The 56,481-nt window shown below is 71.1% G+C and carries 52 protein-coding genes and 3 tRNA genes (1 of these 55 only partly in view); 35 read left to right on the plus strand and 20 right to left on the minus strand.

The window, feature by feature from the left end:
• Positions 1-258: 258 nt before the first annotated feature.
• Positions 259-1,179: a LuxR C-terminal-related transcriptional regulator gene (locus ABWV20_RS00005; protein ID WP_353352699.1), complete on the plus strand. Its 921-nt coding sequence runs from the start codon at positions 259-261 to the stop codon at positions 1,177-1,179.
• Between the two features lie 76 nt (positions 1,180-1,255).
• Here ABWV20_RS00005 and ABWV20_RS00010 read toward each other — a convergent pair whose 3' ends face one another.
• Positions 1,256-2,422, minus strand: coding sequence for a TIGR04053 family radical SAM/SPASM domain-containing protein (locus tag ABWV20_RS00010; RefSeq protein ID WP_353352700.1), 1,167 nt, complete (start codon positions 2,420-2,422; stop codon positions 1,256-1,258).
• Positions 2,423-2,566: 144 nt separating this feature from the next.
• Between ABWV20_RS00010 and ABWV20_RS00015 the strand changes: the two genes are divergently transcribed.
• Positions 2,567-2,983: a DUF6841 family protein gene (locus ABWV20_RS00015; RefSeq protein ID WP_353352701.1), complete on the plus strand. Its 417-nt coding sequence runs from the start codon at positions 2,567-2,569 to the stop codon at positions 2,981-2,983.
• Positions 2,984-3,530: 547 nt separating this feature from the next.
• On the opposite strand, the gene ABWV20_RS00020 is transcribed toward ABWV20_RS00015, so the two are convergent.
• The 3 genes from ABWV20_RS00020 to ABWV20_RS00030 all read right to left on the minus strand — a co-directional run bounded on the left by ABWV20_RS00020 (position 3,531) and on the right by ABWV20_RS00030 (position 6,198).
• A complete protein-coding gene (locus ABWV20_RS00020) occupies positions 3,531-4,205 on the minus strand; it encodes a response regulator (RefSeq protein WP_353352702.1) in 675 nt (224 codons plus the stop codon).
• Positions 4,202-5,338, minus strand: a complete 1,137-nt coding sequence (locus tag ABWV20_RS00025; protein WP_353352703.1) for a sensor histidine kinase — start codon at positions 5,336-5,338, stop codon at positions 4,202-4,204. The genes ABWV20_RS00020 and ABWV20_RS00025 overlap by 4 nt, the downstream gene beginning before the upstream one ends.
• 65 nt (positions 5,339-5,403) lie before the next feature.
• On the minus strand, positions 5,404-6,198 hold the full coding sequence (locus tag ABWV20_RS00030; protein ID WP_353352704.1) for an alpha/beta hydrolase: 795 nt from the start codon (positions 6,196-6,198) through the stop codon (positions 5,404-5,406).
• Positions 6,199-6,302: 104 nt separating this feature from the next.
• Between ABWV20_RS00030 and ABWV20_RS00035 the strand changes: the two genes are divergently transcribed.
• Both ABWV20_RS00035 and ABWV20_RS00040 read left to right on the plus strand, forming a co-directional pair.
• The gene (locus ABWV20_RS00035) at positions 6,303-7,418 is read left to right on the plus strand and encodes a P1 family peptidase (RefSeq protein ID WP_353352705.1); all 1,116 of its coding nucleotides are present in this window, start codon (positions 6,303-6,305) and stop codon (positions 7,416-7,418) included.
• A gap of 40 nt (positions 7,419-7,458) precedes the next feature.
• Positions 7,459-8,877 (plus strand): glycosyltransferase, encoded by a 1,419-nt coding sequence (locus tag ABWV20_RS00040; protein ID WP_353352706.1) that lies wholly within the window; start codon positions 7,459-7,461, stop codon positions 8,875-8,877.
• Positions 8,878-8,910: 33 nt separating this feature from the next.
• On the opposite strand, the gene ABWV20_RS00045 is transcribed toward ABWV20_RS00040, so the two are convergent.
• The gene (locus ABWV20_RS00045) at positions 8,911-9,525 is read right to left on the minus strand and encodes a nucleotidyltransferase family protein (RefSeq protein WP_353352707.1); all 615 of its coding nucleotides are present in this window, start codon (positions 9,523-9,525) and stop codon (positions 8,911-8,913) included.
• Between the two features lie 88 nt (positions 9,526-9,613).
• Here ABWV20_RS00045 and ABWV20_RS00050 point away from each other — a divergent pair, with 88 nt between their 5' ends.
• Positions 9,614-10,372, plus strand: a complete 759-nt coding sequence (locus ABWV20_RS00050) for an endonuclease/exonuclease/phosphatase family protein (protein WP_353352708.1) — start codon at positions 9,614-9,616, stop codon at positions 10,370-10,372.
• A 63-nt stretch (positions 10,373-10,435) separates the two neighbouring features.
• Here ABWV20_RS00050 and ABWV20_RS00055 read toward each other — a convergent pair whose 3' ends face one another.
• The 6 genes from ABWV20_RS00055 to ABWV20_RS00080 form a co-directional block, all read right to left on the minus strand.
• Positions 10,436-11,851, minus strand: coding sequence for an amidase (locus ABWV20_RS00055; RefSeq protein WP_353352709.1), 1,416 nt, complete (start codon positions 11,849-11,851; stop codon positions 10,436-10,438).
• 52 nt (positions 11,852-11,903) lie between these two features.
• Positions 11,904-14,411, minus strand: a complete 2,508-nt coding sequence (locus ABWV20_RS00060; protein ID WP_353352710.1) for an MMPL family transporter — start codon at positions 14,409-14,411, stop codon at positions 11,904-11,906.
• The gene (locus ABWV20_RS00065; RefSeq protein ID WP_353352711.1) at positions 14,404-15,108 is read right to left on the minus strand and encodes a TetR/AcrR family transcriptional regulator; all 705 of its coding nucleotides are present in this window, start codon (positions 15,106-15,108) and stop codon (positions 14,404-14,406) included. Before ABWV20_RS00065 ends, ABWV20_RS00060 begins: the two co-directional genes overlap by 8 nt.
• A gap of 43 nt (positions 15,109-15,151) precedes the next feature.
• Complete coding sequence (locus tag ABWV20_RS00070) at positions 15,152-16,129, minus strand: nucleoside hydrolase (RefSeq protein WP_353352712.1); 978 nt, start codon at positions 16,127-16,129, stop codon at positions 15,152-15,154.
• A 157-nt stretch (positions 16,130-16,286) separates the two neighbouring features.
• Positions 16,287-16,622, minus strand: coding sequence for an ArsR/SmtB family transcription factor (locus ABWV20_RS00075; RefSeq protein WP_353352713.1), 336 nt, complete (start codon positions 16,620-16,622; stop codon positions 16,287-16,289).
• A 98-nt stretch (positions 16,623-16,720) separates the two neighbouring features.
• Positions 16,721-17,857, minus strand: a complete 1,137-nt coding sequence (locus ABWV20_RS00080) for an MBL fold metallo-hydrolase (protein WP_353352714.1) — start codon at positions 17,855-17,857, stop codon at positions 16,721-16,723.
• 147 nt (positions 17,858-18,004) lie between these two features.
• Here ABWV20_RS00080 and ABWV20_RS00085 point away from each other — a divergent pair, with 147 nt between their 5' ends.
• The 5 genes from ABWV20_RS00085 to ABWV20_RS00105 all read left to right on the plus strand — a co-directional run bounded on the left by ABWV20_RS00085 (position 18,005) and on the right by ABWV20_RS00105 (position 24,441).
• Positions 18,005-18,550, plus strand: coding sequence for a DsrE/DsrF/DrsH-like family protein (locus tag ABWV20_RS00085; RefSeq protein ID WP_353352716.1), 546 nt, complete (start codon positions 18,005-18,007; stop codon positions 18,548-18,550).
• Between the two features lie 31 nt (positions 18,551-18,581).
• Complete coding sequence (locus ABWV20_RS00090; protein WP_353352717.1) at positions 18,582-18,815, plus strand: sulfurtransferase TusA family protein; 234 nt, start codon at positions 18,582-18,584, stop codon at positions 18,813-18,815.
• A gap of 4 nt (positions 18,816-18,819) precedes the next feature.
• The gene (locus ABWV20_RS00095; RefSeq protein ID WP_353352718.1) at positions 18,820-20,346 is read left to right on the plus strand and encodes a 4Fe-4S dicluster domain-containing protein; all 1,527 of its coding nucleotides are present in this window, start codon (positions 18,820-18,822) and stop codon (positions 20,344-20,346) included.
• Between the two features lie 97 nt (positions 20,347-20,443).
• Positions 20,444-23,308 (plus strand): molybdopterin-dependent oxidoreductase, encoded by a 2,865-nt coding sequence (locus ABWV20_RS00100; protein WP_353352719.1) that lies wholly within the window; start codon positions 20,444-20,446, stop codon positions 23,306-23,308.
• Complete coding sequence (locus ABWV20_RS00105; RefSeq protein ID WP_353352720.1) at positions 23,305-24,441, plus strand: Mrp/NBP35 family ATP-binding protein; 1,137 nt, start codon at positions 23,305-23,307, stop codon at positions 24,439-24,441. Before ABWV20_RS00100 ends, ABWV20_RS00105 begins: the two co-directional genes overlap by 4 nt.
• 172 nt (positions 24,442-24,613) lie before the next feature.
• Here the strand turns inward: ABWV20_RS00105 and ABWV20_RS00110 are convergent, their stop codons facing one another.
• The gene (locus ABWV20_RS00110; RefSeq protein WP_353352721.1) at positions 24,614-25,147 is read right to left on the minus strand and encodes a peptidase; all 534 of its coding nucleotides are present in this window, start codon (positions 25,145-25,147) and stop codon (positions 24,614-24,616) included.
• Between the two features lie 212 nt (positions 25,148-25,359).
• Between ABWV20_RS00110 and ABWV20_RS00115 the strand changes: the two genes are divergently transcribed.
• The 9 genes from ABWV20_RS00115 to ABWV20_RS00155 all read left to right on the plus strand — a co-directional run bounded on the left by ABWV20_RS00115 (position 25,360) and on the right by ABWV20_RS00155 (position 34,584).
• The gene (locus ABWV20_RS00115; RefSeq protein ID WP_353352722.1) at positions 25,360-25,578 is read left to right on the plus strand and encodes a hypothetical protein; all 219 of its coding nucleotides are present in this window, start codon (positions 25,360-25,362) and stop codon (positions 25,576-25,578) included.
• A gap of 83 nt (positions 25,579-25,661) precedes the next feature.
• Positions 25,662-25,988 carry a hypothetical protein gene (locus tag ABWV20_RS00120; protein ID WP_353352723.1) on the plus strand — a complete coding sequence of 109 codons (327 nt, stop codon included), beginning with the start codon at positions 25,662-25,664 and terminating at the stop codon, positions 25,986-25,988.
• A gap of 93 nt (positions 25,989-26,081) precedes the next feature.
• Positions 26,082-27,299, plus strand: a complete 1,218-nt coding sequence (locus ABWV20_RS00125; RefSeq protein ID WP_353352724.1) for an NAD(P)/FAD-dependent oxidoreductase — start codon at positions 26,082-26,084, stop codon at positions 27,297-27,299.
• 51 nt (positions 27,300-27,350) lie between these two features.
• Positions 27,351-28,082, plus strand: a complete 732-nt coding sequence (locus ABWV20_RS00130) for a class I SAM-dependent DNA methyltransferase (protein ID WP_353352725.1) — start codon at positions 27,351-27,353, stop codon at positions 28,080-28,082.
• Entirely contained in the window at positions 28,079-28,927 is an 849-nt protein-coding gene (locus ABWV20_RS00135) for a class I SAM-dependent methyltransferase (protein ID WP_353352726.1), read from the plus strand. The genes ABWV20_RS00130 and ABWV20_RS00135 overlap by 4 nt, the downstream gene beginning before the upstream one ends.
• Before the next feature lie 107 nt (positions 28,928-29,034).
• Positions 29,035-30,165, plus strand: a complete 1,131-nt coding sequence (galT, locus tag ABWV20_RS00140; protein ID WP_353352727.1) for a galactose-1-phosphate uridylyltransferase — start codon at positions 29,035-29,037, stop codon at positions 30,163-30,165.
• Positions 30,162-31,358 (plus strand): galactokinase, encoded by a 1,197-nt coding sequence (gene galK / locus ABWV20_RS00145; RefSeq protein WP_353352728.1) that lies wholly within the window; start codon positions 30,162-30,164, stop codon positions 31,356-31,358. The genes galT and galK overlap by 4 nt, the downstream gene beginning before the upstream one ends.
• 148 nt (positions 31,359-31,506) lie before the next feature.
• On the plus strand, positions 31,507-33,174 hold the full coding sequence (locus ABWV20_RS00150) for an FAD-dependent oxidoreductase (RefSeq protein WP_353352729.1): 1,668 nt from the start codon (positions 31,507-31,509) through the stop codon (positions 33,172-33,174).
• Between the two features lie 9 nt (positions 33,175-33,183).
• Positions 33,184-34,584 carry a sensor histidine kinase gene (locus tag ABWV20_RS00155; protein ID WP_353352730.1) on the plus strand — a complete coding sequence of 467 codons (1,401 nt, stop codon included), beginning with the start codon at positions 33,184-33,186 and terminating at the stop codon, positions 34,582-34,584.
• 127 nt (positions 34,585-34,711) lie between these two features.
• Here ABWV20_RS00155 and ABWV20_RS00160 read toward each other — a convergent pair whose 3' ends face one another.
• Complete coding sequence (locus ABWV20_RS00160; RefSeq protein WP_353352731.1) at positions 34,712-35,224, minus strand: MarR family winged helix-turn-helix transcriptional regulator; 513 nt, start codon at positions 35,222-35,224, stop codon at positions 34,712-34,714.
• Between the two features lie 106 nt (positions 35,225-35,330).
• Between ABWV20_RS00160 and icmF the strand changes: the two genes are divergently transcribed.
• From icmF to ABWV20_RS00175, 3 genes are all read left to right on the plus strand, one after another.
• Entirely contained in the window at positions 35,331-38,573 is a 3,243-nt protein-coding gene (icmF, locus tag ABWV20_RS00165; protein WP_353352732.1) for a fused isobutyryl-CoA mutase/GTPase IcmF, read from the plus strand.
• 22 nt (positions 38,574-38,595) lie between these two features.
• A complete protein-coding gene (locus ABWV20_RS00170; RefSeq protein ID WP_353352733.1) occupies positions 38,596-39,360 on the plus strand; it encodes a helical backbone metal receptor in 765 nt (254 codons plus the stop codon).
• A 77-nt stretch (positions 39,361-39,437) separates the two neighbouring features.
• Complete coding sequence (locus ABWV20_RS00175) at positions 39,438-40,322, plus strand: ATP-binding protein (RefSeq protein ID WP_353352734.1); 885 nt, start codon at positions 39,438-39,440, stop codon at positions 40,320-40,322.
• A gap of 72 nt (positions 40,323-40,394) precedes the next feature.
• Here ABWV20_RS00175 and ABWV20_RS00180 read toward each other — a convergent pair whose 3' ends face one another.
• Positions 40,395-42,044, minus strand: a complete 1,650-nt coding sequence (locus tag ABWV20_RS00180) for a cell wall-binding repeat-containing protein (RefSeq protein ID WP_353352735.1) — start codon at positions 42,042-42,044, stop codon at positions 40,395-40,397.
• 193 nt (positions 42,045-42,237) lie between these two features.
• Here ABWV20_RS00180 and ABWV20_RS00185 point away from each other — a divergent pair, with 193 nt between their 5' ends.
• The gene (locus tag ABWV20_RS00185) at positions 42,238-44,340 is read left to right on the plus strand and encodes an MMPL family transporter (RefSeq protein ID WP_353352736.1); all 2,103 of its coding nucleotides are present in this window, start codon (positions 42,238-42,240) and stop codon (positions 44,338-44,340) included.
• A 53-nt stretch (positions 44,341-44,393) separates the two neighbouring features.
• Here ABWV20_RS00185 and ABWV20_RS00190 read toward each other — a convergent pair whose 3' ends face one another.
• Positions 44,394-45,209 carry an MBL fold metallo-hydrolase gene (locus tag ABWV20_RS00190; RefSeq protein WP_353352737.1) on the minus strand — a complete coding sequence of 272 codons (816 nt, stop codon included), beginning with the start codon at positions 45,207-45,209 and terminating at the stop codon, positions 44,394-44,396.
• A 103-nt stretch (positions 45,210-45,312) separates the two neighbouring features.
• Between ABWV20_RS00190 and ABWV20_RS00195 the strand changes: the two genes are divergently transcribed.
• The gene (locus ABWV20_RS00195; protein WP_353352738.1) at positions 45,313-46,191 is read left to right on the plus strand and encodes a hypothetical protein; all 879 of its coding nucleotides are present in this window, start codon (positions 45,313-45,315) and stop codon (positions 46,189-46,191) included.
• Between the two features lie 60 nt (positions 46,192-46,251).
• On the opposite strand, the gene ABWV20_RS00200 is transcribed toward ABWV20_RS00195, so the two are convergent.
• Complete coding sequence (locus ABWV20_RS00200; protein WP_353352739.1) at positions 46,252-47,514, minus strand: AI-2E family transporter; 1,263 nt, start codon at positions 47,512-47,514, stop codon at positions 46,252-46,254.
• 138 nt (positions 47,515-47,652) lie between these two features.
• On the opposite strand from ABWV20_RS00200, the gene ABWV20_RS00205 reads away from it, so the two are divergent.
• The 6 genes from ABWV20_RS00205 to ABWV20_RS00230 all read left to right on the plus strand — a co-directional run bounded on the left by ABWV20_RS00205 (position 47,653) and on the right by ABWV20_RS00230 (position 50,297).
• Positions 47,653-47,725 (plus strand) — tRNA-Thr (locus ABWV20_RS00205).
• 46 nt (positions 47,726-47,771) lie between these two features.
• A tRNA-Met gene (locus ABWV20_RS00210) sits at positions 47,772-47,848 on the plus strand.
• A gap of 124 nt (positions 47,849-47,972) precedes the next feature.
• Positions 47,973-48,143 (plus strand): 50S ribosomal protein L33, encoded by a 171-nt coding sequence (rpmG, locus tag ABWV20_RS00215; protein ID WP_013493610.1) that lies wholly within the window; start codon positions 47,973-47,975, stop codon positions 48,141-48,143.
• Positions 48,144-48,321: 178 nt separating this feature from the next.
• Positions 48,322-48,768 (plus strand): FAS1-like dehydratase domain-containing protein, encoded by a 447-nt coding sequence (locus ABWV20_RS00220; RefSeq protein ID WP_353352740.1) that lies wholly within the window; start codon positions 48,322-48,324, stop codon positions 48,766-48,768.
• Positions 48,768-49,214, plus strand: coding sequence for a MaoC/PaaZ C-terminal domain-containing protein (locus ABWV20_RS00225; protein WP_353352741.1), 447 nt, complete (start codon positions 48,768-48,770; stop codon positions 49,212-49,214). The genes ABWV20_RS00220 and ABWV20_RS00225 overlap by 1 nt, the downstream gene beginning before the upstream one ends.
• A gap of 9 nt (positions 49,215-49,223) precedes the next feature.
• The gene (locus tag ABWV20_RS00230; RefSeq protein WP_353352742.1) at positions 49,224-50,297 is read left to right on the plus strand and encodes a UDP-N-acetylmuramate dehydrogenase; all 1,074 of its coding nucleotides are present in this window, start codon (positions 49,224-49,226) and stop codon (positions 50,295-50,297) included.
• 17 nt (positions 50,298-50,314) lie between these two features.
• Here the strand turns inward: ABWV20_RS00230 and ABWV20_RS00235 are convergent, their stop codons facing one another.
• The 4 genes from ABWV20_RS00235 to ABWV20_RS00250 form a co-directional block, all read right to left on the minus strand.
• Entirely contained in the window at positions 50,315-50,959 is a 645-nt protein-coding gene (locus tag ABWV20_RS00235) for a hypothetical protein (protein ID WP_353352743.1), read from the minus strand.
• A 146-nt stretch (positions 50,960-51,105) separates the two neighbouring features.
• Entirely contained in the window at positions 51,106-52,164 is a 1,059-nt protein-coding gene (locus ABWV20_RS00240) for an adenosine deaminase (RefSeq protein WP_353352744.1), read from the minus strand.
• A 61-nt stretch (positions 52,165-52,225) separates the two neighbouring features.
• Complete coding sequence (locus ABWV20_RS00245; protein ID WP_353352745.1) at positions 52,226-52,723, minus strand: DUF5709 domain-containing protein; 498 nt, start codon at positions 52,721-52,723, stop codon at positions 52,226-52,228.
• 26 nt (positions 52,724-52,749) lie between these two features.
• A complete protein-coding gene (locus tag ABWV20_RS00250; protein WP_353352746.1) occupies positions 52,750-54,069 on the minus strand; it encodes an aspartate aminotransferase type Ic in 1,320 nt (439 codons plus the stop codon).
• A gap of 192 nt (positions 54,070-54,261) precedes the next feature.
• Here ABWV20_RS00250 and ABWV20_RS00255 point away from each other — a divergent pair.
• The 5 genes from ABWV20_RS00255 to rplA all read left to right on the plus strand — a co-directional run.
• Positions 54,262-54,334: transfer RNA gene (locus ABWV20_RS00255), tRNA-Trp, on the plus strand.
• 102 nt (positions 54,335-54,436) lie between these two features.
• Positions 54,437-54,706: a preprotein translocase subunit SecE gene (gene secE / locus ABWV20_RS00260; protein WP_353352747.1), complete on the plus strand. Its 270-nt coding sequence runs from the start codon at positions 54,437-54,439 to the stop codon at positions 54,704-54,706.
• Between the two features lie 48 nt (positions 54,707-54,754).
• Positions 54,755-55,615 (plus strand): transcription termination/antitermination protein NusG, encoded by an 861-nt coding sequence (nusG, locus tag ABWV20_RS00265; protein ID WP_353352748.1) that lies wholly within the window; start codon positions 54,755-54,757, stop codon positions 55,613-55,615.
• A gap of 181 nt (positions 55,616-55,796) precedes the next feature.
• Entirely contained in the window at positions 55,797-56,228 is a 432-nt protein-coding gene (rplK, locus tag ABWV20_RS00270; protein ID WP_353352749.1) for a 50S ribosomal protein L11, read from the plus strand.
• A 131-nt stretch (positions 56,229-56,359) separates the two neighbouring features.
• Positions 56,360-56,481 carry the start of a 50S ribosomal protein L1 gene (gene rplA / locus ABWV20_RS00275; protein ID WP_353352750.1) on the plus strand. It continues 598 nt past the right edge of the window, so only the first 122 of its 720 coding nucleotides appear in the window; it begins with the start codon at positions 56,360-56,362; the stop codon falls past the right edge of the window.

Consider the following 56,481-nt stretch of genomic DNA (forward strand, 5'->3'; position numbering starts at 1 on the left):
TCGCGTGTCTCACCCGCCATAAGGGAGACACGCCCTAGTTGACGAGGGCCGGTGCAGGCTCCCGACGCCACAATGCCCCGGCCACGGCCATCGCCATGGGCCCAGCGGCTAGCCTTGACCGGTCATGGCAGGTACCGGCCACTCGCGCTGGCACACGTACGGGGGTAACACATGGACAGTCCGCTGTCATCGCTGTCATCGCTGGCACATCGGCTCTACGGCGCCTTGGCTGCGGCAACGAGGCCCACCACGGCCACCATGGCGGAACAGCTCGCGGTCGATGTCGAGGCGGTAGAGGGCGCCGCTGACGAGCTCGTTGCCGTCGGGTTGGTAGCCCCTTCGCAGGTCAATGAGGGGGAGTGGCGAGTCGTGCACCCATCGACTGCGCTGGGTTCGTTCCTCAGCGATGCGGAGGACGCCGCTGCTCAGGCGCTGCTGCGCGTCAGCTGTTTGCGAACAGACATCACCTCCCTGGCCAGGACCTTCATCAGCAAGGAGATCCGGCCCGCGACGACGGAGGACTGCACGTTCGAGGTGCTGCCTGACCGGGACTCGGTGCTGCGGCAAATGGAGCTCACGGCCGAACGCACCACTGAGCGGCTGTGGGCCTTCTTGACCCAACGCCCTACGCTGGCGGCCCTCAACAGCTCCCACGTCGCTGATCAGGGGATGCTGGCGAGAGGTGTGAAGCTGCGCACCCTGTGCCTGGACGGGTTCCTCCGTGACCCAAGGCTCGTGCGCGCGATGCGCTCCAGGTCCGCCGACGGGGCGGAGGTCCGGACCACGCCATCGCTCCCGGCCCGCATGGTCATCATGGACGACCACGCCTTCGTGGCGCGAGATCCCGCGAACCTGAAGGCCGGTGCCGTGATGACCAGGTCAGCAGGCCTGGTCGCCACCCTGGTCGACTACTTCGAGCACCGGTGGTCGCGCGCGAGCCCACTGCCCACGACGGCCCTGAAGTCACACTCGATGGGTGGTGTGGCCGGCCCGATCAGTGAGACCGAGCTGACCCTGCTGCGCATGCTTGCCGACGGGCACAAGGACGAGCGGATATCGCGAACCGTGAATCTCTCGGTGCGCACGATTCGTCGCATCATCGCTGACCTGAGTAGCCAGGTCGACGCGCAGAGCCGTTTCCAGCTGGCGATTCTCGCCCGCGACCGGGGTTGGATCTGACGTCCGCCAGGTTCCCGGACGGACCGTGAGAGAGTCAGTCAAGCCTCAGGTGAGGCTTCACCGGGACGCCTGGCGGTCATCCCACCGGAGTTGGCAGCGGCACGGCGAGCGCCGCATCGAGGGTGCCGGGCAGGTGACCGCACGCCGGGTCCTCGGCGAGGGGGTCGCCGTAGGCCGCGTAGGCCCGGGCACGTGAGCCCCCGCAGAGGTCGGCGTACTCGCACACCCCGCACCGGCCGGAGAACCGGGCGGCGCGGATGTCCTTGAGCAGCGGAGTGTTCCGGTAGATCTCGGCGAGCGGGCGGTCCTTGACCGAGCCGAGCGGCAGCGGCAGGAACCCGGCCGGGGTGACCTCGCCGTCGTAGGCGACGAAGACGATCCCCTTGCCGTCCCTGGTCCTCGCCGTCTGCGCGCGCACCCTCGCGGCCGGCTCACCCATCAGCTCGGTCAGCCGCCCCGAGAGCTGGCGGTACACGGCCGACTCCGGCGGGGCGACGCCGTCCTGGCGCCAGGCGACGACTCGGCGGAAGAAGGGGGCCTCGACGGTGCGGACGATGAAGCCGTGCTGGCTGGCGTCGTAGAGGAAGTGGCAGACGTCCTCGTGCTCGTCCGGGCTGATGGCACCCTCGGCGACACCGCGCCCGACGTGGACGAGGAAGAAGACCTCCCAGATGTGCGCGCCGGCGTCGGAGATGAGCTTGGCGACGTCGGCGAGCTCGTCGAGGTTGCTCTTCATGACGGTCGTGTTGATCTGGACGGTGAGACCGGCATCGGAGAGCGCGCGGATCGCTGGGATGGTCTGGTCGAAGTGCCCCGGGATGCCGCGGACGCCGTCGTGCGTCGCCGCGCAGGCACCGTCGAGGCTGATGGACACGGCGTTGATGCCGGAGTCGACCATCCGGGCGATGGTCTCGGGGGTCAGCTGCGGGGTCACCGAGGGTGACAGGGCGGTCGGGATGCCGCGGGCTCGCGAGGCTTCGACGAGCTCCCAGATGTCGGGCCGCAGCAGGCAGTCGCCGCCGGTGAGGACGAGGATCGGGTAGGGCCGGCCGAAGGCGGCAACCTGGTCGAGGAGGTCGAGGCCCTGCTCGTGGGTGAGCTCTCCGGGGAGGGCGCCGGCCATGGCGTTGGCGCGGCAGTGCTTGCAGGCGAGCTGGCAGGCACGGGTGACCTCCCAGAAGACGAGCATCGGTCGCTGGTCGAAGTTGACCTTGCTCGGTGCCGTGGGGCTGTGTGGTGACATGGGGCTCGAGGCCTCCTCGTGTCGTCAGTGGATCCCTGGAGTACTACGACGCAGTGTAGTACTACATGTCGGTGGCCTTGCCCGCCGGTTGGGGAGATGCTGGCCACAGGCCCACCGATGCCGTCGGTCCGGAGGGAGATGCCGATGACTCTCGACGAGTTCGTCGCTCGTTATGCCGCCGACTTCGCGTCCGGCGATGCAGCCACGGTCGCAGGGCACTTCGCCGACCCCGTGCACGTGGTGGGCGAGACACGCGTGGACCCGGAGGTGACCACGGCCGACGGAGCGCAGTGGCGGCGCGTCGTGGACCGGCTGCTCGGCGCGTACCGTCAGCTCGGCGTGACGGGGGTGCGGGTGCGCAGTCTGCAGCCGGTGTGCCTCGGCGGCGGCGTGCAGCTGGCCGTCGTCGCGTGGACGCTCACCCGCGCCGACGGGTCGTCGGTCTACGACTTCGAGGCGGCCTACACCGTCGTTCGTGCGGGCGGCGGGCTCCGGATCGCGGCCGTCGCCCACAACGAGACCCCGAGACTGCTTGCGGCCCTGAGCGCCCACCGGAGCTGACCGTCGCAGCGAAGCCGGCCCAGCGGCATACGTCCCCAGCGGACGCCGTATGCCGCTGGGCTGGGTTGCGCTGTCGGTGACCGTCGAGGCAGCCCTCCTGCCCGCAGGGGTGCTCGGCGTCAGCCGGAGGCCGGGGTGGTTGCTCGGAGGAGTCGCAGCTGCCGTCGGCCTGGCGGCCCGGGCACGCCGTCGCCAGGCCGACGGCGCCCTGCCCGGAGGCCCGCGGCCCGAGGTCCCGGCTGACGTGCCGCTCTGGACCGTCGCCTGGCTCACGGAGCGGTCCATCTGCGTCTGGCTGGCGCTTGCCCTCCGGGTCCGGGCGGAATGCCCTACCGTGGCTCGCGGCTGGCCCGGGCCGCCCACTGGCGCCGGCACCTCGCCGTCGTCCACGCCGCGGGCGACAAGGGGACGTGAGGCGCACCCGCCTCCAGGGGGAAGGACGGGTGCGCACTTCGAATGTAGGAGCGCGAGCACCTGTCTCGATGCACTTCGGCGGCGCGGGGCCGAATCTTGACGCCGTCTTAACGCCGGGGTGGGGAAACGTGCGTCAGGGCTCGAACCGGTAGCCCAGTCCGGGTTCGGTGATGAGGTGCCGAGGTGAGCCGGGACGCTCCTCGAGCTTGCGGCGCAGCTGGGCCATGTAGACCCGCAGGTAGTTCGTCTCGTCCCCGTAGGAGGGACCCCAGACCTCCTGCAGGAGCTCACGCCCAGAGACGAGGCGCCCCGGGGACCGAACGAGCGCCTCGAGAACGTGCCACTCGGTCGGAGTCAGCCGCACCTCGGCTCCGCCGCGCAGGACGCGCTTGGCGCGCAGGTCGATCGACAGGGTGGGAGTGTCGACCGTGGCCGTGTCCTCGGCCGGGGCCGCCCGGCGCACCGCCGCCCGCATCCGGGCGAGCAGCTCCTCCATGCCGAACGGCTTGGTGACGTAGTCGTCCGCACCGGCGTCGAGGGCGGCGACCTTGCCCGCCTCCCCGTCGCGGGCGGACAGCACGATGACGGGGACCGCGCTGCGGCGCCGAAGGGTCGAGACGACGTCGACCCCGTCCATGTCGGGGAGGCCCAGATCCATGATGACGAGGTCGGGGCCGAAGCTCGCGGCCAGCTCGAGCGCGGTGCGCCCGTCGGCTGCGGTCCGCACCTCGTGCTTGCGGGCCTGGAGGTTGATGGCCAGGGTGCGGCGCAGCCGGTCGTCGTCCTCGACGATGAGCACCCGGCTCATGGCGCCACCGGCAGCTCGACGCACATGGTCAGCCCACCGCCCGGCGTCACCTCGGGCTGGATCGTCCCCGACATGGCCTCGACGAGGCCGCGCGCGATGGCCAGCCCCAGGCCCAGACCGCCCGGGGTGGCGTCGCCGAGCCGCTGGAACGGCGCGAACATCTGGTCCCAGCGGTCCGAGGGAGCGCCCGGGCCGTGGTCGACGATGCGGATCTCGACCGTCGCCCCACCGGCGGCGGTCGACCGGGTGGCGCTGACCTCCAGGGGCCGGTCGGTCGGGCTGAAACGAGCTGCGTTGTCGAGCAGGTTGGCCAGCACCCGCTCGAGGAGGGGCGCGTCGGCCAGGATCTCCGGGACCGGGTCGGGGACGGCGACCTCCACGGGCGGACCGTCCCAGGCGGTCAGGGCCCGGTACACGACCTCCTCGACGGCGACCGGAGTCGGGTGCACGGACACCGCGCCGGCCTGGATGCGGCTCAGCGCCAGCAGGTCGTCGACCAGCTGGGCCAGCCGGTCGGCCCCGTCCTCGATGGCAGCCAGCAGCTCCGCCTCCTGCGCCGGCTGCCAGTCGACGTCCTCCTGGCGCAACCCGGACGAGGCGGCCTTGATGGCCGCGATCGGGGTTCGCAGGTCGTGGCTGACCGCGGTCAGCAGTGCGGACCGGACGCGGTCGGTCTCGGCCAGCTGCTGTGCCCGGGCAGCCTCCCGGCCGATGGCCAGGCGGTGGCGCTCCGCGCGGGCCCGGTCCCGAGCCCCGATCTCGACCACCACGCTGACGATCACCGCGACGAGGACGAAGACCACGAGGTCGACGAGCGCCTCGGGCTGCTCGACCGTGAGGGTGGCGTAGGGCGGGGTGTGGAACCAGTTCACGGCGACGAACCCGCCGACCCCGGCGAGCACCCCCGGCAGCAGACCACCGACCACCGCGATGAGCACGACAGCGAGGAGGTAGACGACGAGGATGGTCTCCCCCCGGCCGGGGAGGCCCGCGGCGACGGTGGCGAAGGTGAGCAGCGGCAGACCGACGATGCCGAGCCCGAACCCCATGAGCTGGCGGCGGCGCGGCAGGGCAGTGGCCGGACGCGGCTCGCGGGACGCCCAGCCGCCGGCTCCACCTCCCGACCTCTCCACGCGAACAGGCTGCCACACGGCAGCTCACCTGCAGCGGAGCTCGAGCCGTATGCCGCTGGGCCGGCTCACGCTCCCGACCGTCCCCGAGCGTCCGCGAGGGCGAGCAGCACGGCGTCAGCGAGCTCGTCGGGATGCGTGTACAGGTTGTTGTGCGAGCCGTGGACGACCGCCGTGCGGACCCGCGTGGACCGGCTGGCGGCGTCGGCGAGCGCTGCCAGCCACTCCCGGGGAGCGTACGAGTCGTGCTCACCCGCGATGAGCGTCACGGGTGCGGCCAGGGCGGCGATCCTCGCCTCGGGCACGTCCCGCACGCCGCTCACGACGAGCCGGACCAGGTCGAGCCGCGCACGCAGCACCTCCCGGACGTCGACCTCGGCCAGGCGGTCCTTGCGGTAGGCGAGCGGTGTCGCCCCCAGGAGACGGAGGACGTGGCGATGCTCGGGGCGGAACGTCGGCCCGGCCATGACGAGCGCCAGCGCGCGGCGCGGCTCGAGCGCCAGCGCCGTGGCGAGCGCCGCCTGTGCCCCGGTCGAGTGGCCGAGCACGACCACCGGACGGTCCTCGGCCACCTGCGCAACCCACTGCGCCGCGAGCGCGCCGACCGCCTCGATGTGGGGACGGGCGCTGCGTGGCTGCGACGACCCGAAACCGGGCACGTCGAGCACTGCGCACTCGATGCCGCGAGCGGCGATCGCGTCGGCGGTGGGCAGCGTGTAGCCGGGCAGCCCGAGCCCGGGAAGGACGACGACCAGAGCCCCGTCCGCTGCCGGCTCGCCGCCCCGAGGGAGGTGGTGGAGCGAGCGCACGCCCCGGGGCCCGACGAGGGTTTGCCGCTCGTCGGCGCGGAACGTGGCTCTCATGGTCCTGCCGACCCTATCCGGCGCCACGTGCCGTGGACCCGACCCGCGCCGGAGCCCGCTCTCCGCGCGGGAGCGAGCCCAGCGGCATACGGCATGCTGGAGCGGTGGACGAGCCCCCGGACGAGACGGTGACGCGGCCGCGCGCCAGGCAGCTGGGCCTGACCTTCGGTGGCTTCGACACCGGCCCGCTCAACGCGATCACCGACGTGGCACGGGTCGTCGTCGGTCACGTCACCCTCCGCGACGACGAGGCCGGCGTGCACTCGGGCGTCACCGCCATCAGCCATCCGCTGTTGACGGCGGGGACCGCCCTGCCCGCCGGGCTGTTCGTCGGCAACGGCTACGGCAAGCTTGTCGGAGCCACCCAGGTGATGGAGCTCGGCCGGCTCGAGACGCCGGTGCTGCTGACCTCGACGCTGTCGACGTTCCGGGCGGCGGACGCCCTCGTCACCTGGGTCCTCGAGAACCACCCTGGGCCGCCGACGAGCATCAACCCGGTGGTCGGCGAGATCAACGACGCCTGGCTCTCGTCGACCGACCCGCGGCCCGTCACACCCGAGCACGTCCACACCGCGCTCCGGCTCGCCAGCCCCGGCCCCGTCCCGATGGGCAACGTCGGTGGGGGAGCGGGGGCGTGTGCGCTGGGGTTCAAGGCAGGCATCGGCTCGGCGTCGCGGGTCCTGCCCGGAACCGCGGATGGCCCGGCCGGGGGGAGCGCCGACGGCACCGTGGGCGTCCTGGTCCAGGCCAACATGGGCGGTACGCTGCGTCTCGCCGGCCGACTCGTCAGTCCGCAGGACCTCGGGCTCCGGCCCGCCGGACCCGTCACTCCTGAAGCCGGGTCCTGCGTGGTGCTGGCCGCAGTCGACTTTCCTTGCGTCCCGGGTGATCTCACCCGCATGGCCCGCCGGCTGGTCTTTGCCCTCGGCCGCGTCGGCGCCCGTTTCAGCCACGGCAGCGGCGACTACGGCCTCGCGTTCTCCGTGGCTCCCGGGCTGCCTGCCGAGCCACTGTCCCCCGCAGCGCTGGACCGGGTCTTCGAGGCGCTGATGGACTCGGTGGAGGAGGCGGTGGTCGATGCCCTGCTCGCCGCGGACACCGTCCGGACAGACGACGGACGGGTGGCCCACGCCCTCCCGGCCGCTGCGGTCGGCGAGGCGGTCGGCGAGGCGGCCGGCACGGCGCCCGACGCCGACGGAGGGACGCGCCGAGGTTCCTGAAGAGCCGATCTCGGAGCGGCGATGGTGTGACCATGGACGAGTGGAAGCCGTCGAGATCCATGCCGAGCCACTGGATGCGCTCGCGGAGCTCCTCGAGCCCGAGCGAGCCGAGCTGTTCCTGTCCACGGCATCGTTCGCGCGCGGGCTCCTCAGCGGACGGATCGTCTGGAACATCAACTCGACCGCGTCGGGCGGGGGCGTGGCCGAGATGCTCCAGACCCTGCTCGCCTACGCCCGTGGGGCCGAGGTGGACACCCGATGGCTCGTCCTCGAGGGCGACCCGCAGTTCTTCGAGATCACCAAGGCCCTGCACAACGCGCTCCACGGGTCCCTCGTGGGCCGCACCGGCTTCGACTCCGTCGACCAGGCCCACTACGAGCGGGTGATGCAGGCGAACCTCGCGCAGCTGCGTGGCATGGTCCGCCCCGGCGACGTCGTGCTGCTGCACGATCCGCAGACCGCCGGCCTGGCAGCCGGGCTCAAGCAGCTGGGCGCCCACGTCGTCTGGCGCTGCCACATCGGGCGGGACGAGAGCACTGAGATCACCGACCTCGGGTGGGCCTTCCTCAGGCAGCACGTGCTGGCCGCCGACGCGTTCGTCTTCTCCCGGGTCAGCTACATCCCCGACTGGGTCCCGCGCGAGCGAGCCGTGGTCATCCAGCCCTCGATCGACCCCTTCTCCACCAAGAACGCCGAGATCGTCGGCGCTGACGTCAGGCGGATCCTGCTCGAGGTCGGCCTCGTCCACAACGGCGACGTGCGCGAGACCTTCGAGTTCCAGCGCCGGACGGGGGAGCACGGGGTGCTGCGTCGGCACGCCGACCTCGTCTCCAACGCGCCACCCCCGATCACCGCGCCGCTCGTGGTCCAGGTGAGCCGGTGGGACCGGCTCAAGGACATGCCCGGCGTGCTGACCGGCTTCGCCGCCCACGTCGCACCGCACACCCGCGACGCCCACCTGGTCCTTGCGGGACCGGACGTCTCAGGGGTCTCGGACGACCCCGAGGGAGCCCAGGTCTACGCGGAGTGCAGGGAGCTGTGGCGCCGTCTTCCCGATGACGTGCGGGGCCGGTGCCACCTCGCCTCGCTGCCGATGGACGATGTGGACGAGAACGCCTTCATCGTCAACGCGCTCCAGCGCCACGCCGCCATCGTCGTCCAGAAGAGCCTGGTCGAGGGGTTCGGTCTGACCCTCACCGAGGCGATGTGGAAGGGCCGCCCCGTGGTCGCCAGCGCCGTCGGTGGACTGCAGGACCAGCTCACCGACGGCGACGAGGGGCTCCTGCTCGGCGACCCGGCAGACCTGGAGTCCTTCGGCAAGCTCGTCACGCGACTGCTGGAGGAGCCCGAGCTGCGGGCCGCCATGGGCCAGCGCGGACAGGAGCGCGTGCGCCGCACCTTCCTCGGCGACCGGCACCTCATCGAGTGGGTGCACCTGCTCCGGGCCCTCGCGGCCTGAGCACAACTGCCTGTCGCGGGCGTCGCCCCGGCCTCAGCCGGTCGCGGGCGACTGCTCGAGGCGGGCAGCGCCGTTGACGGTGGCGGGGCCCTCGGGCGGCTCGATGATGGCGAGGGCCTCCAGGAGGTAGAGCAGGGCGGCAGCGAAGGGGTTGTGCGCGGTGTCGCGGCGGACGACCGTCCAGTCCACCTGCTCGCGCAGCGCGCGGGCCACGGGGATGTGGACGGCGAAGTCGCAGTAGTGCTCGGTCAGGGCGTTGAGCCGGTGGACCAGCAGGTCGGTCGCGGGCATGACGGGCATCTCGATGGACAGGACGCGGAGCGGGGTGGCGCGCTCCACGACGCCCCGGTCGGCGAACGTGCCCGCCGGCCGGAAGATGATGTCCACGAGCGCGTCGTCGACGAAGACCTTGAACAGCCAGTCCTCCGGGGGTTGGACGACCTGCAGACCTTGGTCGGCCAGGGCCTGCGCCACCTCGGCGGCGTCCTCCTTGGCGATGAGGAAGTCCGCGTCGTGGTTCGGTTCCGGTCCTCCCCGCGCCCAGACGCCGTATCCACCGATGAGCGCGAACGGGCGACCCGTCTGCTTGAGGGCCACGGCGACGGTCTTGAGCGCCTCGCGCAGGTCGTGCTGTCCAGGTTCACCCATGTAACGGTTGTACCCGTTGTCCCGCCCCCCTCGCCCGACGGACGCCGATTCGTGGGCAGGTTCCGGGTGGAGGGGTAACTGCACCTACATGCGAGTCGCGACGTTCAACATCCTCAACGGACGGGTGCCCTCCGACCAGCACGTCGACCCTGCGGGGCTGGCTGATGCCGTGAAGCGCCTGGACGCCGACATCCTCACGCTGCAGGAAGTCGACCAGAACCAGCACCGTTCGGGCTTCGCCGACCTCACCTCCGTTGCAGCCGAGGCGATGGACGCGCCGCACCACCGGTTCGTCGCAGCCATCCACGGCAGCCCGGGGGCGACCTGGGTGGCGTCGACGGGTGACGAGCAGCCGGACTCCGCTGCCTACGGCGTTGCCCTCCTCTCCCGGTACCCGGTCAAGGGCTGGCAGGTGGTGCGCCTCGAGCCGGTGCCGTTCCGCGTGCCGATGCGCTTCAAGGGCCGGCTGCGCCCCTACCTCGTCACGGACGAGCCCCGCGTCGCCGTGGTGGCGACCATCGACACCCCGGTCGGGGAGTGCACCGTCGTCGGGACCCATCTGTCGTTCATCTCGTGGTGGAACGTGCGCCAGCTCCACCAGGTCGTCCGCGCGACCGTCGACTGTCGGGAGCCGGTGCTGCTCATGGGGGATCTCAACATGGGTCCCGACCGGGCGGCGCACACGACGGGGATGCGACCGGCCGCCAGCCACCCGACGTATCCCGTCGACGATCCGTCCGAGCAGATCGACCACATCCTCGTGCGCGGTCGGCTGGCGACGGGGGAGAGCGGTGCCCCGGCCCTGCCCATCTCCGACCACCGTGCCCTCTGGGTCGAGGTGGGCTGAGCGCCATGCCCGCGCTCGACCGGGACGGCCGGTCGCTACGACGCCCTCCCAGCGGGCCCGGCGTCAGCCGTCGCGCGGAGTGATGGGCAGCTGCTGCGCGAGCCCCACGGACCGCTCGAAGGCGGCCGCGACAGCGAGGAGCAGGGCCTCCGACCCGGGTCGCCCCACGAGCTGCACGCCGACCGGCAGGCCCTCGTCGGAGAGGCCGCAGGGCAGGGCGACCACGGGGCAGGCGGTGAGCGTGACCATGAAGGTGATCGCGATCCAGTCGACGTACGTGTGCTGCTCGGTCCCGGCGACGTCCCTCGGCCAGGCCCAGCCCACCGGGAACGGGTCCAACGGGGCGGTCGGCACGACGAGGACGTCGTGGGTGCCGAAGAAGTCGAGGGTGCGGTGGACCAGCTCGCCCCGGGAGCGTTCGGCGGCCTGCACGTCCGCGAGGGACTGGGTCAGGCCGAGCTCGATGTTCCAGACGATGTCGTCCTTGATGCTCTCGCGGTGGGAGGCGAGCAGGGGGCCGTTGACCGTGGCGAGCAGGTGAGCGCGGAGCACGTGGAAGGTCTGGGAGGCCCCCGTGAAGTCAGGGCACTCGTCGGTGACCTCGGCGCCGAGATCGCGGAAGTGGCCCAGGGCGCGCCGGGTGACCTCGCGCACCCCCGGCTCGACGGGAAGGACTCCGAGGTCGGGGGAGTAGCCGACCCGCAGCCGCGGGGGCAGGTCGCCCAGACCCGCCACGTAGGACCGTCTCGGCGGCCGGCGCGTCAGCGGGTCGTGGCGGTCGAGTCCCGCGAGGGCGTCGAGCATGAGGGCGACGTCGGCGACGTTGCGCGCCATCGGCCCCTCGACCCACAGGGCGTCGAAGGGCACCGGTGGATGCTTCCGCGGCACGAGCCCCGGTGTCGGTCGGACTCCGACGACGCCGTTGTAGCCGGCCGGGGTCCGCAGGCTGCCGCCGAGGTCGTTGCCCGTCGCCAGCCAGGCGCTGCCGGACGCCAGGGCCGCAGCGGAGCCGCCGGACGAGCCGCCCGCCGTGCGACCGGTGTGCCAGGGGTTGCGGGTGGCCCCCCACACGGTGTTGTACGTGTGCCCGCCCGCGAACTCCGGCACGTTCGTCTTCGCGTAGGGGATGCCGGCGTGGGTCTCGAGCCGCCGGACCATCGCGTCCGACTCGGGGGCGACGGTGTGGCGCAGGATCGGCGAGCCGCTCGTCGTGAGCTGTCCGCGGACGTCGTTGTAGTCCTTGACCGCCACCGGGAGCCCGGCGAGCCAGCCCCGCTCGGTGGGCGGCGACCCCTCCCGTTCGAGTCGCTGGGCGGCGGCGCGAGCCGCCTCGAAGAAGCGGATGGGGAGTGCGTTGACGGCTCCGTCCGTGGCCGTGACGTGCTCCTCGAGCGCGTCGAGCACCTCCGTCGGGGTGACGTCGCCCGCACGCAGGAGCGCGACGACCTCGGTCGCGGTGGAGCGGATCAGGCCGTTCACACCCTCGAGCATGCCGTATGCCGCTGGGCTCGGTCCCGGACGAGCCGTCCGCTCAGGAGCGGTTGGCCGGAGCCGCCTCCTCGTGGTGCACGACGTGGGGGTGGCGGCGCTCGAGGGCGGCTCCCTCGACGTCGAGGTTGGGCAGGGCCCGGTCGAGCCACCGGGGGAGCCACCACGCCTTGTCCCCGGCGAGGTGCATGAGGGACGGCACGATGAGCATGCGCACGACGAACGCGTCGACGAGGACACCGAACGCCAGGCCGAAGCCGATCGGGCGGATCATCGCGCTGTGGGAGAAGATGAACCCGCCGAACACCGCCATCATGATGATCGCGGCTGCGGTGACCACGCTGCGCCCTGCGTGCACGCCCTGGACGACCGCCAGCCGGGCCGAGGCGCCGTGGACGTAGGCCTCCCGCATGCCGGAGCCGAGGAAGAGCATGTAGTCCATGGCCAGGCCGAAGAGGATGCCGGCGAGCATCGTCGGCAGGAAGCTGAGGATGGGGCTCGGGTTGTCGACGCCGAAGATGTCCGAGAGCCACCCCCACTGGTAGATCGCGACGACCCCACCGATGGCGGCGAAGTACGACAGCACGAATCCGAGCGTGGCGATGACGGGCACGAAGACCGAGCGGAACACCAGCACGAGGATGACGAGCGAGAGGCCGACGACGAGGCCGAGGTAGGCGGGCAGGGCGTCGGACAGCTTGCCGGAGATGTCGATGTTGCCACTCGCCATGCCGGCGACGTCGAGACTGACGGTCCCACCCATCGGCTCCAGCTCCCGGAGCGTGTGGACCAGCTGCTCGGTCGAGGGTTCGTTGGGTCCCCCGGACGGCACGACCTGGAAGGCAGCCGCGGTGCGTCCCTCGGACATGCCGATCGGGGCGATGGCGACCACGTCCTGCTGGGCCGCGACCTCCCGCGCGATGGCGGCCTGTGCCGTGACGTCGGTCGTGCTTGGCGGGAGGTCGGCCAGGTCGGCGACGACGAGCAGCGGAGCGTTGCGGCCAGGCCCGAACTTCTCCGAGATCGTCGAGAAGGCCTGGTACTGCGTCGAGGTGACGTCCTCGGATGAGCCGTCCGGCAGGCCGAGTCGCAGGTCGAGGGACGGCAGGGCGATGGCGAGCAGGGCGCTGATCCCCAGCACGATGCTGCCGACCGCGCGGAGCGTCGACATGGGCCGCAGGCGCCGGGCGCTCGCCGTTGCGGCGGAGGAGTCCACGCCCGACCCGGCCCGGGCGACCCGAGCCCGCTCGCGGCGGCTGAGGATGCGCTCACCGATGAGCCCGAGCAGGGCGGGGGTGAGAGTCACCGCGATGAGGACGGCGATGGCGATGGAGAGTGCCCCGACGGTTCCCATCAGGCCGAGGAAGGGGATGCCGGTCACGTTGAGGGCGAGGAGCGCGATGAGGACCGTGGCGCCCGCGAAGACGACGGCGTTGCCGGACGTCCCGTTGGCCAGGCCGATCGACTCGACGACGTCATACCCCTGCTTGAGCTGTCGGCGGTGCCGGTTGACGATGAACAGCGAGTAGTCGATGCCGACGGCCAGCCCGAGCATGAGGCCCAGCACGGGGGTCACGCTGGTCATCTCGACGACGCCCGAGAGCGACATCGTCGCCAGGGCGCCGATGGCCACGCCGATGAGGGCCATGGCGATCGGCAGACCGGCGCCGACGAGCGTCCCGAGCATGATCACGAGGACGATGCCGGCGACGACGATACCGATGACCTCGCCCACCCCGAGGATGCCCGGGATCCCGCTGGCGAGCTCCGCCGAGTAGGAGACTTCGACGCCGTCGGTCCGCGTGCCGAAGGCGGCCACGACGGCGTCCTTCTCGGCTTGCGTCACGTCGAGCTGCGGCTTGTCGAAGAGGACGGTGACGATCGCGGTGCTTCCGTCCTCGGAGACCATGCCGATCCCGGAGGAGAGCTGGAGCAGGCTGGCGCCGTCCGCGATCTGCCGGCTGCCCTCTTCCAGCTTCGCGGCCTGCTCCTGCAGGCCCTTGCGTGCGGCGTCGATGTTCGCCTGCTGCGCGTCGAGGAGCGCTGCGACCTGGTCGAGGGTCCCGGCCGCCTCGGCCTCCTCGCGGGCTGCGTCGAGCTGCCCCTGTCCCGACTCGAGCCGGGTCTCGCCCTTGGCCAGCTGGCGGCGGCCGTCCTCGATCCGCGCCCTGCCGACCTCGAGGTCGCGCAGCTGGCTGGCCCGCTGCTGCTCGGTGGCGAAGGGGTCGACCACGGTCTCGACGAAGTCGAGTCCGAGCGCCGCGTCGGCCTGGTCGCTGATCGCCGCGCGCTGCACGGGCGTCAGGGGTGACCCGTCGGTGGTCCGGAAGACCACCGAGCCGTTGCCACCTGCCGCCCGGGGGAGGACCTCGTCGAGCCGATCGGTCACCTGGGCGGTGCGGGTGCCCGGGATCGACACCGTGCTGGTCAGCGTCCCCGCTCCCACGGCGAAGGCGATGCCGGCAGCCGCGAGGAGGACGAGCCACACAGCGAGGACGAACCGGGCTCGTCGAGCCGCCGTCTGTCCGAGCCGGAAGAGGAATTCAGCCATGACGTTCTTTCTGGGGCAGGGGAGGAGGGGGGATCAGCCGGCGCGACGCGTCCGGGTCGTCGAAGCCGCCACGGGTCAGGTCGATGAGGCGACCGAGCAGCTCGGCCCACACGGTCCGCGAGCGAGCGTCCACGGCGCCGCCGGTGGCAGCGAACCACTGCCCGTGCAGCACGACGAGGCCGCTCATCAGGGCGCCGACGAGCAGGCGCGTGGTGAGCTCGTCCGCCTCGGGGTGGCGTCGCAGGATGCCTTGGCACAGGTGCTCGCTCGCATCGGTGAACACGAGGTGGAGCATCATCGCCTGGCGCGCTGACCGCTCCTCCTGCTCGGCGCCGAGGACACGCGTGAGGTAGGCCATCGGCGGGACGAGGTCCGTCGAGGTGAGTGCGCCGGTCACCTCGTCGAACAGGGACGACTCGCTCCCACGGGTGCCCTGCGCCGACGCGAGGGCCTCGAAGGCGACGAGGAGCTCACCGAGCACCTCGCTGCACGCGGTGATGACGATGTCGTCGACCGATGCGAAGTGGTTGAAGACGGTGCGACGTGAGACGTCGGCGCGGTCGGCGAGCTCGTCCACGGTGAACCCGTCGGACTCACGCTCGTCGAGGAGCGCCCGGGCGGCGTCGATGATGGCGCGGCGGTGGCGCTGACGCACCTCACCGCGGCGGTCCCGTCGGGGGATCTCGCTCGTTCGCACGTTTTTACACTACGTGCAACTGTGCACGGAGTGCAAAACGCTCTCAGCCGAAGCGGCCCCCGCGCAGCGGCCGACTCACCTCGGTCTCGGTGGCCAGGAGCCCGGTGATCCAGGCGTGGAAGCCCGCGCCGTCGGCGGCTTCGACGACGCGGGCGTTGGGCTCGAGACCGTGCACGCCCCAGGACATGGCGGAGTAGCCGCGGGTCAGCTCCGAGCTCGCCTCGACGGCCACGTGGTAGTCCTGTGCCCGAGAGACGAGCTCGGGGTGGAGGAGGACCCCCACGGACAGCGAGTCGGGGTGGGTCGTGCCGGGGATGCCGACGCTCTCGTCGAAGGCGAGAGTCGGACCGCAGACCGTGAGGAAGAAGCGGGACAGCGGGGTGCCGATCGCCTCGATGCCCGCCAGCTGCTCACGGCTGAAGACTGCGTCGTTGAGGGTGAGCGGGGCCCAGGGCACCACGGTGACGTCGCGGAAGCCGGCCTCGAGGACGACATGGGCGGCGTGCGGGTCCACGTAGAAGTTGAACTCTGCGGCGGGGGTGATGTTGCCGCGGCCGTTGTTCGAGCCGCCCATGATGACCAGGCTCTTGACGTTCTCGACGAAGTGCGGGTCCTTGACCACCGCCATCGCGATGTTGGTGAGTGGACCGATCGCCACGATGGAGAGCTCGCCCGGGGCCTCCGCGGTCAGGCGGATGAGGGCGTCCACCCCGTGCTCGTCCTCCGTCACCGTCTCGGCGACGTCCATGTCCAGCCCGCCGGACCCGTCGCCGTGGACGTTCTCGGCCGACACCCAGGGCAGGACGAGCGGGCGGCGGCACCCGAGGTGGATCGGCACCGACCCGAGGCGCCCGGCGGCGCTCAGGGTCATCTGGGCATTGCGCACCTGGCGGTCGAAGCCGACGTTGCCGGCGACCATGGTGATGGCCCGGAGGTCCGCCTCCGGGTCGAGGAGTCCGGCGATGATGGCGACGCAGTCGTCCTGGGCGGTGTCGGTGTCGAGGATGAACGGAATGCTCACGGGATCTCCTTGGAGGCAGCGCCCCCGGTCAGGGGTGGGTGAGGACCGAGATGACGCGCAGCCGATCCGTGTCCGGCACCTGGGCGGCGTTCGCGCTCACCGAGCCCAGCGGCATACGGCCATTGTGGTCAAGCACAGACATGACCCTCGGCTGCCTTCAGGGCGACAGGGCGCCGCTGAGGCGGACCTGGTCCGCGAGGTCCTCGGCGAGGAACTCGCGGAGCAGGTCGACGGCCTGGATGACCTTCTGGCTGCGCAGGGCGTAGTAGATGTTCGTCCCCACCCGGTGTGAGGTGACGATCCCGCGCTCGCGGAGGACCGCCAGGTGCTGGCTGGTGTTGGACTGGCTCAGGTGCAGGGCCTCGCTGAGGTCGCCGACGCTGAGCTCGCGGTCCCGCAGCTCGTTGATGATGAGCAGGCGCTTGGGGTCGGCGATGGCTTTGCACACGCGGGCGTGCAGCTCCTGCAGCTGGCCTGCGACATCGGGCTGCATCCGTCCTCCGATCCCGGGGCCTGGTCAGATCGGCTCCAGTCTAGGTCCTGCCTGGTGCGCTGCCTCCTCCGCCGCCCCGCGTGCTGTCCGGTCGGCGGTCAGGCGAGGGTCGTCGAGGCGACGCACTGGTTGCGACCGACGTCGAGCAGGTCGAGCTCGTCCTCGGGCGGGGCGAGCTTGCCGGCATTGACGAGCCGGATGGTGTCGTACGTGTCGGGAGCGTGGGGCAGGGAGGCCACGATCTCCTCGACGAAGCGCTCGATGGCCCGCTCGTTGAGCAGCGTCGCGGTGAAGACGTCCTCCAGCGTCGTGACGACCAGGCCGTCGTCGTTGACCTCCTCGCTGCTCGACCAGTGGGCCGGTGCGATGATGGTCGCCGGGTCCAGGGGACGCAGCCGCTCGTGGACGCTGTGGAACAGGTCTCGCGCGAGCTCCTCCGCCTGGCCCGTGAGGTCCGGCCGGCCCAGGCCCCGCACGAAGACCGTGTCGCCGACGATGAGAAGGCGGTCGCTGACGAGGAAGGCCGTCGTCCCGGGCGTGTGGCCCGGCAGGTGCATCGTCAGCGTGCGCACGACGGCGGAGCCGAGGTCGAGCACGTCGCCGTCCTTGAGCGGACGGTTGGGGAAGGGGACGATCCCGCCTGCGTCCTCCGGCGGCAGGTGGTACTCCGCACCGAGCTGCTCCGCCAGGGCGGGACCACCGCTGATGTGGTCGGCGTGCACGTGGGTGTCGACGATGTGGGCCACCGTCATGTCGTGCTCGGCGACGAGGTCGAGGTAGGGCTGCGGGTGGCGGGTCGGGTCGACGATCATGCAGCGGCCGCCCGGGACGCCGATGACGTAGGAGAGGCAGGCCTTCGCCGGCCGTTGGAACTGCCAGGCCCGCACCTCGCCCGGCAGGTCGGGGATCTCCTTGGCCACGAGCAGTCTCGCCCAGGCGTCGGTGCCACCCTCCAGGGACCGGGTCTCGACGCCCAGCGCCTCGAACTCCTCTGCCACGAGCTCGGATCCGTTGCCCTGGCCGCACACCACGACGGCGCCCTCGGGCGTGCGACGACAGTGCTCCTCGAGGTCCTCGAACACCTCGTAGACGGGAACGTTGCGGGTGGGGACGGGGCGGTTGCCCTCGACCTGGCTGGCCGCGAAGTCGTCCTTGTTGCGGACGTCGAGGATCTCGGGCACAGTGCCCGCCTCGATCTCGGCGAACAGCTGTGCGGGACTGATCGTCTTCGCCATTGAAGAGGTCCTTCCGGGGGGTGAGGGGGCATCCGGGCCCACGGACGCATTCAGCGAATTAGGGCCTTGTTATATGCGCATACGTGAATGTAATGTCGAGTGTCACACGGTGCAACACCTTCTCGCAACGGCGCGAAAGAGGTCTACATGACTGAGGCAGTGGCAGATCCGCCAGCTCACCCGCTCACCCGAGCCGTCCGGCCGGCCGAGGACACCGCCCCGGAGGCCATGACGATCGTGGCCTGGTCGGGCGACCTCGACCGGATCTGGCCGACCCTCATCCTCGGCTCGACGGGGGCGGCCTACGGGATGCAGACGACGATCTTCTTCACCTTCTGGGGGCTCTTCCCGCTCGTGCGGGACGACGTCCGGATCACGGGGACCAACGCGATGACCAAGGCCCTCGCGGGGATGAACCGGCCGGGCATCAGCAACATGAAGCTGTCGAAGTTCCAGATGGCCGGCGCGGGGCCCTGGATGATGAAGAAGCTGGCGCGGGACCAGGACGTCGCGTCCCCCAGGGAGCTCATCGAGATGTGCGTCGAGCTCGGTGTCGAGCTGTGGCCCTGCGAGATGTCGATGGACCTGCTCGGGCTGCGCAAGGAGCAGCTCATCGACGGAGTGGGCGAGCCGGTCGGCGCCGCCACCGCCCTGTCGGCGATGAGCCGGTCGCAGATCAACCTCTTCATCTGACGCTTCACCCGACCGCCAGCAAGGAGCTCCCATGGACCACCCCATCGACGCCACCATCGACGCCAAGGGCAAGAAGTGCCCCATGCCGGTCCTCATGGCCTCGCGGGCCCTGAAGGCCCTCCAGTCCGGGCAGGTGATGCTCATCGAGGCCACCGACAGCGGCTCGCAGAGCGACATCCCGTCGTGGGCGCGCGACACCGGCAACGAGCTGCTCGAGGCCACGACTGTCGACGGCGTGCATCGCTACGTCGTCAGGAAGTCGTGAGCCGGTGCAGTACGGATTCGCGATCGACCAACGCACCTGCATCGGCTGCCACGCCTGCACCGTCGCGTGCAAGACGGAGCACGAGGTGCCGCTGGGGCAGTTCCGCACCTGGGTCAAGTACGTCGACAGCGGCACCTTCCCGGACACCACCCGCTCGTTCGGGGTGATGCGCTGCAACCACTGCACCGACGCACCGTGCGTGAAGATCTGCCCGACGCAGGCGCTCTTCAAGCGCGACGACGGGATCGTCGACTTCGACGGCGACCGCTGCATCGGCTGCAAGAGCTGCATGCAGGCCTGCCCCTATGACGCGATCTACATCGATGCCGACACCCACACCGCCGCGAAGTGCAACCTGTGCGCCCACCGGGTCGACAACGGGATGGAGCCGGCGTGCGTCGTGGTGTGCCCGACCCACTCGATCTGGGTCGGCGACCTGGACGACCCGACGAGCGGAATCGCCCGGCTCGTCGCGACCCAGGAGACCTCGGTGCGCACTCCGGAGCAGAACACCGGGCCCAACGTCTTCTACCTGGGCGCGGACCAGGCCGTCCTCGATCCGCTCGCAGCCCCGGTCGACGACACGTACATCTGGGCCAAGCCCGATGCGCAGCGGCTGATGACCCAGGGGGACGTCCCGGGCAGCCCGCGCAGCGGCGCCCGCACCACCCTCAACACCGCCCATCCCCGGCCGTGGGGATGGAAGGTCGTGACGTACCTGTGGACCAAGGGGATCGGGGCCGGTGCCCTGCTCGTGGCCGCTCTCGCCGTCCTCCTCGGCACCGACCTGGGCCCCTTGGGCGACTACGTCGCACCGGCGCTCGGGATCTTCGGTGCGGCGACGACCGGGGGTCTGCTCGTGTGGGACCTCAAGCGTCCCGAGCGGTTCCTCTATCTCTTCCTCAAGTCGAACTTCTCGTCGTGGCTCGTCCTCGGCGGCTACGTCCTGACGGTCTTCACCGGCGGCTCCGTGCTGTGGCTGCTCGTCGCCCTGCTCGACGTCGACTGGGCCATGACCGTGCTGGCGTGGCTGGCCATCCCGGCCTCGGCACTGATGGCCGGATACACGGCCTTCCTCTTCGGGCAGGCGGAGGGGCGCGACCTGTGGCAGTCACCGGTCCTCTTCTGGCACCTGCAGGCGCAGGCGGTCATGGTGGGCAGCGGCGCACTCCTCGTCGCCCGGCTGTTCGTCGACCTGCCGCAGAGCTCCCAGGACCTGCTCGTGGGGGCGTTCGTCGTGGCGACCGTCGGCCACCTGGCGATCCTGCTCGTCGAGTACGGCGGGCGGCACGTCTCCCGTCAGGCCGCGGCCGCGGCGCACATCATCACCCGGGGTCGCTACTCGCGCACCTTCTGGCTCGGCAGCGTCGCCCCCACCCTTCTCGCGGCAGTCCTCGGCGCCGTCGCCTGGGTCTCGGGCACGAGCGTGGGTGTCGGCCTCGCGGCAGTGGCCGCCCTCATCGTCCAACCCGCGCTGCTCGCCTACGAGACCGTCTTCGTCCGTGCCGGGCAGGACCTCCCGCTCTCCTGACCGCCACCCTGACCGCCACCCTCGCCGCCACCCTCGCCGCCGCCTTCGCCGCCACCCTCGCCGCCACCGGCGTCATCGCTCCCGAAAAGGACCTCCCATGACTGCAGAGCCCGTTCAGCGGCCGCCGGTGCCCATGCCGGGTGCCCGCACCCACGAGAAGCTGCGCAACTTCCCGCCACCGGAGGAGTGGGACGCGCACGTGGAGTACGACGCCCGCGCCCACCCGAGGAAGGTCGCGCACACCTACTCGCTCATCCCGACGATCTGCTTCAACTGCGAGTCGTCCTGCGGCCTGCTCGCCTACGTCGACCACGAGGACCTGTCCATCAGGAAGTTCGAGGGCAACCCCGCCCACCCCGGATCCCGGGGCCGCAACTGTGCCAAGGGTCCGGCGACGATCAACCAGATCCACGACCCGGAGCGGATCCTCTACCCGCTGCGGCGAGTCGGAGAGCGCGGGTCCGGCCAGTTCGAGCGGGTCTCCTGGGACGAGGCGGTCCGCGACATCGCGGGGCGGATCCGCCGGGCCATCGTGGAGGACCGGCGCGACGAGGTGATGTACCACGTCGGTCGCCCGGGGGAGGACGGCTTCGTCGAACGCGTCCTGCAGGCGTGGGGGGTGGACGGGCACAACTCGCACACCAACGTGTGCTCCTCGGGGGGTCGCTCGGGCTACACCCACTGGATGGGCTACGACCGGCCGTCACCGGACTACGCCAACTCCCGGGTGATGCTGCTCCTGTCGAGCCACCTCGAGACGGGCCACTACTTCAACCCGCACGCGCAGCGGATCATGGAGGCCAAGCAGAACGGCGCCAAGCTCGTGGTGCTCGACCTGCGCCTGTCCAACACGGCCTCGCACGCAGACCTCTGGATCTCGCCGTGGCCGGGCAGCGAGGCGGCGATCTTCCTCTCGGTCGCCTCCTACCTGTTGCGCACGCGGACGGTCGATGCCGACTTCCTGCGCCGCTGGGTCAACTGGGACGTCTACCTCGAGCGGCTCCACCCCGACGCGCCGAAGGACTTCGACGTCTTCCTCGACCGGCTGACCGAGGACTACGCGCGATACACCTTCGAGTTCGCGGCCCAGGAGGCCCACGTCCCGGTTGCCCAGATCGAGGAGCTGGCCCGGATCGTGGCGCAGGCCGGCAACCGGCTCGCGACCCACACGTGGCGCTCGGCTGCGGCCGGCAACCTCGGCGGCTGGCAGATCACCCGGAGCCTCTTCTTCCTCAACGTCCTCACCGGCAGCGTGGGCACGGTCGGGGGGACCCATCCGAACGGCTGGGACAAGTTCATCCCGCACTTCCCGGAGATGCCCGAGCCCAACGACGTCTGGAGCGAGAAGCTCTGGCCGCCGGAGTACCCGCTGACGACGAACGAGATGTCGATCCTGCTGCCCCACCTGCTCAAGGACGACCGGGGCCGGCTCGACGTCTACTTCAGCCGCGTCTACAACCCGCTGTGGGTCAACCCGGACGGCTTCACCTGGATCGACGTGCTCAAGGACGAGAGCAGGATCGGCCTGCACGTCGCGCTGACACCCACGTGGAGCGAGTCGGCGACGTTCGCCGACTACGTCCTGCCGATGGGCCACGCGTCCGAGCGGCACGACACGATGTCCTTCGAGACGCACACCTCCAAGTGGATCGCGTTCCGGCAGCCGGTCACCCGGGTCGCCATGGCCAAGAGGGGGATCCCCTTCCAGGACACCCGCGACACCAACCCGGGTGAGGTGTGGGAGGAGAACGAGTTCTGGTTCGAGCTGTCCTGGCAGATCGACCCGGACGGCTCCCTCGGCATCCGCCGGTACTTCGAGTCGAAGGAGCGTCCGGGCGAGAAGATGACCCAGGACGAGTACTACGACATCCTGTTCGCCCACAGCGTGCCCGGGCTCCCCGAGGCCGCAGCCGCCCAGGAGATGACACCTCTGGAGTACATGCGCACGTACGGCGTCTTCGAGGTGGCCAAGGACGTCTACCGGCTCGACGAGCGCCCCCTGACCGAGGCAGAGCTCGACGGCGCGGTGCCGGACGGGCACGGGGTGCTCCGCAAGCCGGTCACTCTCGACACCGCCCCTCCGCTCGTGGGGGAGGCCGGCGCCGTGGGGTTGCAGCACGAGGACGGCAGCGCGACCGCCGGATGGCTCTCACCGTCGCGCAAGCTCGAGATCTACTCGACCACGCTGGCCGACTGGGGCTGGCCCGAGCAGGCGACTCCCGGCTACATCGAGTCCCACGTGTCCGCGCGACGCATCGACCGCGACCACGACGAGTTCGTCCTCATGCCGAACTTCCGCCTGCCCACCCTCATCCACACCCGCTCCGGCAACGCGAAGTTCCTCAACGAGATCGCCAACACCCATCCCTTGTGGTGCAACAAGACCGACGCGGCAGGACTCGGGGTCACGACCGGCGACCTGGTCAGGGTCACCACCGAGATCGGCCACTTCGTCGCCCGGGTCTGGGCCACGGAGGCCATTCGTCCCGGCGTCGTCGGCATGTCCCATCACATGGGCCGGTGGACCCAGGAGGGGCATCCGGGGAGCCGGTGGGTGATGGGCCAGGTGAAGCTCAACCGGAGCGAGGACGGGATCTGGAGGTTGCGCTACACCGAGGGCGTCGAGCCGTTCACCAGCGCGGACCCCGACTCGGAGCGGATCTACTGGGACGACCCGGGGGTGCACCAGAACCTCACCTTCCCGGTCCAGCCGGACCCGGTCTCGGGGATGCACTGCTGGCACCAGAAAGTGAAGATCGAGAAGGCCCGGCCCGGCGACCAGTACGGCGATGTCGAGGTCGACGTCACCAAGTCGCGTGAGGTCTACCGTCGCTGGCTGGCCATGACCCGGCCGGGGCCGGGACCGGACGGTCAGCGCCGGCCCGAGTTCATGATGCGGCACGTGACCCCCAAGCGGTCGGCCTACCGGGTCGCCGAGGTCGCGAAGGGCACGGCTTCATGAGCCTCATCTCCCGCCTCCGCCCCGCGGTGGAGGTCGACCTGGCCGAGGTCCACGCGGCCCTCGGCCGCGTGGAGGACCCCGAGCTGCACCTGCCCCTGCCCGAGGCCGGCATGATCGGCGACGTCGAGGTGACCCGCAGCGGCACCGTCAAGGTCACGGTTCGACTCACCACGCCGTCGTGCCCGATGAAGGACACCCTCGGCTCGGACATCACGTCCGAGGTGGGCGGGGTCGCCGGAGTCGAACGGGTCGAGGTCAGCTTCGCCGCGATGAGCGAGCACGAGCGGATGAACCTCGCCGCCCGGCTCCGCGGCGACCTGCCGACGCACGGCCACGCCTTCGGACCCGACTCGAGGACCACGGTCTATGCGGTCGCGAGCGGCAAGGGCGGCGTCGGCAAGTCCACCGTGACGGCCAACCTCGCCGTCGCGCTCGCCCAGCAGGGCAAGCGGGTCGGCATCCTCGACGCCGACGTGTGGGGCTACTCCATCCCGCATCTCTTCGGGGTCCGCCGGGCGCCGATCGCGATCAAGGGGCTGATGCTCCCGGTCGAGGCGCACGGCGTCGCCCTCATGTCGGTCGGCTTCTTCGTCGACGACGACGAGCCCGTCGCCTGGCGTGGCCCGATGCTGCACAAGGCCCTCGAACAGTTCCTCTCGGACGTCCACTGGGGTGAGCTCGACGTGCTGCTCATCGACCTGCCCCCGGGCACCGGCGACATCACCATGTCGCTGCTCGAGCTCGTCCCCGACGCCGCGCTCATCGCGGTGACGACGCCACAGCCGGCCGCGGCGGTGGTCGCCGAACGCGTCGGCCGGATGGCGCGCAACGCCCGGATGCCGGTCGCCGGAGTCATCGAGAACATGTCGACCCTCGTCTGCGAGGCCTGCCACGAGAGCACCCCTCTCTTCGGCGTCGGCGGCGGGCAACGCCTGGCGACAGCCATCGGTGCGCCCCTGCTCGGGCAGGTGCCGCTCGACGTGGCGCTGCGCCAGGGAGGTGACAGCGGGATCCCGGCGGTCCTCGGCTCCCCGACCGCCTCGTCGGTGCACGAACTCCGGCGCATCGCGACCGTCCTCCCCGTCGTCCGCCGCAGCCTCGTCGGACGCAGGCTGCCCCTCACCGTCGTGTGACCCCCCACCCCGCCGCGCGAGGCGGCCGGAGTCGCCGGATCATCGATGACGACGCGGCGTTCACCAACCTGACGTCGCAGAGCAGCACGCGGCGACCGTCGGTGAGGACGCCGGCGACGACACGATGCAGGTAGGGCTGGGCCGGGCCCACGGTGCTCTCGGTCACCGGGACTCAGGAGGCGAGCAGCAGGGACAGTGCTGCGGTGTCGGCGTCGTCGTCCGGGTCGATGCCGTCGACGGCCGCCAGCCGGGTGACGGTGCCGCGGCGGTCGGCCTCGATCCAGGCCGCTCGGTGCGCCAGCCCGAGGTGCGGCAGCCCCGGCAGCAGCAGGCAGCCGGAAGCGGTCTCGTACTCCGGCAGGGACGCGACGGTGCTCGACGGGGGGTGCAGCACGGCGAGCGCCGGGGGCAGGGCATCAGCGAACTGGCCCGGGCGCAAGGGGTGGTCGCCGACGAACTGGCCCTCGGCGAGCACGAGCCCGACGGAGTGCTGAGGGGCGTGGGCTGGGACGTCCTCGACCACGCGGAAGACGGTGCTCCCGTTGGGAAGCATGTGGGGCACCGCGGCCAGGCGCACCGCGAGCAGGAGGACGTGTGTCCACTCGACGGTGTCCTCGGGCCACCGGCCGACGATGATGAACCCGCGGAGCGCACCGTGGGACTGGATGGGGGCGATCTCGACCTTGGGGTCGTGCTCCTGATCCATGAGGACCTCCCTCCACACCGTCTCAAAGTGGTGGGTGTCCTCTCAGCATGCCACCAGGGCGGCTGGACGGCACGCATCCGAGCGCCTGTCGCGGCGCCAGGTCAGCCGCGTCGCTGCGCTGGGCCGGGTGAGGGCGGTGTGCGCGCGCCGGAGGGCCCACGGTCGCACGTAGACTGATCAGTGGGGGACGAACGCATCGGGAAGTGAGCAGCATGTCTGGCAAGGGTGACAACGAGGGACTGTCCATCGGCTACCGCATCGGCTACCAGCTGAGGCGTCTCGGTCTCACCTTCTTCGGTCCGGCCCAGCTGGGTGAGACCAACGACCCGACGGCTCGACTCGCCGCCGAGCGTGCGGCCAAGGTCGCCCGCGCGCGGCGCGAGCGGGAGCAGCGCGAGGCCGAGGAGAAGGCGCGGCGCAGCGCGGCCTGAGTCCGGCTGAATCATGTTGGGCCCCGATCCTTTCGGGTACCGTCGATGGGACGGGTCCATCCGCACGGTCTCCAGGAGGAGCCATGGGTGATCAGATTGGTCTCTTGTTCATGCTCGGGATGGTCGTCCTGCTCGTGGTGGGGCTGATCATGGTGAACCCACGCCGTGGCAAGGGGGGCGGCCCCGAGACGGAGTCGCTCAACCGCCACGTCGACGACACGGTCCGCACCCGCGCCGACCACCCCGAGGGCGCCGAGCGGTCGCACCTCGTCGGCAACCCTCCGGTCGACACCGTGACGACCCAGGGCTGGGGCGTCGCCACGCCGGGTGAGGGCGCCCTCCCGGAGCTCCCGGTGGACGTCCACCCGGAGCTGCACGACAGCGACCGAAAGCGTCCGCCGCGCCACTGACCCCTACGGCACGGTCTCCCGGGCCGTATGCCGCTGGGTTGCGTTCCCGGGCGACGCGCCTGCGTGGGTGCTGGGTGGGTAGCCTCACTGGGCATGGACGCTGCACGGAAGGTCGTCATCGTCGGTGGTGGCATCGGTGGCGTCAGCGCCGCGTCGGCACTGCGGGCACGGGGTTACGACGGCGAGCTGGTCCTGGTGGACGACGCGCAGTTCCCAGTCGACCGGCCGCCACTCAGCAAGGAGTACCTCGCCGGCATCCGCAGCCGTGACGACATCGCGTTGGAACAGCGGGAGTGGTACGCCGAGCACGACGTCCGACTCCTCTCAGGGACGCGCGTGACGGCACTCCGCCCGGGCGAGGGCGTCGTCGAGACGGACGGCGGCGCCACGATCGGTGCTGACCGGGTCGTGCTCGCAACCGGCGGGCAGGCCGCCCGACCCCCGATGCCGGGAGCGGACAGTGACCGGGTGCACGTGCTGCGGACCGTCGATGACGCCGACCGGCTCCGGTCCGTGGTGTCGTCGGGGACCCGGGTCCTCGTCATCGGTGCGGGCCTGGTCGGCGCAGAGGTCAGCTCGACACTCCACGGGCTCGGCGCTGAGGTCACCCTCGTCGAGCCCGTGTCCCCGCCCCTGGCGTCGGTCTTCGGCGAGCCCGTCGCGCGCTGGCTCCACGAGCTCCACCGCGCTCGCGGTGTGCGCGTGCTCGGGGCCGGCCTCGACCGGCTCGACCCCGTCGGCGACGGCATCCGGGCGCGGCTCACCGGCGGCTCGACCGACGTCGTGGCCGAGCGGGTGGTGCTCGCCGTCGGCATGGTGCCGGAGACGTCACTCGGGGCTGCGGCAGGACTCGACACCGGCCGGGGGATCGTCGTCGACGAGGGGCAGGTGACCTCCAACCCCGCCGTCCTGGCCATCGGGGACGCCACGGAGGTGCGGCGCGACGGCGTCAGCCAGCCTCGTGCGGAGCACTGGGAAGCCGCCCGACTCGACGGTGAGCGGGCCGCCGCGACGATCCTCGGGGCCCCGCAACCGGCTCCCACGGCGAGCTGGTTCTGGACCGATCGCCATGGTCTCCACGTCGAGGTCGTCGGCGACCTGTCAGGCGGCCACCTCGTCGTCAGGGGCGAGCTGGGCGAGCCGCCGTTCTCGGCGTTCGCGATCCGCGACGGGGTGGTGGTGGGTGCGGTGTCGGTCGAGGATGCCAAGGCGGTCCGCGCCGCACGGCGCCTCATCGACCGCTCCATCCGGGTCGATCCCGGTGCGCTCGGCGACCCGGCGACCGACCTGCGCCGCCTGCTGCGGGGCTGACGCGGCCGTTAATCGATGGCGCGGGCCCCTCCCTTCATGGAGGCTCGCCTCATGACCAGCAGCGACTACTGGGACACCGCGGCGGCCCGGCACTACGACGAGCGGTCGGCGTTCATGTTCGAGCCGGCCGTGCTCGGGCCGGCGGTCGACACCCTGGCCCGGCTGGCCGCGGACGGGCCGGCACTGGAGTTCGCAGTCGGCACCGGCCGCGTGGCGATTCCGTTGGTGGAAAAGGGGATTCGGGTCGTGGGGATCGAGCTGTCCCAGCCCATGGTCGACCGGCTCCATGAGAAGCGGGCGGACCTTCCCGTCGTCGTCGGCGACATGGCCACGAGCGCGGCGCCGGGGACGTACTCGCTCGTCTACGTCGTGTGGAACAGCATCGGCAACCTGCGCACGCAGGCCGAGCAGGTCGCCTGCTTCCGCAACGCCGCCCGGCACCTGGAGCCGGGTGGGCGCTTCGTCGTGGAGCTGTGGGTTCCGGCGATCCGGCGCTTCCCACCCGGGCAGTCCGCGGTGCCCTTCCACGTCGGCAGGCGCCATGTCGGCTTCGACACGTACGACCTGACCACGCAGCAGGGGACGTCGCACCACTTCCGCCGAGAACCGGACGGAACGGTGACCTACGGCGCCAGCAACTTCCGCTACATCTGGCCCGCGGAGTGCGACCTCATGGCCGAGCTCGCGGGTCTGGCGCTGGAGAGTCGCACCGCCGACTGGCAGGGCGCACCGTTCACGAGTGAGAGCGAGAGTCACGTCTCGGTGTGGCGCAAGCCCGCGTGAGCGCAGGTCACGTGGGGCGCCGCCCGGTGCACGACCGCGAACGCCGTGGGTTCGGGTACGAGTGGGGCATGGTCGTCGACGAGGAGATGCAGGACGAGTTCGGCACGATGGCAGCCTGGACGTGGGAGGCGGTGACCGGGCTCGGCCACGACCATGCGATCCCCGCAGCCTGCCGGGGCAGCGGCCGCCCGTCCGGCCTCGACTGGCTGCTCGCCCGCCTCGGTCCCGCTCCCGGCGATCCGTTGCTCGACGTGGGAGCCGGTCTCGGCGGACCGGCCGCATACGCGCGCTCGCGGACCGGCGTCCGTCCGGTGTGCCTGGAGCCGATGGGCCAGGCTGCTGCGGCTGCTGCCCGGCTCTTCAGCCTCCCCGCCCTCGTGGCCGAGGGTGCTCGGCTGCCGCTTCCCGCAGAGTCCTTCGGGTTCGCGTGGTCCCTCGGCACGCTCTGCACGACCGACGAGAAGGCAGCGTGGCTCGCCGAGCTGCGGCGCGTCCTGCGCCCCGGGGCCCGGCTCGGGCTCCTCGTCGTCCTGGCCACGCACGAGTCGTTCCGCGTGCCGTGGGGCAATGCGTTCCCGAACGGCGACGAGCTGGCCGGGCTGCTGGCAGCGGCCGGCTTCACCGTGGTCGACGAGGCGTGGACCGACGACCTGCCCGCTCCAGATGACGAGTGGCAGCGACTCGAGGACGAGGTCGACGCCGCGGTCGAGCGAGCCCATGGCCACGACCAGCGGCACGCCACGGTCAAGGAGCACGAACGCAGGATGGGCGACCTCGTCGAGTCGGGACGGGTCCGCGGGCGGCTCCTCGTCGCGCGAGCGGCGGACTCGCGTTCCACCCGTTGACCCGCTCGTTGTGACCGGGCTCACGTCCGACAGACTGGCCCTGCGTCCCGGTGCCTCGACCAGCCCGCGCGGGGACGCCGACATGACGGTGGAGTGGCTGGACGGTGGTGGAACGAGGGATCGGGTTGGCGCACGAGGTGCGGCGCACGAGTGCGAGGCTGGCGGACGGCCGCGAGATCATCTACTTCGACGATGTCACCGAGGTCCGCTCGCCCCGCCCGGACGAGCGGCCGTTGGGGACCCGCGCCGAGGCCGGGGAGATGCGCTTCGACGCCCTGACGGGGGAGTGGGTCGCCGTCGCCAGCCACCGCCAGAACCGGACCTTCCTCCCGCCGCCGGACGAGTGCCCGCTCTGCCCCACCGGACGGGGTTCCGTGCCGAGCGAGGTGCCCGAGCCCGACTACGACGTCGTCGTCTTCGAGAACCGGTTCCCGAGCTTCTCGGAGGGCGCGCCGGACATCGCGGCGACGGTTCCCGAGCCGCTCTTCGCGACGGCGCCGGCCCGGGGCCGCTGCGAGGTCGTGTGCTTCACGAGCGAGCACACCGGCCAGTTCGCGCAGCTTCCGCCCGCCCGGGTTGCGACCGTGCTCGACGCGTGGGTCGACCGGACCACCGCGCTGAGCAGCCTGCCCGGGGTCGAGTACGTCTTCTGCTTCGAGAACCGCGGTCCGGAGATCGGCGTCACCCTGCACCATCCGCACGGGCAGATCTACGCCTACCCCTACGTGCCGGCCCGCAGCCGCGCGATGCTGGAGCGGGCCCGCGCCCACCGGCAGGCGACTGGTCGGCTGCTGGGCTCCGACCTCCTCGCCGCCGAGCGGGCAGCCGGTTCGAGAGTGGTCCTCGAGACCGACCATTGGACTGCCTACGCGCCGTTCGCCTCCCGCTGGCCGGTCGAGGTGCACCTCGTGCCCAACCGGTCCGTCCCTGACCTGCCGTCCCTCATCGACGACGAGCGGGCGGACCTCTCCCGCGTCTATCCGCAGCTCCTTCGCAGGCTCGACCGCTTCCACGCAGCCCCGACCCCGATCCCGCTGCCCTACATCGCCGGCTGGCACCAGGCGCCGGTGCACGAGGGCCGGGACGACTGGCGGCTCAGCATGCAGATCACCTCCATCCTGCGCGCCCCCGGCAAGCTGAAGTACCTCGCGGGCTCCGAGTCCGGCGTGGGCGGCTGGGTCACGGACGTGACCCCCGAGTCGGTGGCGGCGCGACTGCGTGAGCTGGGCGACGCATGAGCGACAGCCAGCCGCGCGCCATCCCCACCGCACTGGTGAGCGCCTTCCGAGGCGCCTTCGGCGGGAAGCCGAGCGGCGTCTGGTCGGCCCCTGGCCGGGTCAACCTCATCGGCGAGCACACCGACTACAACCACGGCCTGTGCCTGCCGCTGGCGATCCCGCGCCGTGCCTGGGTCGCCGCCGCCCCGCGGGCCGACCGGCGGTTGCGCATCGTGTCCCGGCAGGTGCCGGGGGAGCGCACGATCGCGCTCGACGGACTGCTCGAGGGCAACCGCGGGGGATGGGCCGCCTATGCGGTCGGCGTCCTCTGGGCGCTCGAGCAGGCCGGGCACGAGGTCGGTGGTCTCGACGTCGTCGTGGACGGGCGGGTGCCCATCGGGTCGGGGCTGTCGAGCTCCGCCGCACTCGAGTGTGCCGTGGCCGTGGCGGCGGTCGACCTCTTCGGTCTGGACGGCTACGACGGCGAGGAGGGTCGTCGCGCCCTGGCCCAGATCTGCGTCCGCGCCGAGAACGACGTGGCCGGGGCGCCCACCGGTGGGATGGACCAGTCGGCGGCGCTCCTGGCCCGCGCCGACGAGGCCCTCCTGCTCGACTTCGACGGTGCGCCCGCTGACACGGCCCCCGTCCACGTTCCCTTCGACCTCTCCGCGCACGGTCTGGCTCTGCTCGTGATGAACACCCGCGCCGAGCACTCCCTCGACGATGGGCAGTACGGCAACCGGCGCGAGGAGTGCCGGGCCGCCGTGGCCGAGCTCGGTGTGCCCTCCCTGCGCGCCGTTCAGCCGGGCGACCTCGACCGTGTCCTGCCGAGACTGGCCAGCGAGGTCCTGCGCCGGCGCGTGCGCCACGTCGTCTCGGAGATCGAGCGCGTCACCCAGACCGTCGACGCGCTGGAGCGGGAGGACTTCGCAGCCCTGACCGGCCTGTTCGACGCGTCTCACGCCTCCATGCGCGACGACTTCGAGATCTCCTGCCCGGAGCTCGACACCGCAGTGGAGACCGCCCGTGCGTTCGGCGCGCTCGCGGCCCGGATGACCGGAGGCGGCTTCGGCGGCTCGGCCATCGCCATCGTGCCCGCGTCGCTCGTCGAGCGGGTGAGCCAGGCGGTGACCACAGCCTTCGCGGACCACCGCTTCCGCGAGCCCGAGCTCTTCCCGGTCACCGCCGACGGCCCGGCGAGGCGGGATCGCTGACCCGGCCCAGCGGCATACGGCATCCGCGTGAGCGCGTGGTTCCCCGTTCTCCGGACGACGCGCGGCTTCCGAACTACGCTGACCGCAACATCGGCCCCCTCCACGCGTCACCCGACATCGGGTCCGGGGGCGGATCTGGGGAGGGTGGATGTCCAAACCTGCCATCCTGACCGTCGACGACGACGTCGCGGTCTCGGCTGCCATCACCCGCGACCTGCGCAGCCGGTACGCCGACTCCTACCGGGTCATCCGGACGACGTCCGGCGGCGAGGCCCTCGACGTGCTGACCACCCTCGCGCTGCGCGGCCAGCCCGTCGCGCTCATCGCCTCTGACCAGCGCATGCCTGGCCTGACCGGCATCGAGCTGCTCGATCAGGCAAGGACGCACGCCCCCGAGGCGAAACGGCTGCTCCTGACGGCGTACGCCGACACGGACGTGGCGATCCGGGCGATCAACGACATCGGCCTCGACTACTACCTGCTCAAACCGTGGGACCCCCCCGAGGAGCGGCTCTACCCCGTCATCGACGACCTGCTCGGCGACTGGCTGCGGCAGCACCCGGACCACTCCGCCGACGTCCGCGTCGTGGGGCACCGCTGGTCGGACCGCAGCCACGAGATCAAGACCTTCCTCGCCCGCAACCACGTGCCCTACCGCTGGTACGACGTGGAGCGGGACGCGGAGGCGGAGCGCCTCGTCGCGATCTCCGGCGTCGCCGACTCCGACCTGCCGATCGTCCTGGCGCCCGGCCATGACCCGCTCCGGTCGCCCTCGACCGTCGCCCTCGCCACGCTGCTCGGCCTGCGGACGCGCGCCGAGCGCCCGCTCTACGACGTGTGCATCATCGGGGGCGGGCCTGCCGGTCTCGCCGCGGCCGTCTACGCGGCATCCGAGGGGCTCGACACGGTGATCGTCGAGCGCGAGGCGCCTGGGGGCCAGGCGGGGCAGAGTGCGTCGATCGAGAACTACCTCGGCTTCCCACGCGGCCTCACCGGGTCGGACCTCGCGCAGCGAGCCGTGGCGCAGGTGGTCCGCTTCGGTGCGGAGATGGTCGTGGCCCGCGACGTCGTCGGCCGCCAGACCCGAGGCTTGGTGCAGGCGGTCCTCGTCGACGGCTCCGACGACATCGAGGCGCGCGCACTGGTCGTCGCGACGGGCGTCTCCTACCGGCAGCTGCAGGCTCCGGGGCTCGATGCCTTCACCGGTCGCGGCGTCTACTACGGTGCGACGGCGAGCGAGGCGAGCCAGTGCGAGGGCGAGGACGTCTACGTCGTGGGTGCCGCCAACTCCGCCGGCCAGGCCGCACTCAACCTGGCGCGGTTCGCCAAGCAGGTCATCCTCCTCGTGCGTTCCGGCTCGCTCGCGGAGAGCATGTCGCGCTACCTCATCGAGCGGATCGAGCAGGCCCCGAACGTCACGGTGCGCTTCCACACCGAGGTCGCGGCCGCGCGCGGCGACGGCCACCTCGAGGGGCTGAGCCTGACCGACCGGGACACGGGCGTCACGGAGGACGTCGACACGAACTGGCTCTTCATCTTCATCGGCGCCTCCCCCCGGACCGACTGGCTCGGGGACGACCTCGTCCGTGACCCGGCCGGGTTCATCGTCACGGGCGCCGACCTCACGAGTGCGAGGTTCGTCGACCGGGCCCGTCCGTGGCCGCTCGAACGCGCCCCCCTCGCCCTCGAGACGAGCGTCCCGGGCGTCTTCGCCGCCGGCGACGCGCGCCTCGACTCGATGAAGCGGGTTGCGTCGGCCGTCGGCGAGGGCGCCATGGCCGTGCACCTCGTCCACCGCTACCTCGCGACGATCTAGGAGCCTGAGTTGGCGACCAGCGCCGAGCTGCGCCACCTGCCCATCTTCGAGGGCTTGGGCGACACCCAGCTGTCCCAGCTGGTGGCCGCCGCCGAGGACGTGCCCATCGGGGCCGGCGCCGTCGTCTGGCGCGAGGGGGAGCACGCCGACCACTGGTGGGTCCTGCTCGAGGGAGAGGTCGAGCTCACCAGGCGGGTCGGCCACGAGCGGGTCGTCGTCAGCCACATGCGCAGCCCCGGCCAGTGGGCGGGTGGTTTCCGGGCGTGGGACGAGGCGGGCGTCTACCTGGCCACCGGGCAGGTCGTCGCCGCCGGTCGTCTCCTGCGCGTCTCGGCGCCCGACCTGCGTGACCTCACCCAGGCCTGGTTTCCCCTGGGCGGCCGCCTGATCGAGGGGATCATGGTCACCGCGCGGTCGATCGAGTCGATGGCCCGCCAGCGCGGCTCCCTCATCACCCTCGGCACGCTCTCGGCCGGGCTCGCCCACGAGCTGAACAACCCCGCCTCGGCGGCCGCGCGGGCGGCCGAGGTGCTCTCGGGGGAGCTGCCCCGGCTCATCGACTCGATCCGGGGCCTCGCCCACCACCTCAGTCCCGAGCAGTTCCTCGAGCTGGACGGGCTGCGCCGCGACCTGTCCGCCCCACGGCCACCGCACGACGCCGTCACGCTCGCCGACGTGGAGGAGGAGCTGACGGCCTGGCTCGAGGACCACGCCGTCGCGCGGTCCTGGGAGGTGGCCGCGTCCCTCGCGTCGTCCGGTGCCGACGAGTCCTGGTGCGAGCGGGCGCTCGACATCCTCGGGGCCGACTCCCTCGGGTCCGGGCTCGCGTGGGTCGCGAGCACGGTGTCGGTGTCGTCGCTGCTCGAGGAGATGCAGGAGTCCACGCGCCGCGTCTCCGGGATCGTCGCGGCGGTCCGCTCCTACACACAGATGGACCGCGCCAGTCGTCAGCAGGTGGACGTCCGCGACGGGCTGGAGAGCACTCTCGTCGTCCTGGGACCGCGACTGCGCGAGGGAGACGGCATCGCGGTGGTCCGTGACTACGGCGACGCGGTGCCGGAGGTGGATGCGCATCCCGGCGAGCTCAACCAGGTGTGGACCAACCTCATCGACAACGCGGTCGACGCGATGGGTGGCTCGGGCACGCTGGGCATCTGCACCCGAGCGGACGGCGACGGGCTGCTGGTCGAGATCTCCGACACCGGCGAGGGGATGGCCGCCGACGTGGCGGAGCGCGCCTTCGAGGCGTTCTACACCACCAAGCAGGTCGGCAGCGGCACCGGCCTCGGCCTCGACATCGCGCGCCGGATCGTCGTCGACCGGCACGGAGGAGACATCTCGGTGGAGAGCACGCCGGGACGGACCGTGTTCCGGGTCCGCCTTCCCCGCACCCGTCCCGAGGCCGAGTGAGCGGGCACAGCACGTGTCCGATGCCGCTGGGCCGGCTCGGCGGCGACCCGCCCCGCCGCCCACCTGGGGACGCGTCTCCGTGGGGGCGAGCCCAGCGGCATACGGAAGGCTCTGTCGGTCGGGAAGCCTAGAAGTCGCCGGCGCCGCGCCTGAGGCGGGTCAGCACGTCGACGAGCGTGCCGAGGTCCCGGGACGGCAGACCCGGCTGCTCGAAGACCTCCGTGTTGAGGGCCTTCGTCGCCCGCTCCGCGAGCTCACGACCGGCGGGAGTCAGGGCGACGAGGTAGGCGCGGCGGTCGTCCGGGTGGGTCGAACGGGTGACGAGCCCGGCGTCCTCGAGGCGGTCGACGGCATTGGTCACGCTCGTGGGATGGACCTGCAGGCGCGAGCCGATGATCTTCATCGGGAGGGATCCGCGCTTGCTGAACCACAGCAGCATGAGCACCTCGTAGCGGGCAAAGGTCACCCCGAGCGGCTTGAGGGTGGCCTCGACGCGCGCCAGGACGATCTGGTGCGCACGCATCAGGGAGGTGACGGCGGCCATCCCGTCGGCAGCGTCGGCCCAGCCTGACTCGACCCATTGGGTACGGGCCTGGTCGATCGGGTCGAACTCGAGGCCGCGCGTGCCGTCACCGGTCATGCCGACATCGTAGGACGGCCGACGCGTTGACGTCCATTAGTTGGAAGTCCTACTATTTTTCTGTCAGTGCGCACCGCGCACCGCCACACCCGCCCGGAGGCCCCTCGTGAGCAACCAGAAGCCCGAGCTGCACCAGCCGGCTCACCACGTCCGCATCGTCACCGCGTCGAGCCTCTTCGACGGTCACGACGCATCGATCAACATCATGCGGCGGATCATGCAGAGCCAGGGCGCCGAGGTCATCCACCTCGGTCACAACCGCTCCGTCCAGGAGGTCGTCGACGCGGCGATCGAGGAGGACGTGCAGGGCGTCGCCGTCTCGTCCTACCAGGGTGGGCACGTCGAGTACTTCGAGTACCTCGTCGAGCTGCTCAAGGAGAACGGCGCGGAGCACATCAAGGTCGTCGGCGGTGGCGGCGGCGTCATCGTGCCCGAGGAGATCGCCCGGCTGCGCGCCTCCGGCGTGACGATCTTCAGCCCCGAGGACGGCCAGCGCCTGGGCCTCGCCGGCATGATCAACACCGTCATCAAGGACTGCGACTTCGACCCGTGGGACGTGCGCCAGGCGAGCCTCGACGCGGTGCTCGCGGGAGATCGGGCCGCCGTCGCGCGGGCCATCACCGGCGCCCAGGAGGGCGACCTGGACTCGGCCACGCTCGAGGCGATCCGCCAGGCCGCCTCCCGCCGTCAGGTCCCCGTGCTCGGCATCACCGGCACCGGCGGGTCGGGCAAGAGCTCACTCACCGACGAGCTGGTCCGCCGGCTCCGCCTCGACCAGCAGGACAAGCTGCGCGTCGCCATCCTCGCCATCGACCCGACCCGCAGTCGCGGCGGGGGCGCGCTGCTCGGAGACCGCATCCGGATGTCGTCCCTCGACGGCGACCGCGCCTTCTTCCGCAGCCTCGCGACGCGCGGCCACAGCCAGGTCCCAGCCAACCTCGAGGACGTCCTGGCCATCACCAAGTCCGCCGGCTTCGACCTCGTCATCCTCGAGACGCCGGGCATCGGCCAGGGTGACGCGGCCATCGTGGAGTTCGCTGACGTGTCCCTCTACGTCATGACGCCCGAGTTCGGCGCCAGCAGCCAGCTCGAGAAGATCGACATGCTCGACCGGGCCGACGTCGTGGCGATCAACAAGTTCGAGCGGCGCGGGGCCGAGGACGCCCTGCGGGACGTCGGCCGCCAGCTGGTCCGCAACCGCGAGGCCTTCGGCAAGGGGCCGGGGGACATGCCGGTGTTCGGGACGAGCGCAGCGACGTTCAACGACGACGGGGTCACCGCGCTCTACCAGGAGCTGCGGGGCCTGCTCGCCGACAAGGGCATGGCGGTCGAGGAGGGCGCTCTTCCCGCCGTCTCGACCAAGCAGTCGACCCGGATCGCCACCGTCGTGCCCTCCTCGCGGGTGCGCTACCTCGCGGAGATCAGCGAGACCGTCCGCGACTACCACTCCGCCACCGAGGAGTACGCCGCTCTGGCCTCGCGGGTCCAGCGGCTCGAGGCCGTGCGGGACGAGCTCTCCGAAGCCGGGTCGGAGGCGGCGCCGGTCGAGCAGCTGCTCGAGACCGCCCGCGCCGAGCTTCCCGCCGAGGTCGTCGACCAGCTCACGGGCTGGCCCGAGATCGTCGAGGCCTACTCGGGCGACGAGCAGGTCATCAAGATCCGCGACAAGGAGATCCGCAACGTCCTGACCCGGGAGTCGCTGTCCGGCAACAAGATCCCGCGTGTCGCCCTGCCGCGCTACACCGACCACGGCGAGCTCGTCTCCTTCCTCCGTCGCGAGAACCTCCCCGGCTACTACCCCTTCACCGCGGGGGTGTTCCCGTTCAAGCGCGAGGGCGAGGACCCGGCGCGGATGTTCGCCGGAGAAGGCGACCCGTTCCGCACCAACCGGCGCTTCAAGCTGCTCTCCGAGGGCCAGCCGGCGACCCGCCTGTCCACCGCGTTCGACTCGGTGACGCTCTACGGTCGCGACCCCGACCCGCGTCCCGACGTCTACGGCAAGGTCGGCACCTCGGGTGTGTCGATCGCGACGCTCGACGACATGAAGGCGCTCTACGACGGGTTCGACCTCGTGTCCCCGACCACGTCGGTGTCGATGACGATCAACGGCCCCGCGCCGACGATCCTCGCGTTCTTCCTCAACACCGCGATCGACCAGCAGCTCGACCGGTTCCGGGAGCGGGAGGGACGAGAGCCCACCGGCGCCGAGGCGGAGGAGATCCGTGACTTCGCCCTGGCCAACGTCCGCGGCACCGTGCAGGCCGACATCCTCAAGGAGGACCAGGGCCAGAACACCTGCATCTTCAGCACCGAGTTCTCGCTGAAGATGATGGCCGACATCCAGCAGTGGTTCATCGAGCACAAGGTCCGCAACTTCTACTCGGTGTCGATCTCCGGGTACCACATCGCCGAGGCCGGCGCGAACCCCATCAGCCAGCTCGCCTTCACCCTCGCCAACGGCTTCACCTACGTCGAGAGCTATCTCGCCCGTGGCATGCACGTCGACGAGTTCGCGCCCAACCTCTCCTTCTTCTTCAGCAACGGGATGGACCCCGAGTACACCGTGCTCGGCCGGGTGGCCCGTCGCATCTGGGCGATCGCGATGAAGGAGAAGTACGGCGCCAACGAGCGCTCGCAGAAGCTCAAGTACCACGTCCAGACATCGGGACGGTCGCTGCACGCACAGGAGATGCAGTTCAACGACATCCGCACGACGCTCCAGGCGCTCTGTGCCATCTACGACAACGCGAACTCCCTGCACACCAACGCCTACGACGAGGCGGTCACGACGCCGACCGAGGACTCGGTGCGCCGTGCGCTGGCCATCCAGCTCATCATCAACAGGGAGTGGGGTCTGGCCGTCAACGAGAACCCGCTCCAGGGCTCGTTCATCGTCGACGAGCTGACCGACCTCGTCGAGGCGGCGGTGCTGCGCGAGTTCGACAAGATCACCGAGCGCGGAGGCGTGCTGGGCGCGATGGAGACGGGCTACCAGCGCGGCCGGATCCAGGACGAGTCGATGCTCTACGAGCACCGCAAGCACGACGGCAGCCTGCCGATCATCGGCGTCAACACCTTCCGTCACCCGCACGCCGACGACGAGGAGCCGAAGACGATCGAGCTCGCCCGCGGCACCGAGGAGGAGAAGCAGAGCCAGCTCGCCCGCGTCCGCGCCTTCCAGCAGGAGCACGCTGACGAGGCGACGGCCGCGCTCGAGGAGCTCAAGCAGGTCGCCATCGAGGGCGGCAACGTCTTCGACGTCCTGATGCGCGCGGCTCGGGTGTGCTCGCTGCAGCAGGTGACCGAGGCCTTCTTCGAGGTGGGCGGCCAGTACCGCCGCAACGTCTGAGTGCCTCCGAAAGGCAGCCCTGGTGAGCTCTCCTGTCGTCGACGACCTCGGGTATGCCGCTGAGCTCGCTCCCAGCCCGAGGCGCGTCGTGTCGCTCGTCCCCTCCATCACCGAGGCCATCGCTGCGACCTGCCCCGACCTGCTCGTCGGGGCGACCGACTGGTGCACCCACCCGGCGGACCTCGCCGTGCGCCGCGTGCGGGGCACGAAGAACCCGGACCTCCGGGCCATCCGGGAGCTGGCGCCCGACCTCGTCGTCGCCAACAAGGAGGAGAACCGGGAGCTCGACGTCAGGCGGCTGCGCGAGCACGGGATCCCCGTCTACGTCACCGACGTCGTCACCGTGCCCGGCGCCCTCGACTCGCTGGAGCGGCTCTTCGGGCGCGTGCTCGACGCCGGGGTCCCTGACTGGTTGCACGCGGCTCGCGACGAATGGGACGGCCCGGTCCCCGAGCCGAGCGTGGACGTTGCGGTGGCGATCTGGCGGGACCCGTGGATGGTCGTGGGCAGCAGCACCTTCACCGGTGACGTCGTCGCGCGTCTCGGGTGGCGCAACGTCTTCGGCCGGCATTCCGAGCGCTACCCGCACGTCGACCTCGCGGACCTCGACCGGGACGACATCGATGTCGTCCTCCTTCCCGACGAGCCCTACGTGTTCACCCCGGATGACGGACCCGAGGCCTTCACCCGCGCCCGCACCGCGCTCTGCAGCGGGCGACTCCTGACGTGGTACGGACCGGCGATGGTCGGGGCGAAGACGGCGCTGCACGAGTCGGTGGGCGCCTGACCCGTTCGGGGTCGGTGACTGCTGGGGCTCTCAACGCGGCGCACCCCGACCTATCCTGACGAGGTGCGGGGATGGTCGTGAGCAGACCCGTCCCTGACGCGGACACGTGGGTGCGGTCGGCGCTCGCGCGGCTCGGTCAGGTCCCGGGTGTCCACCGGGTGGGGCTGGCCCTCGCCGAAGGTGGGGGACGTCGGCTGCTCTTCAGCGCGAGCGACCGCGACAACGAACGCCGCGTCGACTGGTGCGAGGTCGACGCCTACGAGGACGTCCCGCTGAACCACTCCGTGCGCACCGGGGAGGCGGTGGCCGGCTCGCTGGACGACCTCGCCGGCCGCTACCCGGAGTTCATCGGCCGCCAGAGCCCGACGACCCGTGCGCTCGCGTCCGTGCCGATTCTCGCCGCGGGCCACATCCAGGGCGGATACGCGCTCTTCTACGACACACCCCAGCGCTTCGACCGCCCACGGCTCACCGAGCTGGAGGCTCTCGCGGACAGACTGGGCGCCGACCTGCGCCGGGTGCAGCGCGCGACGACCCACGCCAGCAGGTCCCTCGACGACGCGCCGGTGCCATCCGGCGCGCTCGCGGCCACGTTCTCCGTCACCGCGGACCCACGGGCGGTCGCCCCGGCCCGCCACCACGTCCGGCGCACGCTGTCGGGCTGGGGTGTTGACGACGACACCGTCGACGACGCCGTCCTGTGCCTGAGCGAGCTGGTCACCAACGCCATCATTCACTGCGGTTCCGGCTGCCAGGTTCGGGTCGTGCTCGACCGCGGCGTCCTCACGACGACCGTTCGCGACGCCGGCTCCAGCGTGGTCGCCGGCCTGCGCAGCGCCACCGCGGACCCCCTGGCCGTGCACGGCCGCGGACTGCGGCTGGTGGACGCGGTGGCGACCAGGTGGGGCTCGGAGCTGGACGCCGGCGGGATGACCGTGTGGTTCATGCTCGGGCCGGCGTGATCGCGGCACAGCCGTGCCGGCCGACCCGAGGGGGCCGGCCGGCATGGCTGTCGTGACCGGAGGTGGGGACCTTCAGTTGAGGATGCCGGTGAGGGCGTCGGCCACGTCGGCCGAGACCGCAACCGGGCCGCCGAAGAGCGCACCGACCTCGATGGCGAGCCGCTGGTCCTCGAGGTACGTGGCCAGCACGCCCGGAACCGCGGTCGTGTCCACGAGCAGCATCGGCGCGTCGACCGTCCCGGCGAACGCACCGCCGCCGAGGGCATCGGGGAAGGCGCGGCCGGACGCGAACGTGACGACGTCATTGCCGTCGAAGAACCTCTGGGCGGTGCGGACGGCCGTGTCGAACCGGTTGATGCCGACGAGCCGGTTCGCGGGCAGCACGAGTGGTCCTGCGGCCGTCGCTGCGGGGCCTCCGATCGCGTAGCGCGTCGCGGTTGGGTGGTCGGCGAGGTACGCGGCGGTCGCGGACGTCATCGACGTGTCCCGAGTCAGCAGCAGGACGCCGACCTCGCGGACCGCTGCCGGGCTGGCGCTCAGGGCGTCGGGGAAGTTCGTGCCCGACGTGAGGAAGATGGCGTCCGGAGTGCCGAGCTCGTCCGCGATCTCCACCGCGGTCGCGTAACGGTCCGCACCGGCGAGGCGCACGACCGTGAAGCCGAGCGAGCTGATGGCAGAGGAGACGTCCGAGCTCAGGGCAGCCGTCCCGCCGAGGACGTAGACCCGCGAGCCGGGCGCGAGGACGCGCTCCAGCTCGTCCGAGACCCGGCCGTCGAGGAACGAGGCGTTGTTGAGGAGGAGAGGTCCTCCGGCGGCGACGGCGAGCGGACCACCCGCAAGACCGTCGGCGAAGGTGGCGGCCGTGGCGATGGCGGCCGAGCTCGCCGCCTGGTCCGCCCAGAGGCCCTGGGACGCCTCCACGGCCGTCGCGACCCGGTCCGCACCGGCGAAGCGGTCGATCATGACCCGCTGGAAGTTGGTCTCCGAGTCGTTGAGGACGACGTGGTCGACCTCGGCGTCATGAGCCTCGTCGCGGCCGACGCTCACTCCGTAGGTCAGGGCCAGTCCAGTGGCGCAGGCAGCCTGGAAGTCCGCCAGCGGCTTGCTCTCCCAGCGGTTGATGACGACGGTCGGCCCACCGGGGGCGGGGACGGTGTTGCTCGTCGTGCCGTCCGAGAGGATGTACCGCGTCGCCCAGTACGTCGCCTGGCCGCCGTCGACGGTGTCCCAGGTCTTCCAGCCGTCGGCCGGGACCTGCGTCGGGATGTGGTTCAAGGTGGCGAAGCCGCCGTCGGCCAGCGTGCCGCCGTTGCAGTCGATGACGAGCTGGTAGCTCGGTGCCGCGCCGGTGGTCGTGCGGACGCGGTAGCCACCGGCGGTGACATCCGCGAGCTTTGTGCCCGCTGCGGTGGCCTTCTTCACCGTTGCCTTGTCCGCACCGGTCGGGGCGACGAGCCGGAGGGTCCCGTCGCCGTCGCTGCCGTCGGAGCCTTCGACGAGCTCGTAGGACCCGGCGCCGATCTGGTCGTCGTCCTGCGCGAACCAGCCGGTCGGCGCCGGCTCGTTGCTCGTGACGTCCCAGGCGACGATGTCGCTGGCGCGGACCTTGTCGACGACGGTCGCGGCCCCGGCCAGCGGCGCCGCCAGACCGAGGCCGGCCGCAGCCAGGACGCCGACCGTCGTGCCTGAGATGGCTCGGCGTGCACGCGTACGTTCTCGCATGGTCTTCCTTCCCCTTGTCATGGGCGCACTGCCTTCGAGGCACCCACTCGAACCGACGCTACTCGCGAGGGAGCGAAGCGGGGCCAGAACGGCAAAAGGGTGTTCCACGACATATCGCCCCCGGACAGGGAGGCCGCGGAGTTCAGCCTTTCGATGGAGGGGCAGGGGCAGATTCCGGGCTGACAGTGAAGTCATGATCCCGACGACCACACCCACGACCCCCACCAGGCCATCCCCTCCCGCCCCTAAAGAGCCCCCACGAAAGGGCTCCGCCTCCTTCATCGCTCGTCTCACGTCCCGACGCGGGGCGTGGGCCACGATCCTCATCGCGCTCGCCGTCGTCGCGGCCATCCTCGGCGGCCTGCGCACCGAGCCACCGGTCGGTGGCGGCGCGGCCGGCTCCCTCCCGGCAACGGCCGAGGCGCGCCAGGTCGCCGAGCTGCAGAGACACTTCCCGGGAGGCGACCGGGCGCCGGCCATCGTGGTGTGGACGCGGGCGGACGGTGGACCGCTGGCTCCTGCGCAGCTGCGGTCCATCTCGGCCCAGGCGCCTGCCATCGGGCCGGCCGTGGGCGCGCCGCCGCTTCCGGCCACGGTCTCGGACGACAGGAGGGCCGCACTGCTGCCCGTCCCGGTCGACGTGGACCGGCCCGGTGCCGACATCGCCGTCACCGTCGCTCAGCTGCGTGAGCGAGTCGCTGCGTCCGCCATCCCAGGGCTCGAGACCCACGTGACCGGTGGCCCGGCGTTCGGGGCGGACGTGGCCTCCGCCTTCGACGGGGCCGACGTCACCCTGCTCCTCGTCACCCTCGCCGCCGTCGTCCTCCTGCTGCTCGTCACCTACCGGTCGCCGATCCTCTGGGTCGTCCCCCTGACGGTCGTCGCGCTGGCCGACCAGGTGGCCGCGGCCCTCACGGCCCAGGCAGGCGCCCGGTGGGACCTCAAGTTCGATGCGGGGATCATCAGCGTCCTCGTCTTCGGCGCCGGCACGAACTATGCCCTGCTGCTGATCTCGCGCTACCGGGAGGAGCTCCGTCACCAGCCTGACCACCGGATGGCGCTGCGGAGGGCGTGGTCGTCCACAGCCGGTGCGATCGTGGCGAGCAACGTCACCGTCGTCCTCAGCCTCCTCGCGTTGGTCTTCGCCGTCATGCCCTCGACCTCGGGTCTGGGCGTGGCCTCGGCGCTCGGTCTCCTCGTTGCGCTCGCCTTCGGCCTGGTCGTGCTCCCGGCAGCACTCGCGGTCGTCGGTCGGGGAGCCTTCTGGCCGTTCGTTCCCCGCCCCGGTGCCCCAGCGCCGCGACCGTCCCTCTGGGGCCGGCTGGCGAGCAGGTCGATGCGCAGGCCGGTCGTGACCACCGTGGCCGTCCTGGGGATTCTCGCCGCGCTGGCCTCAGGTCTCGTCGGCATGCGGGTCGGCCTGGCCCCGACCGAGAAGTTCCGGGTCGCGGCAGAGTCGCAGATCGGCGCGGAGATCCTCGACGAGCACTTCCCGTCCGGTCAGTCGGCTCCCATCGTCGTCGTCGCGGACGAGGCCGCCATCGACACGGTCGCCGGGCGCCTCCGGCAGGTCGAGGGGGTGACGTCGGTGCGTCCTGCGGGCGCTGCCGCAGGGCTCGCCCGGTTGACGGTGACCGCCCAGGCGGGTCCGGGAACGGCCGACGGTGACGACACCGTGCGCGCGGTGCGGGCGGCGGCCCGGTCCGTCGCCGGCGCCGACGCGAAGGTCGGCGGAGAGGCGGCCGAGCTGCTGGACACCCGCGAGCTCGCCGAGCGCGACCTGCGGGTGGTGGGCCCGGTGATCCTCGGTGTCGTCCTGCTCGTCCTCGCCGCACTGCTCGGCGCGGCCGTTGCCCCCGTGGTCCTCGTCGCGGTGAACGCGCTGTCGGCACTCGCGGCGCTCGGTCTGGGGTCCTGGATCGGCAGCGCCCTCCTCGGCTTCGCCGGGCTGGACGTCAACGTGCCCCTCATCGCCTTCATGTTCCTCGTAGCGCTCGGCGTGGACTACACGATCTTCCTCGTCCACCGCGCCAGGGAAGAGGCCATCGATGCCGGGACGGTGGCCGGCATGCGACGGGCGGTGGGCGCGACGGGAGCCGTCATCACGAGCGCGGGAGTCGTCCTCGCCGCGGTGTTCGCCGCCCTGGGCGTGCTGCCCCTCATGGTGCTCGCCCAGCTGGGCCTCATCGTCGGCCTCGGTGTCCTCGTTGACACGTTCGTCGTCCGGACGCTGCTCGTGCCGGCTCTCTTCGCCCTGCTCGGCGACCGGATGTGGTGGCCGAGGCGCACCCCCTGATCGAAAGAGCACTTCGATTGGGTGGGGGTGTCGCGAACTGCTCTCTCGATTGGTCAGGTGAGGTGGTCGTAGTCTCCGCGGACCCATGCAGCGTGTCGGTCCGCCGAGTAGCGGATCACCGCCTTGGCGTCCGAGGGGACGACCGCGCCGAAGTTGTTGTAGAGACGGTCGAACTGGAGGTCCGAGACCTGAGCTGCAATGCGCTGGACGACGTTGCCGGACAAGGGCAGCCGGTTCGGGTAGCTGCGCATGAAGCTCACCGTCCGCCCATCCGGGTTGGTGAAGATCGCGTCACCCGCGAGCAGCACCCCCAGGCCCCCGTTGCCGGTGGCCCACTCGACGACGGTCTGGCCGGCGAAGTGGCCCCCGACCCGGTGGAGGGTCAGGCCGGGTGCCACCTCGCGCACCTCGTCGAAGAACTCGACGAGGTCGGGCCGCCGCACCCAGTCGCGGTCTCGTTCCGCGAGGATGACGGGGGCCCCGAGGGCTTTCGCCCACTCGGTCTGGACGCCGTACATGTGCGGATGGCTCGCCGCGACGGCCAGCGTCGGCCCGAGTCCGCGGACGAACTCGATGGCGGAGTCGTCCACGTAGCCGACGCAGTCGAAGAGCAGCGTCCCCCCGGGCGTGCGGACCAGCATCGTCTGCTGTCCGATGCCCACCGCGGGCTCCGCTCTCAGACCCCACAGGTCCGGCTCCACCTCCGCGATGGCGATGCGAGTCCCCCTGTCCCGCAAGGTGTCCAGCGTGGTCCACTGCTGTCCCTCAGTGGGCACCCACTGCCTGTCGTCCTCGCAGATCGCACACGCCAGCGGCGGTGTCGCACTGTCCGTGGTCTCGACGCCACACGTCGCACAGATCCAGATCACCCCTCCACCTTGACGCAGCGAGCCTCTCGGATGCAGGTCCATTTCCCACCACGTGGACTGGTCCGCGGGGGGCGGACCGGCCGCGACGCGACACAATGAACGCGTGATCCTCCACCTCCGCGCCGCCGTGCAGCAGCTCTATGCCGCCCCGCCGGCCCGTTTCACGGCGCTGCGCACGGAGCTGGTGTCGCAGGCGAAGTCCGCTGGCGACCAGGATCTCGCCAAGCAGGTCGCCGCTCTGCGCAAGCCGACGGTGGCCGCCTGGGCGACGAACCACTTCGTCCGCACCCACCCGGAGGACCTTGCCGAGTTCCGCGCGTTCGCCGAGCTGCTGAGGGAGGCCCAGCGGACCCTCGACGCCGACCAGCTCCGTGCTCTGGGTCGGGAGCGGGCGAGACGGGTCGACGCCCTCGGCCTGCAGATCGCGGCAGCGGCCGATGAGGCGGGGCAGTCGGTCGGCGCAGGTGCACTGGCCGAGGTGCACGACACGCTCGTCGCCCTCATCGCCGACGAGGAGGCCGAGAAGAAGATCCTCACCGGGGCACTCGTCAAGGCGCTGAGCTACTCAGGCTTCGGTTCCGTGGACATCGACGACGCCGTCGCCATCGAGGATGCCGAGCCGGCCCTCACCGTCATCGAGGGTGAGGGCGGCGGGTCAGGGGCGAGGGAGGCCCCGGCCGCCGTCGACCTCGAGGAGCGGCGCCGGGCCAGACGTCAGGCCCAGCGCCACCGGCTCGCCGGAGCACTCAAGGCTGCGCAGGACGCGGCTCGGGACGCCGACCGTCACGTGGCGGTGCTCACGGCGCGGCAGGAGGAGGTCACCGAAGGCATCGCTGACCTCGAGCGGCGGCTGACGACGGCCCGCGAGCGGCTGGCCAGGGTGAGCGCGGAGCTCGACGACGCGGTGGCCGAGCGCGACCGACGCGAAGCCGCCCAGGCGCAGGCCGAAGAGGCCCTGACCCAGCACGACTCCGAAGGATGACCGGACGCGGAAGCCGGCCCGGCGGCATACGGCATCGGTCGAGGTGAGCCCGCGCCCGGCTCAGCGCGAGCGTCGCCCCAGCAACCCGCGGAGCCGGTGGTGCTTGGCCACCAGGTCCTCGTCGCGCGGGCTCTCCTCCGCCTCCCGCTCGCCCGGCTGCAGCTGCGCCAGGTCGGGCACCAGCTCGTACTTGTGCGAGTAGATGTCGAAGAGAGCCAGCAGCAACGCGGCCACGGGCACCGCCACGAACGCGCCACCGACCCCGAAGAGCGACGCCCCGAAGAGGACCGCGCCGAAGGAGACGGCCGGGTGGACGTTGACGGCCGAGGCGGAGATTCGCGGCTCCAGGGTGACGTTCTCGATCTGCTGGTAGACCACGGCGAAGCCGAGCACGGCGAGACCCTGCCACGGCTTCTCCCCGATGAGGCCGATGACGACGGGTAGGGCGATGGCGATGTAGGTCCCGACCGTCGGCACGAACTGGGCGACGACGCCGGTCCAGATGCCGAGCGCCAGCCAGTAGGGCATCCCGATGATGAGCATGAAGAGGGCGGTCAGCCCGCCGTTGATCGCAGCGAGGACGACGCGCGCTGAGACGTAGCCGCCGGTCTTGCGGACCGCCAGGTCCCAAGCGAGGCCGAAGACCTCCTGCTGCCTCGGGGGGACGAGCTGGGCGATCCACCGGCGCAACCGCGGCCCGTCGGCGGAGAAGTAGAACGCGAAGAAGGCGAAGGTCAACGTGCTGAACGCTGCAGCGACCACGGAGACGAGGAAGCCGAGCACGCCGCCGGCGAGGTTCTGCGCGACGGTCGTGAGCGTCGAGGTGCCGACGCCGAGCCGCTCGAGCAGACTCTGGTAGTCGAGGTCGATGCCGAACCGCTCGGAGGCCCACGTGGTCAGGTCCTCGACCAGCGCGGGGACGGACTCGGCGAAGGTGCCGATCTGGTCGGACAGGAGCCGGCCGAAGACGAAGATGAACGCGGCCAGGGCGAGCAGGCTGCCGAACATGACGATCGCCGTGGCGAACCCGCGTTTCATCGACTGGCTCAGCTTGCCGACAGCGGGCTCCATCGCGATCGACGCCAGGAACGCGAGGATGAGCGTGAAGATCACCCCGCCCGCGTCGGCGAGGACGAACCGGGCGAGCGCGACGAGGGCGATGACGGCGACGACGACCCATGCTGCACGCCAGATGCTGTAGCGGTTGAGGTGGATCTGCACGTCCGTCGCGCCGTCGGGAGTGCGGGGCTCGCGCTCCTCCACCGGCTCCGGGAGATCGCCCCTCGGCGTACCCGTGGGATCGGTCCCCGAATCGTCGCTCATGGGACGCATCCTTGCAGCGCTGGCCGCACGTGCCTACGGGGCGCGGCGCGACGCGCCGATTTCCCGTCGGCCGGGTCGACCGTGTAGTCTCACCGTCGCACAACAGGTCAGCTCGGCGCCTTGCGCCCGGGGTGGCGTGCCCCAATAGCTCAGTCGGCAGAGCGTTTCCATGGTAAGGAAAAGGTCTAGGGTTCGATTCCCTATTGGGGCTCTGGTCGGTCGGCAGTGGCTCGCACGCGAGCTGCCCGACAGCCCATGGCGGGGTAGCTCAGCTGGTTAGAGCGCACGACTCATAATCGTGAGGTCGCGGGATCGAGTCCCGCTCCCGCTACCACTGCGCGGGCCCGGGCGATTTCAGGAAACGTCCGGGTCTCGCGTATTCTTGGACGTCGCGTGCGTGCCCTTGCGCGCGACATCGAGACCCGATTCATCCGCAGTCATTTCGAGAGCAGGTTGTTGTGGCCAGCAAGAGCACGGACGTCCGTCCCAAGATCACCATGGCGTGTGCCGACTGCAAGCACCGCAACTACATCACGAAGAAGAACCGTCGCAACAACCCCGACCGGCTCGCCTTCAACAAGTTCTGCCCCAACTGCGGCAAGCACACGGAGCACCGCGAGACGCGCTGACCGCGTCTCTTCGCGTCCAACGCTCCCTCGGCCACGTGGCCGGGGGAGCGTTCGTGTGTCGCCGTATGCCGCTGGGCTCGCTCCGCTCGAACGGTGCAGTCCGCGCCACCCGGGACCCCCACGGCCTCGCGGGACGGCTCGGATCCGACGGCCCACGGATCGCCGATAGGCTGCCGCCATGCCGGTGAACGCAGACTTCCAGGGACGCACGTACCCGCCGACGGAGCCCTACCGCGTGAGCGCGGCGAAGATCCGCGAGTTCGCGGAGGCGGTCGGTTCCAGCGACCCGGTGCACACCGACCCCGACGTGGCGAGGTCCCGCGGCTACGCTGACGTGATCGCGCCGCCGACGTTCGCGGTTCTCGTCGCGCAGCAGTGCGACGCCCAGCTGATCCGGGACCCTGAGGCCGGCATCGACTTCTCCCGAGTCGTCCATGGGGAGCAGAAGTTCGTCCACCACCGGCCCCTGGCCGCCGGGGACTCCATCGTCGGGACGCTGCACGTCGACACCGTCCGCGAGGCCGGGGGTCACGCCATGGTGACGACTCGCACCGAGCTCGCCACCGTGGCCGGCGAGCCGGTCTGCACCGCGACGTCCACGATCGTCATCCGAGGAGGCCAGTGATGAGTGACGCGACCGCAGCCGCAGGTGTCCGGCGGGTGTCCGACGTCGCCGTCGGCGACACCCTGCCCGCGAGGACCATCCACGTCGACCGAGCCCGCCTCGTGCAGTACGCCGGCGCCTCGCTCGACCGCAACCGCATTCACTGGGACGAGCCGTTCGCCAAGTCGGTCGGGCTGCCCGACGTCATCGCCCACGGCATGTTCACCATGGGGGCAGCGGTCACTGTCGTCACCGACTGGGTCGGTGACGCCGGGCGCGTCGTGGAGTACGGCACGCGGTTCACCCGACCCGTCGTCGTGCCCTACGAGTCTGGCGCGGACATCGAGGTGTCCGGAGTCGTCAAGGCGGTCGACCCCGAGACCCGTCGCGTCACCGTGGAGCTGACGGCAACGGCAGCCGGCGAGAAGATCCTGGGCCGCGCCATCGCCGTGGCCCGGCTGGACTGACCGGTCGGCGTGCGCGAGGACCACGACTACCCGCTGGCCGAGCTGACGACGATGCGCGTCGGCGGTCCGGCCGCCCGGCTGGTCACCGTCGAGACCACCGATGAGCTCGTCGACGCGGTTCGCGAGGTCGACGACGCGGATGAGCCACTCCTCCTCCTCTCCGGGGGCTCCAACCTGATCGTGTCGGACTCGGGCTTTCCCGGCACCGTCGTGCGGATCGCCACGAGAGGCATTGCCGAGGAGTCCGTCGACTCCTGCGGTGGCGCCATGGTGCGCGTGGCCGCCGGCGAGGTGTGGGACCAGCTCGTCGCCCGAGCCGTCGACGAGGGCTGGGCGGGCATCGAGACGCTGAGCGGGATCCCGGGCCGCACCGGGGCCACGCCGATCCAGAACGTCGGCGCCTACGGCCAGGAGGTCGCGCAGACCATCGCCCAGGTCCGCGTCTGGGACCGCCAGGAGGAGGCGGTCCGGACATTCTTCAACGCCGACTGCCGGTTCACCTACCGGCACTCGCTGTTCAAGGGCACCGACCGCTATGTCGTCCTCGACGTGCTCTATCAGCTCGAGGTGGCCGACCTGGGCCGTCCCATCGCCTATGCCGCGCTGGCCGATGGTCTCGGGGTGCCGCTCGGCACGCGGGTGCCGCTCGCCGAGACGCGGCGGGCCGTCCTCGAGCAGCGCCGCCGGCGTGGCATGGTGCTCGACCCCGAGGACCCCGACACGTGGTCGTGCGGCTCGTTCTTCACCAACCCGATCCTCACCACGGACGAGTTCGACGAGCTCGCCGAGCGTGCCGCGGAGCGGCTGGGTTTCGAGGCGCCCGGCCCGCCGCGGTTCCGGGAGCCGGATGGACGGATCAAGACGAGCGCAGCCTGGCTCATCGACAACGCGGGGTTCACCAAGGGGTTCGGGATTCCCGCGCCCGCGGCGCTGTCGACCAAGCACACCCTCGCGATCACCAACCGGGGTGGTGCGACGACCTCCGACGTCATCGCCCTCGCCCGTCAGGTCCGTGAGGGGGTCGAGGAGGCCTTCGGCATCCGTCTGGTCAACGAGCCCGTCATCGTCGGCGAGGTCCTCTGACCGACCCGGGCGCCTCGCTAGTCGAGGAGCTTGCGCGCGTAGACCTGGGCCTCGATGGTCTTGTCCGTCGTCGACACCTGGTAGGCGGGCCGGTGGTACTCGAGCACGAGCGGGCTCACGCCGCGGTCGATCTTGAAGTAGAGCCAACCGGTCTTCGTCTCGCCGCGCTTGGCTGCCTCGACGACCGGGCCGTAGGACTTCGCGAAGGCCTTGGCGTACTCCGTCGTCGACTTGACGTCGATCTGGCCGAGGCGGAGGAAGAGCTGGCTCGGCGACAAGGTGGCCGTGTAGCGGTCGCCGGCAGCGAGCGTGATCCGGATCCCGACGAGCTCGAAGGCCTCCTCGGCGACCGGGTTGCCCTCGGGCCACGGGATGTTCCGAACCACCCGGGACACCTTGATGACGTGGCCCAGGGTGGGCACCGCGAGTCGCACCTTGACCTTGGTCCTGGTCGCCCTGGCGTCCGGGGTGGAGGTCGCCTCGGGCGCGGCGGTGGTCGCCCCCGTCGTGGAGCCCGTCGTGGAGCCCGTCGTGGGGCCGGTCGTGGCGCCGGTCGTCGTGGGTGCGGTCGTCTCGGTGGCCGTCGTCGTGGGAGGCCGACGGGTCGGGTCGGCTGTCAGCGGGGTCTCGCCGCTGCAGGCGCCCACAGCGAGGAGTGGCACGAGAGCGGCACCTGCCGCAAGACGTCGGAGTCGGGTCGTCCGCCCGGTGCGGGAGCTCGCGGTGGGCTGCTTCTGTGTCGTCATATCCGGTCCAGCATGAACGGCGGACCGGACCTCGGGCAAACCGGGAGCACGAGCGGGGGCCATCAGGCTGGGCTCGCGGACGCGTCGGGCGGCTCTGCCAGCCAGGCGTCGATGTCTCGCAGGGCGGCATCGCGCACGTGGTCCGGGGCCCGACTGGCGAGGACGGAGCCGCGCGCGAGGGAAGCCAGGTCCCGGTCCGAACACCCGAGCTCGCGGGCCGCGGTGTACTGCTGTGCCAGGCGACTGCCGAAGAGGAGCGGGTCGTCCGCGCCGAGCGCCACCCGCACGCCGGCGTCGAGGATCCTGACGAGCGGAACATCCTCCGGATCGGAGTAGACACCGAGGGCGACGTTGCTGCCCGGACAGACCTCGAGGGTGACTCCTGCCTCGGCGACCGCAGCGAGGACCTGCGGATCCTCGACCGACCGCACACCGTGCCCGATCCGGTCGGGGTCGAGGTGCTGGAGGGTCTCCATCACCGACTGGGCCCCGAGCAGCTCCCCACCGTGCGGGACGAGCGCAAGACCGGCCTTGCGAGCGATCGCGAAGGCGGGCGCGAAGTCGGCGACGACGCCGCGGCGCTCGTCGTTGGAGAGCCCGAAGCCGACGACCTCTCCCGACCCCGAACCGGCATGTCTCGCTGCGAGGCGGGCCAGGGTCCGCGCCTCGAGCGGATGGCGCATCCGGCTGGCGGCCACGATGACGGCGACGCCGATCCCGTCGTCGGTCGAGACGGAGCGGGCCTCGTCGAGCACGATCTCGAGGGCCGGGGTGATTCCGCCGACGAACGGGGCGTACGACGTGGGGTCGACCTGGATCTCGAGCCAGCGCGAGCCCTCCGCAGCATCGTCCTGGGCTGCCTCACGGACGATCCGGCGCATGTCCTCCTCACCCCGGACGCAGGCGCGCGCGGCGTCGTAGAGGCGTTGGAAGCGGAACCAGCCCCGCTCATCGGTGGCTTTGGCGAGACGCGGTGGCCAGTCGCGCAGGAGTGCGTCGGGCAGCCGCAGGCCGTGCTTGAGTGCCAGGTCGCGCACGGTGTCGACACGCATCGATCCGGTGAAATGCAGGTGGAGGTGTGCCTTCGGCAACACCTCCACCGTGCGGGCGGCGCGGGTCATGCGGGCCAGTCTGGCAGCCGAGTGCCGTCACTGGGCTCGACGTGGCCCGGACCGAGCCGGATCACTCCTCGATGATGTGGACGGCAGCCTCCTCGGCGGACGCCGCCGCGCCGTCGACGCCGACGTCGCGGGCCCAGGACTCCTTCTCCGTGTCCTCATGCGCGCCTTCGTCGTCGGCCACCAGGCGCCCCGCCCGCCGGGAGCCGACCTCGTTGTCGCCCAACCAGTCGTCCTCGGCGGCGATCGCGTCGGGGTCGTCGCCGCCGAGCCGGTCGTCGTCGAGGCCGCTCTCGTTGTCCGGGGCGCCGTACGCCGACGTCGGGTCCGGCTCCTCCTGGAGGATCCGTTGGTCGATCGTCTCGTCGAGCGACTGCTCGTACGGCGTCGTTCCGAAGGACTGCGAGCCCCGAGGGCTGTCCGCGGGGGAGTAGCCGCGGTCGAGGGCATCCTCGACGTCGTCGCCGACGAGGGTGTCCTCGGGCTGGAGCTGGTCCTCGTCATCCACGCTGTAGGTGGTCAGGTCGTCGGTGATGTTCTCGTTGGGCTCGGTGCCGCTCATGCTTGGTTCCTTCCTGGTTCAGCAGGTCACAACGCGCTCTGTGCTGTATCTACCCGCAGACCGCGGTCAGCCGCGATTCTCTCCGCCGCGGCGAGCGCCACGCACGTCGCGACCCCGGCCATGGCGGTGCGCACCTCGTCGAGGCCCGGGAAGCTGGGGGCGAGGCGGATGTTGCGGTCGCGGGGGTCGGTGCCGTGGGGGAAGGAGGCCCCGGCCGGGGTGAGGGCGATGCCTGCGGCCTTGGCCAGGGCCACGACCCGAGAGGCGGTGCCGTCGAGGACGTCGAGGTTGACGAAGTAGCCGCCGGTCGGTCGGCTCCACTCTGCAATGCCCCGGCCGGCGAGCTGCGCGGTCAGGGCGGCGTCGACGGCGTCGAACTTCGGGGCCAGGATCTCGCGGTGCCGGGCCATGTGGTCGCGAACGCCCTGGGCGGACCCGAAGAACTCGGCATGTCGCAGCTGGTTGACCTTGTCGGGCCCGATCGACGCCATCGACAGGTGCTTGAGGTACCAGGCGATGGTGGCCTCGCTGGCGGCGAGCACGGCGACCCCGGCGCCCGCGTAGGTGATCTTGGAGGTCGACGCGAACACGATGGGCCGGTTCGGGTGCCCGGAGGCGGCGGCGAGGGAGAGGATGTCGGCGCTCTTGGCCTCTTCTTCGGTCAGGTGGTGGAACGCGTAGGCGTTGTCCCAGAAGATGGTGAAGTCGGGGGCGGCGGTGGGCATCGCGGCGAGCCGCGCCGCGACCTCCTGGGAGACGACGGCACCGGTCGGGTTCGAGTAGGTGGGGACGATCCAGATGCCCTTGACGGAGGGGTCCTCCTTGACGAGCGCCTCGACTGCGGCCATGTCCGGGCCGTCCGCCCTCATGTCGACGGTGAGCATCTCGATGCCAAAGGACGCGACGAGGGAGAAGTGGCGGTCATAGCCGGGGACGGGGCAGATGAAGCGCACCTTCTCCTCGTCCGCCCAGCGGCGCGGGGAGTCGACGCCCCCGTGCAGGAGGAAGTCGACGATCGTCGTCTGCATCATGCTCAGGCTCGAGTTGCCGCCCAGGATGACCTGCGACGGGCTCGTGGCGAGCAGCTCGGCGAAGATCTCGCGCAGCTCAGCGAGGCCCTCCAGACCGCCGTAGTTGCGCACATCCACCCCGGCCCGGTCCTTCGTCGACGTCGGGAGGTGGAGCAGCGCGTCGGACAGGTCGAGCTGCTCGGCGGAGGGCTTGCCGCGGGTGAGGTCGAGCTTGAGGCCGGCCCGCTGGAGCTGGGCATAGGCTTCCTGTTGGTCGAGCAGGAAGCGGGTCAGCTCGTCGTCGGTGAGGGCGGCCAGGGGCGCATGCGTCGTCACAGATCGATCCTCCCACCTGCGACCGTGGCCCCGGCAGGTCGTCCGCATACCGTGCACCAGCGGGGCCGCTGGGAGGACGCGGCCCGGTTCGCCATGACCGGCTCCGTCCCGTATGATCGACCTTCGGACGGCGCGCTGGCCCATTGCTGCTGGCTGCCGTTCCGCCGGGAATCCCCCAACGAGACTCGGTGAAGGGCAATAGCTCAATTGGTAGAGCACTGGTCTCCAAAACCAGCGGTTGGGGGTTCGAGTCCCTCTTGCCCTGCGTTCCAGAATGGTCGTCGTGCGTGGCGGCACGCGGCTCATGCCTCGCCACCTGACGTCGAGGTGCTGTCGCGGGCTGCACCCAAGACAGAAAGTAGGAATCGTGACGGAGACGAGCGCCAAGCGTGGGTCCGGTCGGGCCGACAAGGCGGCGGGTGGCAACCCGGTCTCGCGGCTCGTCGGCGCGATCAGCCTCTTCGTGCGCCAGATCCTCGACGAGCTGCGTAAGGTCGTGCGGCCGACAGGGCCCGAGCTCGTTCGGTACACCTCCGTCGTGATCGTCTTCGTCCTGGTGATCATGGCGCTTGTCTCCGGGCTCGACCTCGGGTGGAGCAAGCTCGTCTCGTGGGCTCTCGCGGGCGAGACGCTCTAGCCGCACGGCGCCCGAGCCGCACCAACCAGCAAGGAAGTAGGTCACAGCGTGTCCGACCAGTTCGCCCAGCAGGGCGTTGACACCGAGTACGCCGAGAGCGACGCCCCGGCCACCGAGGCCGAGGAGAGCGCCGCCCTCGATGCGCAGCTCGACGCTGTCGTGGACGCGGAGGCGGGCAGCGACGAGGCCGCTCTGGAGGCCGACGTGGCCGAGACCGACGTGGCCGAGACCGACGCAGCTGAGACCGACGCAGCCGAGACCGACGCAGCCGAGACCGACGGTGCTCCGACCGAGGACGAGCGGGACCCCATCGCGGCCTTCAAGTCCGACCTGCGCTCCCGCGTGGGCGACTGGTACGTCGTGCACTCCTACGCCGGCTACGAGAACCGGGTCAAGGCCAACCTCGAGACCCGGATCCAGACCCTCAACATGGAGGACTACATCTTCGAGATCGAGGTCCCCATGGAGGAGGTGACCGAGATCAAGAACGGCCAGAAGAAGCTCGTCCGCCGCGTGCGCATGCCCGGTTACGTCCTCGTGCGCATGGACCTCACCGACGAGAGCTGGGGCGCCGTGCGTCACACGCCCGGGGTGACCGGCTTCGTCGGAAACGCCCACCAGCCGGTGCCGTTGTCGATCGATGAGGTCTTCACCATGCTGGCGCCCAACCTCGAGGTCCCCGCCGAAGCCGGTGCCGGTGGCACCGTCAAAAGCGCTGGGCCGAAGCCGGCCGCTGTCGTCGACTTCGAGGTCGGCGAGTCGGTCACCGTGATGGAAGGCCCCTTCGAGACGCTCCCGGCAACGATCTCCGAGATCAACACCGACACCCAGAAGCTCAAGGTGCTCGTCTCGATCTTCGGCCGGGAGACGCCGGTCGAGCTCTCGTTCAGCCAGGTCGCCAAGATCTAGCGGCTCGGGGACCATCGCGGCCCCGGACGTCGCGTTTTGGCACCGGGGGCTCCGGAAGGGCACAATCTAGAGGTTTGCGGGTTTGTCCCGCGAGACAGCAACACCAGGGCTTCGGCTCCTCGTGTTCATGCAACCGGGTCATCGCCCATGGCGTCGGCCCACGACAAAGAAGGTAGGCATCATGCCCCCCAAGAAGAAGGTCTCCGGCTTCATCAAGCTGCAGATCCAGGCAGGCGCGGCCACCCCGGCTCCGCCCGTCGGTCCGGCCCTCGGTCAGCACGGCGTCAACATCATGGAGTTCGTCAAGGCGTACAACGCCGCGACGGAGGCCCAGCGTGGCAACGTCATCCCGGTCGAGATCACGGTCTACGAGGACCGCTCCTTCACGTTCATCACCAAGACGCCGCCGGCCGCGGAGCTGATCAAGAAGGCCGCCGGGGTCCAGAAGGGCTCGGGCGAGCCGCACAAGACGAAGGTCGCCAAGCTCTCTCGCGACCAGGTCCTCGAGATCGCCCGCCAGAAGATGGAAGATCTCAACGCCAACGACGAGGAGATGGCCGCGCGCATCATCGCGGGCACCGCTCGCTCGATGGGTATCGACACCGAGCTCTGACAGCTCCTCCCCGTGCGTGCCGCACTGTGCGACGGGGACCGAGCCCAGCGGCATACGACATGCTGTTGGGCAGTGGGAGGGCCGGCGCTGGCCCAGCACCACGACTCCACCCTGAATCACCAAGGAGAACCATGAAGCGCAGCAAGAACTACCGCGCCGCCGCCGAGCTGATCACGCCCGGCAAGGTCTACCCGCCGCTCGAGGCGGTCCGCGTGGCGAAGCAGACGGCCAAGGCCAAGTACGACGAGACCGT

The sequence above is a fragment of the Intrasporangium sp. DVR genome, assembly GCF_040365325.1.
In the GTDB taxonomy this organism is placed as follows: Bacteria; Actinomycetota; Actinomycetes; order Actinomycetales; family Dermatophilaceae; genus Intrasporangium.

Bases quoted from the DNA above. Each gene is read 5' to 3' on its own strand.
- ABWV20_RS00105 (WP_353352720.1), top strand. From the start codon at position 23,305: ATGAGCCTCATCTCCCGCCTCCGCCCCGCGGTGGAGGTCGACCTGGCC.
- ABWV20_RS00240 (WP_353352744.1), bottom strand. From the start codon at position 52,164: ATGACCCGCGCCGCCCGCACGGTGGAGGTGTTGCCGAAGGCACACCTC.
- ABWV20_RS00050 (WP_353352708.1), top strand. From the start codon at position 9,614: ATGCGAGTCGCGACGTTCAACATCCTCAACGGACGGGTGCCCTCCGAC.
- ABWV20_RS00160 (WP_353352731.1), bottom strand. From the start codon at position 35,224: ATGACCGGTGACGGCACGCGCGGCCTCGAGTTCGACCCGATCGACCAG.
- ABWV20_RS00045 (WP_353352707.1), bottom strand. From the start codon at position 9,525: ATGGGTGAACCTGGACAGCACGACCTGCGCGAGGCGCTCAAGACCGTC.
- ABWV20_RS00185 (WP_353352736.1), top strand. From the start codon at position 42,238: ATGATCCCGACGACCACACCCACGACCCCCACCAGGCCATCCCCTCCC.
- ABWV20_RS00075 (WP_353352713.1), bottom strand. From the start codon at position 16,622: ATGCAGCCCGATGTCGCAGGCCAGCTGCAGGAGCTGCACGCCCGCGTG.
- ABWV20_RS00180 (WP_353352735.1), bottom strand. From the start codon at position 42,044: ATGCGAGAACGTACGCGTGCACGCCGAGCCATCTCAGGCACGACGGTC.
- ABWV20_RS00085 (WP_353352716.1), top strand. From the start codon at position 18,005: ATGACTGAGGCAGTGGCAGATCCGCCAGCTCACCCGCTCACCCGAGCC.
- ABWV20_RS00115 (WP_353352722.1), top strand. From the start codon at position 25,360: ATGTCTGGCAAGGGTGACAACGAGGGACTGTCCATCGGCTACCGCATC.
- ABWV20_RS00150 (WP_353352729.1), top strand. From the start codon at position 31,507: ATGTCCAAACCTGCCATCCTGACCGTCGACGACGACGTCGCGGTCTCG.
- ABWV20_RS00005 (WP_353352699.1), top strand. From the start codon at position 259: ATGGCGGAACAGCTCGCGGTCGATGTCGAGGCGGTAGAGGGCGCCGCT.
- ABWV20_RS00030 (WP_353352704.1), bottom strand. From the start codon at position 6,198: ATGAGAGCCACGTTCCGCGCCGACGAGCGGCAAACCCTCGTCGGGCCC.
- galK (WP_353352728.1), top strand. From the start codon at position 30,162: ATGAGCGACAGCCAGCCGCGCGCCATCCCCACCGCACTGGTGAGCGCC.
- ABWV20_RS00220 (WP_353352740.1), top strand. From the start codon at position 48,322: ATGCCGGTGAACGCAGACTTCCAGGGACGCACGTACCCGCCGACGGAG.
- ABWV20_RS00010 (WP_353352700.1), bottom strand. From the start codon at position 2,422: ATGTCACCACACAGCCCCACGGCACCGAGCAAGGTCAACTTCGACCAG.
- ABWV20_RS00225 (WP_353352741.1), top strand. From the start codon at position 48,768: ATGAGTGACGCGACCGCAGCCGCAGGTGTCCGGCGGGTGTCCGACGTC.
- ABWV20_RS00130 (WP_353352725.1), top strand. From the start codon at position 27,351: ATGACCAGCAGCGACTACTGGGACACCGCGGCGGCCCGGCACTACGAC.
- ABWV20_RS00245 (WP_353352745.1), bottom strand. From the start codon at position 52,723: ATGAGCGGCACCGAGCCCAACGAGAACATCACCGACGACCTGACCACC.
- ABWV20_RS00110 (WP_353352721.1), bottom strand. From the start codon at position 25,147: ATGGATCAGGAGCACGACCCCAAGGTCGAGATCGCCCCCATCCAGTCC.
- ABWV20_RS00200 (WP_353352739.1), bottom strand. From the start codon at position 47,514: ATGAGCGACGATTCGGGGACCGATCCCACGGGTACGCCGAGGGGCGAT.
- ABWV20_RS00020 (WP_353352702.1), bottom strand. From the start codon at position 4,205: ATGAGCCGGGTGCTCATCGTCGAGGACGACGACCGGCTGCGCCGCACC.
- ABWV20_RS00080 (WP_353352714.1), bottom strand. From the start codon at position 17,857: ATGGCGAAGACGATCAGTCCCGCACAGCTGTTCGCCGAGATCGAGGCG.
- ABWV20_RS00100 (WP_353352719.1), top strand. From the start codon at position 20,444: ATGACTGCAGAGCCCGTTCAGCGGCCGCCGGTGCCCATGCCGGGTGCC.
- rplK (WP_353352749.1), top strand. From the start codon at position 55,797: ATGCCCCCCAAGAAGAAGGTCTCCGGCTTCATCAAGCTGCAGATCCAG.
- ABWV20_RS00015 (WP_353352701.1), top strand. From the start codon at position 2,567: ATGACTCTCGACGAGTTCGTCGCTCGTTATGCCGCCGACTTCGCGTCC.
- ABWV20_RS00060 (WP_353352710.1), bottom strand. From the start codon at position 14,411: ATGGCTGAATTCCTCTTCCGGCTCGGACAGACGGCGGCTCGACGAGCC.
- ABWV20_RS00120 (WP_353352723.1), top strand. From the start codon at position 25,662: ATGGGTGATCAGATTGGTCTCTTGTTCATGCTCGGGATGGTCGTCCTG.
- ABWV20_RS00125 (WP_353352724.1), top strand. From the start codon at position 26,082: ATGGACGCTGCACGGAAGGTCGTCATCGTCGGTGGTGGCATCGGTGGC.
- ABWV20_RS00090 (WP_353352717.1), top strand. From the start codon at position 18,582: ATGGACCACCCCATCGACGCCACCATCGACGCCAAGGGCAAGAAGTGC.